General features: G+C 57.9%; 43 protein-coding genes (1 of these 43 only partly in view). 30 read left to right on the top strand and 13 right to left on the bottom strand.

The genetic code is table 11. The features are described from left to right. Positions 1-440: 440 nt before the first annotated feature. Positions 441-1,349, bottom strand: a complete 909-nt coding sequence (locus tag NG99_RS16005; protein ID WP_034895070.1) for a formate/nitrite transporter family protein — start codon at positions 1,347-1,349, stop codon at positions 441-443. A gap of 243 nt (positions 1,350-1,592) precedes the next feature. Here NG99_RS16005 and ccmA point away from each other — a divergent pair, with 243 nt between their 5' ends. Genes ccmA through mlaA form a run of 10 tightly spaced genes read left to right on the top strand, consistent with a single transcriptional unit; the run spans position 1,593 to position 9,356 of the window. Further along, positions 1,593-2,210, top strand: coding sequence for a cytochrome c biogenesis heme-transporting ATPase CcmA (gene ccmA, locus NG99_RS16000; RefSeq protein ID WP_034895067.1), 618 nt, complete (start codon positions 1,593-1,595; stop codon positions 2,208-2,210). Continuing rightward, positions 2,210-2,869: a heme exporter protein CcmB gene (gene ccmB / locus NG99_RS15995; protein WP_034895063.1), complete on the top strand. Its 660-nt coding sequence runs from the start codon at positions 2,210-2,212 to the stop codon at positions 2,867-2,869. The genes ccmA and ccmB overlap by 1 nt, the downstream gene beginning before the upstream one ends. A 58-nt stretch (positions 2,870-2,927) precedes the next feature. Then, positions 2,928-3,671, top strand: a complete 744-nt coding sequence (locus tag NG99_RS15990) for a heme ABC transporter permease (RefSeq protein ID WP_034895059.1) — start codon at positions 2,928-2,930, stop codon at positions 3,669-3,671. Further along, positions 3,668-3,901 carry a heme exporter protein CcmD gene (gene ccmD / locus NG99_RS15985; RefSeq protein ID WP_034895056.1) on the top strand — a complete coding sequence of 78 codons (234 nt, stop codon included), beginning with the start codon at positions 3,668-3,670 and terminating at the stop codon, positions 3,899-3,901. The genes NG99_RS15990 and ccmD overlap by 4 nt, the downstream gene beginning before the upstream one ends. Continuing rightward, positions 3,898-4,389 (top strand): cytochrome c maturation protein CcmE, encoded by a 492-nt coding sequence (gene ccmE / locus NG99_RS15980; RefSeq protein WP_034895054.1) that lies wholly within the window; start codon positions 3,898-3,900, stop codon positions 4,387-4,389. Before ccmD ends, ccmE begins: the two co-directional genes overlap by 4 nt. Continuing rightward, on the top strand, positions 4,386-6,341 hold the full coding sequence (locus NG99_RS15975; protein ID WP_034895051.1) for a heme lyase CcmF/NrfE family subunit: 1,956 nt from the start codon (positions 4,386-4,388) through the stop codon (positions 6,339-6,341). The genes ccmE and NG99_RS15975 overlap by 4 nt, the downstream gene beginning before the upstream one ends. Then, entirely contained in the window at positions 6,338-6,895 is a 558-nt protein-coding gene (locus NG99_RS15970) for a DsbE family thiol:disulfide interchange protein (RefSeq protein ID WP_034895049.1), read from the top strand. The genes NG99_RS15975 and NG99_RS15970 overlap by 4 nt, the downstream gene beginning before the upstream one ends. Then, a complete protein-coding gene (locus NG99_RS15965) occupies positions 6,892-7,350 on the top strand; it encodes a cytochrome c-type biogenesis protein (RefSeq protein WP_034895045.1) in 459 nt (152 codons plus the stop codon). The genes NG99_RS15970 and NG99_RS15965 overlap by 4 nt, the downstream gene beginning before the upstream one ends. Continuing rightward, entirely contained in the window at positions 7,350-8,561 is a 1,212-nt protein-coding gene (ccmI, locus tag NG99_RS15960; RefSeq protein WP_034895042.1) for a c-type cytochrome biogenesis protein CcmI, read from the top strand. Before NG99_RS15965 ends, ccmI begins: the two co-directional genes overlap by 1 nt. Positions 8,562-8,594: 33 nt before the next feature. Next, positions 8,595-9,356: a phospholipid-binding lipoprotein MlaA gene (mlaA, locus tag NG99_RS15955; RefSeq protein WP_034895039.1), complete on the top strand. Its 762-nt coding sequence runs from the start codon at positions 8,595-8,597 to the stop codon at positions 9,354-9,356. A gap of 66 nt (positions 9,357-9,422) precedes the next feature. Here the strand turns inward: mlaA and fadL are convergent, their stop codons facing one another. Continuing rightward, a complete protein-coding gene (gene fadL / locus NG99_RS15950) occupies positions 9,423-10,706 on the bottom strand; it encodes a long-chain fatty acid transporter FadL (RefSeq protein ID WP_034895036.1) in 1,284 nt (427 codons plus the stop codon). Between the two features lie 378 nt (positions 10,707-11,084). Here fadL and NG99_RS15945 point away from each other — a divergent pair, with 378 nt between their 5' ends. From NG99_RS15945 to sixA, 4 genes are all read left to right on the top strand, one after another. Beyond that, positions 11,085-11,381: a YfcZ/YiiS family protein gene (locus NG99_RS15945; RefSeq protein WP_084110552.1), complete on the top strand. Its 297-nt coding sequence runs from the start codon at positions 11,085-11,087 to the stop codon at positions 11,379-11,381. 171 nt (positions 11,382-11,552) lie between these two features. Continuing rightward, on the top strand, positions 11,553-12,863 hold the full coding sequence (gene fadI / locus NG99_RS15940; protein WP_034895033.1) for an acetyl-CoA C-acyltransferase FadI: 1,311 nt from the start codon (positions 11,553-11,555) through the stop codon (positions 12,861-12,863). A 1-nt stretch (position 12,864) separates the two neighbouring features. Then, positions 12,865-15,024 (top strand): fatty acid oxidation complex subunit alpha FadJ, encoded by a 2,160-nt coding sequence (fadJ, locus tag NG99_RS15935; protein ID WP_034895030.1) that lies wholly within the window; start codon positions 12,865-12,867, stop codon positions 15,022-15,024. 171 nt (positions 15,025-15,195) lie between these two features. Beyond that, positions 15,196-15,678: a phosphohistidine phosphatase SixA gene (gene sixA, locus NG99_RS15930; RefSeq protein ID WP_034895026.1), complete on the top strand. Its 483-nt coding sequence runs from the start codon at positions 15,196-15,198 to the stop codon at positions 15,676-15,678. A gap of 35 nt (positions 15,679-15,713) precedes the next feature. On the opposite strand, the gene smrB is transcribed toward sixA, so the two are convergent. Beyond that, entirely contained in the window at positions 15,714-16,265 is a 552-nt protein-coding gene (smrB, locus tag NG99_RS15925; protein ID WP_034895024.1) for an endonuclease SmrB, read from the bottom strand. Between the two features lie 189 nt (positions 16,266-16,454). Between smrB and prmB the strand changes: the two genes are divergently transcribed. The 6 genes from prmB to NG99_RS15895 all read left to right on the top strand — a co-directional run bounded on the left by prmB (position 16,455) and on the right by NG99_RS15895 (position 21,075). Continuing rightward, positions 16,455-17,387: a 50S ribosomal protein L3 N(5)-glutamine methyltransferase gene (gene prmB, locus NG99_RS15920; protein ID WP_034895021.1), complete on the top strand. Its 933-nt coding sequence runs from the start codon at positions 16,455-16,457 to the stop codon at positions 17,385-17,387. 24 nt (positions 17,388-17,411) lie between these two features. Further along, positions 17,412-18,497, top strand: a complete 1,086-nt coding sequence (gene aroC, locus NG99_RS15915) for a chorismate synthase (protein WP_034895018.1) — start codon at positions 17,412-17,414, stop codon at positions 18,495-18,497. A gap of 4 nt (positions 18,498-18,501) precedes the next feature. After that, positions 18,502-19,326 carry a penicillin-insensitive murein endopeptidase gene (gene mepA / locus NG99_RS15910; protein WP_034895015.1) on the top strand — a complete coding sequence of 275 codons (825 nt, stop codon included), beginning with the start codon at positions 18,502-18,504 and terminating at the stop codon, positions 19,324-19,326. Positions 19,327-19,335: 9 nt separating this feature from the next. Then, on the top strand, positions 19,336-20,139 hold the full coding sequence (locus tag NG99_RS15905) for a sulfite exporter TauE/SafE family protein (protein ID WP_034895011.1): 804 nt from the start codon (positions 19,336-19,338) through the stop codon (positions 20,137-20,139). Positions 20,140-20,218: 79 nt separating this feature from the next. After that, entirely contained in the window at positions 20,219-20,764 is a 546-nt protein-coding gene (locus NG99_RS15900; protein ID WP_034895008.1) for an elongation factor P hydroxylase, read from the top strand. A gap of 29 nt (positions 20,765-20,793) precedes the next feature. Continuing rightward, the gene (locus NG99_RS15895; RefSeq protein WP_034895005.1) at positions 20,794-21,075 is read left to right on the top strand and encodes a YfcL family protein; all 282 of its coding nucleotides are present in this window, start codon (positions 20,794-20,796) and stop codon (positions 21,073-21,075) included. 47 nt (positions 21,076-21,122) lie between these two features. On the opposite strand, the gene mnmC is transcribed toward NG99_RS15895, so the two are convergent. Beyond that, positions 21,123-23,132 (bottom strand): bifunctional tRNA (5-methylaminomethyl-2-thiouridine)(34)-methyltransferase MnmD/FAD-dependent 5-carboxymethylaminomethyl-2-thiouridine(34) oxidoreductase MnmC, encoded by a 2,010-nt coding sequence (gene mnmC, locus NG99_RS15890; protein WP_034895003.1) that lies wholly within the window; start codon positions 23,130-23,132, stop codon positions 21,123-21,125. Positions 23,133-23,289: 157 nt separating this feature from the next. On the opposite strand from mnmC, the gene fabB reads away from it, so the two are divergent. Then, on the top strand, positions 23,290-24,513 hold the full coding sequence (gene fabB, locus NG99_RS15885; RefSeq protein ID WP_034895000.1) for a beta-ketoacyl-ACP synthase I: 1,224 nt from the start codon (positions 23,290-23,292) through the stop codon (positions 24,511-24,513). A gap of 31 nt (positions 24,514-24,544) precedes the next feature. Here the strand turns inward: fabB and NG99_RS15880 are convergent, their stop codons facing one another. The 6 genes from NG99_RS15880 to NG99_RS15855 all read right to left on the bottom strand — a co-directional run bounded on the left by NG99_RS15880 (position 24,545) and on the right by NG99_RS15855 (position 31,116). Next, on the bottom strand, positions 24,545-24,916 hold the full coding sequence (locus tag NG99_RS15880) for an MmcQ/YjbR family DNA-binding protein (protein WP_034894998.1): 372 nt from the start codon (positions 24,914-24,916) through the stop codon (positions 24,545-24,547). A gap of 66 nt (positions 24,917-24,982) precedes the next feature. Further along, on the bottom strand, positions 24,983-26,617 hold the full coding sequence (locus NG99_RS15875; protein ID WP_034894995.1) for an FGGY-family carbohydrate kinase: 1,635 nt from the start codon (positions 26,615-26,617) through the stop codon (positions 24,983-24,985). Positions 26,618-26,632: 15 nt separating this feature from the next. Then, a complete protein-coding gene (locus NG99_RS15870; RefSeq protein ID WP_034894992.1) occupies positions 26,633-27,586 on the bottom strand; it encodes an ABC transporter permease in 954 nt (317 codons plus the stop codon). A 1-nt stretch (position 27,587) separates the two neighbouring features. Continuing rightward, the gene (locus tag NG99_RS15865; protein WP_034894989.1) at positions 27,588-28,574 is read right to left on the bottom strand and encodes an ABC transporter permease; all 987 of its coding nucleotides are present in this window, start codon (positions 28,572-28,574) and stop codon (positions 27,588-27,590) included. Then, positions 28,567-30,060, bottom strand: a complete 1,494-nt coding sequence (locus NG99_RS15860; RefSeq protein WP_034894987.1) for a sugar ABC transporter ATP-binding protein — start codon at positions 30,058-30,060, stop codon at positions 28,567-28,569. The genes NG99_RS15865 and NG99_RS15860 overlap by 8 nt, the downstream gene beginning before the upstream one ends. Before the next feature lie 69 nt (positions 30,061-30,129). Further along, positions 30,130-31,116: an autoinducer 2 ABC transporter substrate-binding protein gene (locus NG99_RS15855; RefSeq protein WP_034894984.1), complete on the bottom strand. Its 987-nt coding sequence runs from the start codon at positions 31,114-31,116 to the stop codon at positions 30,130-30,132. A gap of 635 nt (positions 31,117-31,751) precedes the next feature. Here NG99_RS15855 and NG99_RS15850 point away from each other — a divergent pair. After that, positions 31,752-32,927, top strand: coding sequence for an MFS transporter (locus NG99_RS15850; protein ID WP_034894982.1), 1,176 nt, complete (start codon positions 31,752-31,754; stop codon positions 32,925-32,927). On the opposite strand, the gene pdxR is transcribed toward NG99_RS15850, so the two are convergent. Continuing rightward, positions 32,921-34,357 (bottom strand): MocR-like pyridoxine biosynthesis transcription factor PdxR, encoded by a 1,437-nt coding sequence (gene pdxR, locus NG99_RS15845; protein ID WP_034894979.1) that lies wholly within the window; start codon positions 34,355-34,357, stop codon positions 32,921-32,923. The genes NG99_RS15850 and pdxR overlap by 7 nt on opposite strands. A gap of 88 nt (positions 34,358-34,445) precedes the next feature. Here pdxR and NG99_RS15840 point away from each other — a divergent pair, with 88 nt between their 5' ends. Continuing rightward, positions 34,446-34,898 (top strand): rhodanese-like domain-containing protein, encoded by a 453-nt coding sequence (locus tag NG99_RS15840; RefSeq protein WP_034894977.1) that lies wholly within the window; start codon positions 34,446-34,448, stop codon positions 34,896-34,898. A gap of 4 nt (positions 34,899-34,902) precedes the next feature. On the opposite strand, the gene flk is transcribed toward NG99_RS15840, so the two are convergent. Both flk and NG99_RS15830 read right to left on the bottom strand, forming a co-directional pair. Next, on the bottom strand, positions 34,903-35,925 hold the full coding sequence (gene flk / locus NG99_RS15835; protein ID WP_034894974.1) for a flagella biosynthesis regulator Flk: 1,023 nt from the start codon (positions 35,923-35,925) through the stop codon (positions 34,903-34,905). A 175-nt stretch (positions 35,926-36,100) separates the two neighbouring features. Beyond that, on the bottom strand, positions 36,101-37,021 hold the full coding sequence (locus tag NG99_RS15830; RefSeq protein WP_034894971.1) for a DMT family transporter: 921 nt from the start codon (positions 37,019-37,021) through the stop codon (positions 36,101-36,103). Between the two features lie 98 nt (positions 37,022-37,119). Here NG99_RS15830 and NG99_RS15825 point away from each other — a divergent pair, with 98 nt between their 5' ends. The 7 genes from NG99_RS15825 to folC form a co-directional block, all read left to right on the top strand. Next, a complete protein-coding gene (locus tag NG99_RS15825) occupies positions 37,120-37,914 on the top strand; it encodes an AraC family transcriptional regulator (RefSeq protein WP_034894969.1) in 795 nt (264 codons plus the stop codon). Positions 37,915-38,001: 87 nt separating this feature from the next. Further along, positions 38,002-39,138 (top strand): 4-phosphoerythronate dehydrogenase PdxB, encoded by a 1,137-nt coding sequence (pdxB, locus tag NG99_RS15820; RefSeq protein ID WP_034894966.1) that lies wholly within the window; start codon positions 38,002-38,004, stop codon positions 39,136-39,138. Between the two features lie 90 nt (positions 39,139-39,228). Beyond that, positions 39,229-40,239 carry an aspartate-semialdehyde dehydrogenase gene (locus NG99_RS15815; RefSeq protein ID WP_034894963.1) on the top strand — a complete coding sequence of 337 codons (1,011 nt, stop codon included), beginning with the start codon at positions 39,229-39,231 and terminating at the stop codon, positions 40,237-40,239. Continuing rightward, positions 40,239-41,054: a tRNA pseudouridine(38-40) synthase TruA gene (gene truA, locus NG99_RS15810; protein ID WP_034894960.1), complete on the top strand. Its 816-nt coding sequence runs from the start codon at positions 40,239-40,241 to the stop codon at positions 41,052-41,054. Before NG99_RS15815 ends, truA begins: the two co-directional genes overlap by 1 nt. 29 nt (positions 41,055-41,083) lie before the next feature. Continuing rightward, complete coding sequence (locus NG99_RS15805) at positions 41,084-41,743, top strand: DedA family protein (RefSeq protein WP_034894957.1); 660 nt, start codon at positions 41,084-41,086, stop codon at positions 41,741-41,743. Between the two features lie 150 nt (positions 41,744-41,893). Continuing rightward, positions 41,894-42,805, top strand: a complete 912-nt coding sequence (gene accD / locus NG99_RS15800; RefSeq protein WP_034894954.1) for an acetyl-CoA carboxylase, carboxyltransferase subunit beta — start codon at positions 41,894-41,896, stop codon at positions 42,803-42,805. 64 nt (positions 42,806-42,869) lie between these two features. Beyond that, positions 42,870-43,352 carry the start of a bifunctional tetrahydrofolate synthase/dihydrofolate synthase gene (gene folC, locus NG99_RS15795; protein ID WP_034894951.1) on the top strand. Its footprint extends 780 nt past the window's final position, so only the first 483 of its 1,263 coding nucleotides appear in the window; the start codon lies at positions 42,870-42,872; its stop codon lies beyond the right edge, outside the window.

Here is a 43,352-nt window from a genome sequence, read left to right as displayed (position 1 = left end):
TCCATTTAACTAAGGAGACAGCGGCGGGCAGTATAGCGCGCTTTTAGCCGCAGATTAACCACTTACCCGCCTGACTGCTGGTTTTGTCGCCAGTTGGCGGCGTTTTATCCATTTTCTTACCGACGAATTTGATCTCAACATGCTTTAGCGCCGTAAGGTCTCAAGGCTAAATTGGCGATACTTGCTCTGGATCAATATTCCCCTCTTTTTACAGGCCTAATGTAAAGCAAAGTCACTCCACTGCTGAACCCTGACGCCCTGAAGAGGTAAGACGATGTCTATGAAACTGTCCCTTGCGGTTATCACCCTGATTTGGCTGGCCTACGTGGCTTATGCAGGCACATTTTACGCCAGCACCTGGGCAATGTTTAATTAGCGGCGGAGAAAGGCAGCAGACGTGTCCGCCTGCTGCTAACCTCCAGCCATTGCCCAAAACGGGTTTACCTAACATTATCTTGCTTTTTTGCCTGAGCTTTGGCGTCGGCCTTTGCTTTTGCCCTGGCTTTAGTGCTCATATCGTTGCGGATCTGCGCGTGGCTAATCACCGCAAAGATAAAGGTGCCGCCAATAATGTTACCTGCAAGGGTCGGCAGGGCGAACGGCCAGAGGAATTCATGCCAGCTGATAAGACCATTAAATACCAGGTACAGCACCTCAACCGAGCCAACGACGATATGCGCCAAATCGCCCAGCGCCACCAGCCAGGTCATCAGAATAATCACCCAGATTTTTGCGGCGCCGGCTGAAGGGAACATCCATACCATGGTGGCGATGATCCAGCCGGATACCACGGCGTTGGCAAACATCTCTCCTGGGGGATTCTCCATCACCTTTTGACTGATGGCGACAAAGGCTTGTTTTGTGGCGCCATCAAAAACAGGCATATGGCTGAAGGCCAGCGAGGCCAGCCCGGTGCCTGTCAGATTGCCGCCAAGCACAATGCCCCACAGACGCAGCAACAACAGCAGATTGCTGCCGGTGGGTTTGTGCATAATCGGCAGCACGGCGGTCACCGTGTTTTCGGTAAATAGCTGCTGGCGCGCCATGATCACGATGATAAAGCCGAAGGTGTAGCCGAGGTTCTCCAGAAGAAATGCGCCCGGCACGCCCTCCAGGTTGACCTGAAAAATGCCCTTAGCCATCAGCGAAGCCCCCATGGAAAGCCCCGCCGCAATGGCGGAAAACAGCAGGGCCAGGCCATCACGTTCCAATTCCTTTTCCCCTTCCTGGCGGATCTGCTCATGGACGGCGGCGGCGCGCGAGGGAAGAACGTCCTCATCCACCTCTATTTCTTCACCCTGTTCACTCTCTTTGCTTTCGACTTCGCCATCATCCTGTTTCTTAATCATTATTCTTTTTCCCAGCGGTGTTGTTTCTTTTAAGCGTAGCGGGTTTCCCGGGGAGATAAAATGTTATGAAGTTCTGGCTAAAAAGTAACAAACTTTTAACTGCAACAGGTTTTTGCGCGATTTGTGACGCATAAAGGGCATAATGCCTGCAAAGTAGCGCGATGCTGACCGTCGGCAGGCTGCGATGAACTGATTGCCTGTGGTACTATTTCGCCCAACTCTTTTTAAGCGCGAACCTTTTTGATGTTGGAAGCTAACCATTTGACCTGCGTACGCGACGAACGCACGCTGTTCAGCGACCTCAGTTTTACCGTTTCAGCGGGCGATATTGTCCAGATTGAAGGGGCGAATGGCGCGGGGAAAACCTCACTGCTGCGTATCCTCGCCGGGCTGAGCCGGGCAGAGCAGGGCGAGGTGCTCTGGCAGCAGCAGCCAGTCCGACATCAGCGCGAAATCTGGCATTCCGTCCTGCTTTACCTGGGCCATCAGCCGGGGGTGAAGGCGATACTGACGGCGCGCGAAAATTTGCATTTTTACCATGCCAGTCAGCCGCAAGCGTCGCTGATGGCGGCGCTGGAAGAAGTGGATTTGGTGGGATTCGAAGATGTGGCCGTCGCGCAGCTTTCGGCGGGGCAGCAGCGTAGAGTCGCGCTGGCCCGGCTGTGGCTAAGCCGTTCGCCATTGTGGATCCTGGATGAACCGCTAACGGCGATCGACAAGTCCGGCGTGGAGAAACTGATGACGTTATTCAGCCGCCATGCTGAGAACGGCGGCGCGGTAATTTTAACAACGCATCAGGATTTACCGGCCGCGCAGCGCACAGTTCGCAAAATTCGCCTCACCTCTTCGGAGGTAGTCTGATGTTTTGGCGAGTGTTTAAGCGTGAACTGCGCATTGCGTTTCGTAGCGGTGCCGAAATCATCAATCCGCTGTGGTTTTTTCTGATCGTCATTACTCTGTTCCCGTTGGGAATTGGCCCGGAGCCGCAACTGCTGGCCAGAATTGCGCCGGGTATCGTCTGGGTCGCCGCGCTGCTCTCGTCGCTGCTGGCGCTCGAACGCCTGTTTCGCGATGACTTTCTGGATGGTTCGCTGGAACAGCTACTGCTGCTACCCACGCCGCTACCCATCACTGTTCTGGGGAAAGTGGCCGCTCACTGGGTGATCACCGGGCTGCCGCTGCTGCTGCTGTCACCGCTGGCGGCGCTGCTGCTTTCGCTGGACTTTGCCAGCTGGCGCGCGATGGCGCTGACCCTGCTGCTGGGCACGCCAACCCTGAGCTTCCTTGGCGCGATAGGCGTCGGATTAACGGTGGGGCTGCGTCGCGGCGGCGTATTACTGAGTTTACTGGTTCTGCCGCTGGCGGTTCCGGTGCTGATCTTTGCCAGCGCAGCCATAGACGCTGCCGGTATGGGATTACCGATTGACGGCTACCTGGCTATTTTAGGCGCTCTGCTGGTGGGCAGCGCCACGCTGGCACCGTTCGCTACGGCTGCCGCATTGCGGGTCAGCGTGCACTAACAGACATTTTAATAATAAAGACCAGAACGCTTTTCTTTTTTATGTGAGCAAAATAATAATGTGGAAATGGTTACATCAACTCGGTAAGCCTGAGCGGCTGTACCGCTTATGCGGTCGTTTACTGCCCTGGTTCGCGGTGCTGGGCATCGTCACGCTGCTGCTCGGCTGGATTTGGGGATTTGGTTTCGCGCCGGCCGATTATCAGCAGGGCAACAGCTATCGCATCATCTATATCCATGTCCCGGCCGCTATGTGGTCAATGGGTATCTATGCCTCAATGGCTATCGCGGCATTTACTGGCCTGGTCTGGCAGTGGAAAACGGCGGATCTGGCCGCGGCGGCGATGGCGCCGGTCGGCGCCGTTTTTACCTTTATCGCGCTGATCACTGGCTCCGCCTGGGGCAAGCCAATGTGGGGCACCTGGTGGATTTGGGATGCCCGCCTCACCTCCGAGCTGGTGCTGCTGTTCCTTTATATGGGCGTGATTGCCCTGTACAACGCCTTCGACGACCGCCGGATGGCGGGGCGGGCCGCCGGGATACTGATCCTGGTGGGGGTGGTTAATCTGCCGATTATTCATTACTCGGTGCAGTGGTGGAACACGCTGCACCAGGGCTCTTCCGGTATGCTTCAGCAGGCGATTGACCCCAGTATGCGCACGCCGCTGCGCTGGTCGATCCTCGGCTATCTGCTGGTGTTTATCTCTCTGACGCTGATGCGCCTGCGCAACCTGATCCTGTTTACCGAGCGTAACCGCCCGTGGGTGGCCGACGTGGCCGCGAAAGGAGGGCGCAGCGCATGACGCCAGCTTTCTCCTCCTGGCCGGCGTTCTTCGCGATGGGCGGCTACGCCTTTTACGTCTGGCTGGCGGTGGCCTGCACGCTGATTGCTCTTACCGGGCTGGTATTGCATACGATTGTCCAGCGCCGCCGTCTGCTGAACGCCATCCGCCAGCGGCAGTCGAGGGAACGCCGTATTCACGCCGCCAAAAGTAAAAAAATCGCCGGAGAAGCCGCAGGAGAGCAACCGTGAACCCCCGCCGTAAAAGCCGACTGATCGTGGTGGTCGCGATCCTGGTGGGGCTCGGCCTTGCCACCTCTTTGGTGATGTACGCGCTGCGTTCAAACATCGACCTTTTCTATACGCCCAGTGAAATTCTCAACGGCAAAGGTGAGGCTCACCGCAAGCCCGAGCCGGGCGAGCGCCTGCGCGTTGGCGGCATGGTGATGCCGGGCAGCGTCAGGCGCGACCCGCACACGCTTCAGGTCTCCTTCAAGCTGTATGACGGCAACGGCGTTATCAGCGTCAGCTATCTCGGCATTCTGCCTGACCTGTTCCGCGAAGGGCAGGGCGTGGTAGCGCAGGGCGTGCTGGAAGAGGGCAACCTGGTGAATGCGAAAGAAGTGCTGGCGAAACATGATGAAAAATACACGCCGCCGGAAATTGAGGACGCGATGAAAACGAACCATAAAGGGCCGACGTCGGCTTATCAGGCTTCAGCCCCTGGCGGCCAGTCATGATGCCGGAAATCGGCAGCTTTCTGCTCTGCCTGGCGCTGGCTATTTCACTGTTGTTAAGTCTCTATCCGCTGTGGGGCGCCTCCCGTCAGGACCGTCGTCTGATGGGGCTGGCGCGGCCGCTGAGCTACGCGCTGTTTGCCTGCGTGCTGGGGGCTTTTGCGGTGCTGGTGCACGCATTCGTGGTGAACGATTTCAGCGTGGCCTACGTCGCCACCAACTCCAACACGCTGCTGCCGGTTTATTATCGCATTGCGGCAACCTGGGGCGCGCATGAGGGATCGCTACTGCTCTGGCTGCTGCTGCTGAGCACCTGGACGCTGGCGGTGGCGCTGTTCAGCCGGGGAATGCCGATGGATTCCATCGCCCGCGTGCTGGCGGTAATGGGGATGATTAACCTCGGTTTTCTGCTGTTTATTACCCTGACCTCGAATCCCTTTACCCGAACGCTGCCGGACTTCCCGATTGACGGCAGCGATCTGAATCCGATGTTGCAGGATATCGGCCTGATCTTCCATCCGCCGCTGCTGTATATGGGCTATGTCGGCTTCTCCGTGGCTTTTGCCTTCGCCATCGCCTCGCTCATGGCTGGCAGGCTGGATACCGCCTGGGCGCGCTGGTCACGCCCGTGGACCACGGCGGCGTGGATCTTTCTGACCATCGGCATCGTGCTCGGATCGGCCTGGGCTTACTATGAGCTGGGCTGGGGCGGCTGGTGGTTCTGGGACCCGGTAGAAAATGCTTCCTTTATGCCGTGGCTGGCTGGCACTGCGCTTATCCACTCGCTGGCGGTGACCGAGAAACGCGGCACGTTCAAAGCCTGGACGGTACTGTTGGCTATTACCGCCTTTTCGCTGAGCCTGCTGGGCACCTTCCTGGTGCGATCCGGCGTGCTGGTCTCCGTCCACTCGTTTGCTTCCGATCCGGCGCGCGGCATGTTTATCCTTGCTTTCCTGGTCATCGTCATCGGCAGCTCGCTGCTGCTGTATGCCATTAAAGGCGGCAAGGTGCGCAGCCGGGTGCAGAATGAAGTCTGGTCGCGCGAATCTTTCCTGCTGGGCAACAACGTGCTGCTGATTGCCGCCATGCTGGTCGTACTGCTTGGTACGCTGCTGCCGCTGGTGCACAAACAGCTGGGACTTGGCAGTATTTCGATTGGCGAGCCGTTCTTTAATTCGCTGTTTACCTGGCTGATGGCGCCGATGGCCCTGATGCTTGGCATCGGTCCGCTGGTGCGCTGGCGTCGTGACGAGCCGCAGAAGCTGTGGAAGCGGCTGGCGGTAGCGGTAGTCGGCACGCTGGCGCTGTCGATCGTGCTGCCGTGGCTGATGCAGGATCGCATTGAGGCGATGGCCGTTGTCGGCCTGCTGATGTCGATCTGGGTCATCTTCCTGACGCTGATGGAACTGCACGAGCGCGCCACGCACCGGCATAGTTTCTTGAAGGGCTTAACGCATCTTTCCCGCAGCCACTGGGGCATGGTGCTGGGCCACCTTGGCGTAGCCGTGACCGTTATCGGCATCGCCTTCAGCCAAAACTACAGCGTGGAGCGCGATGTCAGAATGCGGCCGGGCGACTCGGTAGATATTCACAATTACCACTTCACCTTTCGTGATGTGCACAGCTTACAGGGGCCGAACTACTCCGGCGGCGTGGGGATTATCGACGTGACGCGTAACGGCGAGCATGAAGCGACGCTGCACGCGGAGAAGCGCTACTACAGCGTGGCCCACACCATGATGACGGAGGCGGCGATCAACGGGGGATTCACCCGCGATCTGTACGCCGCTTTGGGCGAAGAGCTGGGCGATAACTCCTGGGCAGTGCGCATTTACTACAAGCCTTTCGTTCGTTGGATCTGGTTCGGCGGCGTATTTATGGCCGTTGGCGGAATTTTCTGCCTGTGCGATCCGCGCTATCGTTCACGCAGGAAAGCGCAGAAGGAGCTGGCATGAACCGCAAAATTCTTTATATCCCTTTGGTGCTGTTCCTGCTGCTGGCGGCGGCGCTGATGTGGCAGCTCAATCGTAACGCTAACGGTGACGATCCCACGCTGCTGGAGTCTGCGCTGGTGGGAAAACCGGTGCCGGTCTTTAAGCTGGAGTCGCTGGATCTGCCGGGCAAAACCTACGATCAGTCAGTGCTGACCGACGGTAAGCCGATCCTGCTGAACGTCTGGGCAACCTGGTGTCCGACCTGTCGCGCAGAGCATCAGTATCTCAATACGCTGGCGTCGCAGGGGGTTCGCGTGGTGGGGCTGAATTATAAAGACGATCGTAATAAGGCGATTAACTGGCTGAACTCGCTTGGCAACCCCTATGCGCTGAGTCTGTATGACGGCGACGGTATGCTGGGATTGGATCTGGGCGTCTATGGCGCGCCGGAAACGTTCCTGATCGATGGCAAAGGAATTATTCGCTATCGTCACGCCGGTGATATGAACGACGACGTCTGGCAGCGTGAGGTAAAGCCGCTATGGGATAAATACAGCAGGGAGGCTGGCGCATGAAGTGTTGGTCAGGCCTGTTGCTGGCCCTGCTGATCAGCTGCGCTGCGCTGGCTGATAATATTGATACCTATAAATTTACCTCGGTCGGGCAGGAGCAGCAGTATCGTCATCTGACCGAATCACTCCGCTGCCCTAAGTGCCAGAACAACAGCATTGCGGATTCCAATTCGATGATCGCCAGCGACATGAGGCTGAAGGTTTACGAGCTGCTGCAAAGTGGGCAGACACCGGATCAGGTCAGGCAATATATGGTGGCGCGCTACGGCAATTTCGTCACCTATGAGCCGCCGGTTATGCCCTCAACCCTTGTGCTCTGGGCCGGTCCGGCGCTGTTTGTCATTATTGGCGCGCTGGTGATTATTCTGCGCAGCAGAAAGCGCCCGCTGGATGACGAGATCAATGCGGAACAGCAACAGCGCCTGAACGCGCTCTTAAAGAATAACAGGAAGCAATAATGGGTGGATTCTGGTTAACCCTTTTCGGACTGCTCGTCGCCTCCTGCGCGCTGTTGCTGATTGCCGGAGGGCGCAAGCATCGTCCGGTGGCGATCGCACGCGATGCGCTGAACAAGTCCTTCTATCACCAGCGGCTGAAAGAGCTGGAGGAGGATGAAGAGCAGGGCGTGGTGGGCGAGCGACAGCAGATGATTCGCGAGCTACAGCAGACGCTCCTGCTGGATATACCTCAGGATGAAGAGATCGTGGAGCGCAGCGTGGGCCGCTGGGTGCTGGTGCCGGGGATGCTGGTGCTGGTGGTGGTCAGCCTGGGCTTCTATTTCAAGACCGGAGGTTTTGCTCAGGTGATGTCCTGGCAGCAGGTGCAAAACGATCTGCCGGCTCTGCGCGCTCAGGTGATGGACCCGAACGCCAGGCCGCTGAACATGGAGGAACTGGCCAGGCTCGGCCTGGGCGTACGCAGCTCATTGCAACAGGATCCGCAGAACGTCAATGACTGGCTGATGCTGGGCCGGATAGGCATGGTGCTGAATAATGCCGCCACCGCCACCCAGGCTTTTCAGCACGCGATGCAGCTGGCGCCCGATAACCCAGAAGTGAAGCTAAGCTATGCGGATGTTCTGACCCGTTCACCGGACCCGGAAGATAATCGTCAGGCTGGAGTGATGCTTAATGAGATGCTTAAAACCGACGGCGGCAATTTACGGGTGCTGAGTCTGTTGGCATTTAATGCTTTTAGCCAGCAGCGTTACCCTGAGGCCATTGCCAACTGGCAAAAGATGTTACAATTGTTACCAGCTGACGATAAGCGGGTGGCGATGATCCAACGCAGTATCGAACAGGCTAAAACGGAATCCGGTAAGCAAAACAGCCATCTGGCGCTTTCCGTCAGCCTGGCTGCCGGGGCAGAAAAAATGTTGCCGGCTGGCGGAGTGTTGTATATTTCCGTTGCTGATGGTGTTTCTCCCGTCCCGGTGGCGGTGAAAAAATTACCGTTAAGCCATTTTCCTTTATCGCTGACGCTGGATGACAGCAATGCCATGATGCCGGAGCGCCTTCTTTCTGCCCAGCATCAGGTTCAGGTTCGGGTGCGTATCTCGCGCGACGGCAGTGCCAATCCACAGCCTGGGGACTGGTTTGGCACCAGCGCCGTCTCGCCATTTGATGGTCACCAGCAGCTGTCTGTTGAGATTAATCAGCAGCAGCCGTAACGGCGGTATTACATTGACGACAGGGAGAAAGATATGAGCTACCGCGTGACGGGCGTAGCGCTAGCCAGCGTGCTGCTGATTGGGTGTGCCAGTTCGAACACGGCGGACCAGCCGCAGGGGCGGTCAGATCCGTTTGAGAGCTTTAACCGCTCGATGTTCAACTTCAACTACAACGTGCTGGATCCTTATGTGGTGCGTCCTGTGGCGGTGGCCTGGCGTGATTACGTGCCGGTGCCTGCCCGTAGCGGGTTGAGTAACTTCTTCAGCAACCTCAATGAACCTTCGACCATGGTGAACTACTTTATTGAGGGAAAACCTTATAAAGCGATGGTCCACTTCAACCGCTTCTTCCTGAACACCCTGCTGGGGATGGGCGGCTTTATTGACGTGGCGAGTATGGCGAATCCTAAGCTGGCAAAAGAGGAACCGCGCCGCTTTGGCAGCACCCTGGGCAACTATGGCGTGGGCTACGGTCCTTACGTGGAGGTGCCGGGCTACGGCAGCTTCACGCCGCGTGAAGACGTTGGCGGGCTGGTGGACGATCTCTATGCGCCGCTCAGCTGGCTGACCTGGTGGATGTCGGCAGGCAAATGGGCGCTGGAAGGGGTGGAAACCCGTGCCCAGCTGCTGGATTCGGATGCGCTTCTGCACAACTCGCAGGATCCGTATGCCTTTGTCCGTGCCGCTTATTTCCAGCACCACGATTTCCTCGCCAGCGACGGCCAGCTTATCCCGCAGGAAAACCCCAACGCCTCGGCAATTCAGGACGATCTGAACGATATCGATTCAAACTAAAGCCGGTTTGTTGCGCAATAAAAAAGGCCTGTCTTGCGACAGGCCTTTTGCTTTTGCAGCCGACGTTTAGAACTTGTAGTTAAAGTTCGCGCCGTACAGCCAGGCCTTACCGGTTGAGTTGAAGGTGTAGTCACCCTCCTGAACGGTGACGTGCTGGCCGTGCATATAAGAGACGCCAACGTCAACAGAGGCATCCGGGTTGAAGGCATAGGAAGCCCCGGCGCTCAGCCACAGACGATCCTGATCCGGGATGGAGATAGAGCGGTTTTCTGCCGGAACCGGGCTGTCATCAAAGGCGATACCGGTGCGGAAGGTCCAGTTATCGTCGTAGAAATAGGAGGTGCCCAGCGCGATGCGGTAGGCGTCCTTAAAGCTTTCGTCTTTATAGAACAACGTCTGACCATTGCTGCCGGTGGCCTTCAGCTGCTGGAACTGGCTCCAGCTGGTGTAGGTCAGGCTGTAGTGTACGGCCCACTGCGGCGCGACTTTATTATACCCGGACAGCTCCCACATCTCTGGCAGGTTCAGCGTCAGTGAGCCAGGAATGGTGTTGCCACTGGTGCCGTACGGCAGGCCGAAGTTGCCCGCCTGGTTAATTGGGTTGATATAGGTTGGAATACTGCTCTTATAATCGCCGTCAAAGTCGACTTTCACTTCAGAGCGGTAGGTAAACCCGTAGCGGTTATTCTCGTCCACTTCATAAAGAATACCGGCGTTCCAGCCGTAGCCCCACTCATCGCCCTTCAGGTGCGCAATCTGCGTGTCGGCTGGCATCCCCAGCGCCGCGCCGGACTCACCGGCATAACGTTCAATCTTAGCCCGCGCATAAACCGCATCGAACCCAACGCCAAAGCTGAAGTTCTGATTAAGGCGATAAGCGGTGCTTAAATTAAAGTTGACGGTTTGCAGGTCAGTTTTTCCGGCGTAGCCGCCAGCGGTGTAGTCATTATTAAATTCTGTCGCCAGACCATAATTAGAGGTGGCAGACGCGCCTAACCACCACTGGTCGTTAATAGGCTGCACGTAATGAATATTGGGGATCCACTGCGTCGGCGCAATATTATTCGCATCAAGGCTACGGCCAGACTGGCTCTTGCCGCTAATATCAACATCAGGATCGATAAATACTGCACCGATGGAGAACATAGGGCGGTCCATCAGCGCCATGGTCGCGGGGTTGCGGCTGGCTGACGCCGCCGTATCGCCCATAGCGCCTTCGCCGGAATAAGCACGGCCCAGACCTATGGCAGAAAATTCATTCAGCTGAAAGCCGGCCGCATAAACGTTCGAAGAGACAATTGCCACTGCAGCTGCGAGCGCAGACTTCGCAAACAGGTTTTTATGGTTCATGACCACAACCTCATTTATCTGATTTTTATTAAACTCTGTTACGTAAGGTAACAAGGGATCGCGAATTGTAGGGGCTGACATACATCTAACAAATCAGACCAGTGCGCCAAGTATAGGTCCGACCTGTGGTTATGTTGCAATATTGTTTTGTAGATATTTCAAAAATGATCCAAGAAAAGAGATCTGCTTAACAAAAAGCTGTCGGTTCGAAATGACCACGTTGCGTTCAGTTTGTTCTGGATCAATTTTAACTGTGATTTTCGTCACTTAATGGCGCTAACACGGCGCGTTACCAGACAAGTTTTGACGTCAGGGGTAACATAGTCAGTCATGATTACACTATCTGCTGCTGTCAAAGCGGCTAACTGGAGATTTCCGATGACCCATGCCATTAACAAATGCAGCGCCAATGAAACCGCAGCCTGCTGCTGCGTCGATGTCGGTACTATCATGGACAACACTGACTGCACCGCCAGCTGGAGCCAGCTGTATGACAACCATCAGCAGGCTGAAGAGATGCTTAAACAGCTGACTGATAAGGCGCGCCAGGTTGAATCCGAACCCTGCGTGATCAACGCCCGCTTTAATGAACAGCCTGCTGGCGTAGAGCTTGATGTCGATTTCACCTTCAGCTGCCAGGCTGAAACGATGATCTTTCAGCTGGCGCTGCGCTAGTCTCCGGCCGTTGATAATGAGTGGGGACGCCCGCTCATTGTCAGGCAAAGCGTGTTTGCTCTCGCAATTTTCTCTTAATCCCCGTGCAGAATGATAAAATCTGGTTAACCTTAGAGGTCAGACCTCTTTGGCAATGATGCCGTACGGAATTTCTTCTTAAGGGTGATCAGAATGAGCAAAGCGCTTCCTTTGCTGACGCGTCAGGGCGAACGCATCGCGATTACACACGGGCTGCGAACGCCTTTTGCCCGTCAGGCTACGGCGCTACACGGCATTCCGGCGATTGAGCTGGGACGAATGGTGATTAGCGAACTGCTGGCGCGCAGCGAGTTACCGCCGGAGGTGATTGAACAGCTGGTGTTTGGTCAGGTTGTGCAAATGCCTGAAGCGCCAAACATCGCCCGTGAAATTGTGCTGGCAAGCGGCCTTAGCGTACAGACCGATGCCTACAGCGTCAGCCGCGCCTGCGCCACCAGCTTTCAGGCGGTGGCTAACGTCGCGGAGAGCCTGCTGGCGGGGACTATCCAGGCCGGTATTGCCGGCGGCGCCGACTCTTCATCCGTGCTGCCCATCGGCGTCAGTAAAAAGCTGGGCCGGGTGCTGGTCGACCTCAGCAAGGCTAAAAGCTTTTCGCAAAAAATGAAGCTGTTCAGCCAGCTTCGCCCGCGCGACCTGCTGCCGGTGCCACCCGCCGTGGCGGAATACTCAACCGGACTGCGGATGGGCGACACGGCGGAACAAATGGCGAAAAGCTACGGCATCACTCGTCAGCAGCAGGATGCGCTGGCGCACCGTTCACATCAGCGTGCCGCGAGGGCCTGGCAGGACGGACGGCTGGCCGGTGAGGTGATGACCGCCTTTGTGCCTCCCTGGCGCAAAGCCTTTCAGCAGGACAACAATGTCCGCACGGATTCCACGCTTGAAGACTATACGCGCCTGCGTCCGGCCTTCGATCGCCAGCACGGGACCGTCACCGCCGCCAACAGTACGCCGCTGACCGATGGGGCCGCGGCGGTGGTACTGATGACCGAATCCCGCGCCAAAGAGCTGGAGGTGGCGCCGCTGGGCTATCTGCGCAGCTACGCTTTCACCGCCATCGACGTCCGGCAGGATATGCTGCTGGGGCCTTCTTATGCCTCCCCGCTGGCGCTGGACAGGGCGGGGATCACCCTGAACGATCTGACGCTGATCGACATGCACGAGGCGTTTGCCGCCCAGACGCTGGCTAACCTGAAAATGTTTGCCGATGAGCGCTTCGCCCGCGAGGTGTTAAATCGTCCTCATGCATTGGGCGAGGTGAATGAAGAGAAATTTAACGTGCTGGGCGGCTCAATTGCTTACGGGCATCCCTTTGCGGCTACCGGCGCCAGAATGATTACCCAGACGCTGAACGAGCTACGTCGTCGCGGCGGCGGTCTGGGGCTGGTGACGGCCTGTGCCGCTGGCGGTTTAGGCGCGGCAATGGTGCTGGAGGCGGAATAATATGCAAAATACCTCGGCTTTTAGCCTGACGATGCGGCTGGATAACGTCGGCGTGATCGTCATTGACGTCCCCGGCGAGAAAATGAATACGCTAAAGGCGGAGTTTGCCGGGCAGATCCGCGAGGTGATTGCCAAAGCGCGCAGCAATCCGCACCTTGCGGGGCTGGTGCTGATTTCCGGCAAGCCCGACTCGTTTATTGCCGGCGCGGATATCTCAATGATAGCGGCCTGCCAAACGGCGCAGGAAGCCGAAACGCTGGCGCTGGCGGGGCAGAAGGTGATGGCGGAAATTTCCTCGCTGTCGGTTCCGGTTATTGCGGCGATCCACGGCGCCTGCCTGGGCGGCGGTCTGGAGCTGGCGCTGGCCTGCAATCAGCGCGTTTGTTCGCTGGATGACAAAACCCGCCTTGGTCTGCCGGAGGTCCAACTGGGATTGCTGCCGGGATCGGGCGGGACGCAGCGGTTACCGAGGCTGATTGGTGCCTCAAAAGCGCTGGACTTGATCCTGACCGGCAAAACGCTGCGGGCGAAGCAGGCGCTAAAAATAGGGCTGGTGGAAGAAGCGGTTCCTCAGGCTATTCTGCTGGAAACGGCGGTGAACATGGCGTTAAAAGGCCGCAAGCCCCGCAAAACGCTGCCGCTGGGCGAGCGGCTGCTGAATGCTCCCGCAGGCCGGGCGCTGCTGTTTGCGATGGCGAGTAAACAGACCGAAGCGAAAACCAAAGGCAACTATCCCGCCACCCGCAAAATCCTGTCGGTGGTCAAAACCGGCCTGTGCAAGGGCAGCCATATTGGCTACTCGGAGGAGGCGAAAGCCTTTGGCGAGCTGGCGATGACGGCGGAATCGGCGGCGCTGCGCAGCATTTTCTTCGCCACTACCGCCATGAAAAAAGAGCGGGGCGCTGACGCCAACCCCCGCGAGGTGAAGTCAGTGGGCGTGCTTGGCGGCGGGTTAATGGGCGGCGGAATTGCCCTGGTCACGGCAACGCGAGGCGGGCTGTCGGTGCGTATCAAAGACATCAATCCTGAAGGTATTAATCATGCGATGAAATACAGTTGGGATGCGCTGACGAAAAGCGTGCAGCGCCGACATATCCGTGCGGCTGAACGGCAGCGGCAGATGGCATTGATCGGCGGCGGTACTGATTATCAGGGATTCCGGCATCGCGACGTGATTATCGAAGCGGTATTTGAAGATCTGACGCTGAAGCAAAAAATGGTGGCCGAGGTGGAGGCGAATACCTCAGTCGACACGATTTTTGCTTCTAACACCTCCTCACTGCCGATCGCCGATATTGCGGCTAACGCTCAACGGCCGCAAAACGTCATTGGCCTGCACTACTTCAGCCCGGTCGACAAAATGCCGCTGGTGGAGGTTATCCCTCATCAACATACTGCGGCAGAAACGGTCGCCACCGTAGTGGCTCTGGCGAAGAAGCAGGGTAAAACGCCGATTGTGGTAGCCGATCGCGCGGGCTTTTATGTTAACCGTATTCTGGCTCCCTATATTATTGAAGCGATGCGCTGCCTGCTGGAAGGAGAGCCGATTGAGGCTATCGACCGGGCGCTGGTCAGGTTTGGCTTCCCGGTAGGGCCGATTCAGCTACTGGATGAAGTGGGAATTGACGTAGGCACCCACATCATGCCCGTGCTGGAAAAAGCCTGGGGAGAGCGTTTCAACGCGCCGGAAGCCTTTGATGCGGTGCTGAACGACAACCGTAAAGGGCGCAAAAATGGTCGGGGCTTCTATCTTTACGGCGGTAAAAAGTTCGGCGCTAAAAAGTCCGTTGACCAGAGCGTGTACAAGCTGCTTAACCTGAAGCCCGAAGCGCGTCTCAACGCAGAGTCAGTAACGGAGCGCTGCGTGATGATGATGCTGAACGAAGCGGCGAGAACGCTGGATGAAGGCGTTATTCACGGTGCCAGGGATGGCGACATCGGCGCGGTCTTTGGCATCGGTTTCCCTCCTTTCCTGGGCGGCCCGTTTCGCTATATGGACCGTCTTGGGATCTCGCAGGTGGTGAACACATTAGAGCGGCTGATGCAGGTTCACGGCGAGCGGTTTACGCCGTGCGGGGCGTTGCAACAGCGGGCAGCCTCCGGGCAAACTTTTTACAAAGCCGAAGGGAAATTGAATAGCCATGCGGATTCAGCGGGTTAGATTTTACCGCTAAAAAAAGGGCGCTTTGGCACTGTTCTGGAAAGCGCTCATTTAGTAAACAATCGGTTGACTATACTCAGGGCATTGGGGTACAACACAGCGTTCATTCACTGAATGAAGAGTCGGAAAGCTGTGTTTTCCGGCGTTTATGTTTAACAACAGCGGTGCATTATGCAAGTTTTCATTATGCGTCACGGCGATGCGGCATTAGATGCAGCTAGTGATTCAGTACGACCCCTGACTCATTGCGGATGTGATGAATCACGCCAGATGGCGAAATGGCTTAATGGCCAGACGGTAGATATCGAACGTGTGTTGGTCAGCCCCTACCTGCGTGCTGAACAGACGCTTTCTACGGTCCGTGAAGCGCTGACGCTGCCGGAAGGGCAGGAAGTGTTGCCAGAACTGACGCCGGGCGGCGATCCCGCGCTGGTTGCCAGCTACCTTCAGGTGCTGGCCAGGAAAGGCGTGAAGTCGGTGCTGGTGATTTCTCATCTGCCGCTGGTTGGCTACCTGGTGTCTGAGCTCTGCCCGCAGGAAGCGCCGCCGATGTTTGCCACCTCAGCGATTGCCAGCATTGATTTTGATGCCGACAGCAGCAGCGGCAAGCTGGAGTGGCAGGTCAGCCCCTCTAAACTGGCGAAAGCCATGTAATGCTGGCGGGCCAATTCCTCTGGCCCTTAGCCGTCTTAAGGAAGCTCAGGCGGCTGCCACTCTTCTACTTCAATCAGCACCAGCAGTACGGCATCGCCGCCGAGTGGCTTGGGAGCCTGATGAAACGCCATCACCATCGGATGCTGGGCCAGCCATAGCGGCGTCTGCTGTTTTAGTACGTGCTTGCCGTGACCGTGCATCACGCTGGCGCAGAAAATGTGTTCGCGACGACAGGCCGCAATCAGCGCTCCCAGCTCCACCTTCGCCTGCTTCTGCGTTAATCCATGTAAATCCAGAAAAATTTCCGGCGAATAATCGCCGCGGCGTAGCTTTTTCAGCTCGTAATGGCTGACGTCGCTGCGCACGTAGCGCGTCGGACCTTCCGCCGCCAGCAGCGGCTGAAACTCATCCGAAAAATAGTGGCTGGCGTCCATCTGCTCGGAAAGCCGCTTTTTCTGCGGCACTTCAGATATCTTCTTACGCGGCGGCTTATGGACGATAGTATCCTGAGCCAGCTTTCGGGTGCCGGTCATTAATCCGCGAAATAGCGCGAGATCCTCGGCGCTGAGAGGCTGTTTTTTGCTCATCGGGTTCTCATTATCCGGCTTATACGATCGCAAAACGCCGCGATACGCTATTTTAGCAAGTGCCAACAGTCTACCCTGACTCGCTGCGGCAAAAAACAAATGTCAGCTTTTTCACGCCGCCGCGCTGAATTATCGTCAGCTTCATGGCAAACTAGCTGCCGAGTTTTCGCAAGGCCTGTGGAGGGCAGTTTGGACAAAATTTTCGTCGATGAGGCAGTCAGCGAGCTGCACACCATTCAGGATATGCTGCGCTGGTCGGTCAGTCGTTTTTCCGCCGCCGAGCTCTGGTATGGTCACGGCACCGATAATCCCTGGGACGAAGCTGTTCAGCTGGTCTTACCCACCCTGTATTTGCCGCTGGATATCCCGGAAGATATGCGTACCGCGCGCCTGACCTCCAGCGAGCGCCACCGCATTGTTGAGCGGGTGATCCGCCGTATTAATGAGCGCATCCCGGTCTCTTACCTGACCAATAAAGCCTGGTTTTGCGGGCATGAATTCTACGTTGATGAGCGCGTGCTGGTCCCTCGTTCGCCAATTGGCGAGCTGATTAATGAGCGCTTCGCCACGCTGCTCCCCCACGAGCCTGCCCATATTCTTGATATGTGCACCGGCAGCGGCTGCATCGCGATTGCCTGCGCCTATGCCTTCCCGGACGCCGAAGTGGATGCGGTGGACATTTCCAGCGACGCGCTGGCGGTGGCCGAACAAAATATTGCCGCCCACGGTCTTGAGCATAACGTGACGCCGATCGGCTCGGATCTGTTCCGCGAGCTGCCAAAAACCCTCTACGATTTGATCGTCACCAATCCGCCTTACGTGGATGAAGAGGATATGGACGACCTGCCGAACGAATATCGTCACGAGCCTGAACTGGGCCTGGCCGCGGGCAGCGATGGCCTGGCGCTGGCTCGCCGTATCCTGGCTAACGCGCCGGACTACCTGAGCGAGCAGGGCGTACTGATTTGTGAAGTGGGCAACAGCATGGTGCATCTGATTGAGCAATATCCTGACGTGCCGTTTAACTGGCTGGAGTTCGCCAACGGCGGCGACGGCGTCTTTATGCTCACCCGTCAACAGATTGTGGATGCGCAGCACCACTTCAGCAGCTATAAAAATTAATGAAGAACAATAAAAGGGGACATCATGGCTGGTAACACCATTGGACAGCTTTTTCGCGTCACGACTTTCGGTGAGTCTCACGGCGTGGCGCTTGGCTGCATCATTGACGGCGTGCCCCCCGGCATTCCGCTAACCGAAGCCGATTTGCAGCACGATCTGGATCGCCGTCGCCCCGGCACTTCACGCTATACCACGCAGCGCCGCGAGCCGGACCAGGTAAAGATTCTCTCCGGGGTCTTTGAAGGCGTCACCACCGGTACCAGTATCGGTCTGCTGATTGAAAATACTGACCAGCGCTCGCAGGATTACAGCGCGATCAAGGACGTGTTCCGCCCTGGTCACGCTGACTACACCTATGAACAGAAATACGGGCTGCGCGATTACCGTGGCGGCGGTCGCTCCTCGGCGAGGGAAACGGCAATGCGCGTGGCCGCAGGCGCGATTGCCAAAAAGTATCTTGAGCTTAAGCACGGTATCAGAGTCCGTGGCTACCTGGCGCAGATTGGCGAAGTGGCCTGTGAGCTGAAGGACTGGGATCAGGTAGAACAGAACCCGTTCTTCTGCCCGGACCCGGACAAGCTTGAGGCGCTGGACGAGCTGATGCGCACGCTGAAAAAAGAAGGCGACTCTATCGGGGCGAAAGTGTCGGTAATGGCTGAAAATGTCCCCGTTGGCCTTGGCGAGCCGGTGTTTGATCGGCTGGACGCCGATCTGGCCCACGCGCTGATGAGCATCAACGCGGTAAAAGGCGTGGAGATCGGCGACGGTTTTGCGGTGATCGGCCAGCGCGGCAGCCAGCACCGTGATGAAATCCGTGCCGACGGCTTCCAGAGCAACCATGCGGGCGGCATTCTTGGCGGCATCAGCAGCGGGCAGCCGATCCTGGCGCACCTTGCCATGAAGGCGACCTCCAGCATTACCGTACCGGGTAAAACCATCAACCGCTTCGGTGAAGAAGTTGAGATGATCACTAAAGGTCGTCACGATCCCTGCGTAGGTATTCGCGCGGTGCCGATCGCGGAAGCGATGATGGCGATCGTACTGATGGATCATTTATTGCGTCAGCGTGCTCAGAACGCCGACGTGCACACGGACATTCCTCGCTGGTGACCGCATGAAAAAGACGCTGTTTGCGCTTTGCGCGCTGCTGGCCAGTGCTTCGGCTCTGGCGGCAACCCCCTGGCAGTCAATCCGTCAGCCGATTAGCGGAGCGCCGCAGTCGATTGGTCAGTTTGCTAACGGCTGCATTATCGGCGCGCAGGAGCTGCCGCTCAACGCGCCTGATTATCAGGTGATGCGCCAGGATCAGCGTCGTTACTTCGGGCACCCTGATTTAATTCTCTTTATACAGCGCCTGAGCAGCCAGGTTAATCATTTGCAGCTTGGCGAAGTGCTGATTGGCGATATGGGCATGGCCGCTGGCGGTCGTTTCAGCAGCGGTCATGCCAGCCACCAGTCGGGGCTGGATGTGGACATCTGGCTACAGCTGCCCAAAACGCGCTGGAGCTCGCAGATGCTGCTTAAACCGCAGCCGCTGGATCTGGTCGCGGCGGATGGCAAAAATGTGCTGGCGCGTCACTGGCAGCCGGAGATTGACAGCCTGATCAAGCTGGCGGCGAAAGACGACGAAGTGACGCGTATCTTCGTCAATCCTGCAATCAAAAAGCAGCTTTGCGCCGATGCGGGAGCCGATCGTGACTGGCTGCATAAGGTACGTCCGTGGTTTGGTCACCGCGCGCACATGCACGTACGCCTGCGCTGCCCGGTGGGGAGCCATGAGTGCCAGGATCAGCCTGCGCCGCCGCCGGGCGACGGCTGTGGTGCCGAACTGCAAAGCTGGTTCCTGCCGCCAAAACCCGGCAGCGGTGCGCCGGTGAAGCGCGAGCCACCACCGTTACCGCCTTCCTGTCAGGCTTTACTGGATAAACATCTGCTGTAGGGATAGAAAATGGATTGGTTTGTCATCAGCCCGCTACTGGTTGGGCTGCTGTTTTTCATTGCCATGCTGGCGGCATTTATTGATTCGATTGCCGGGGGCGGCGGGCTGCTGACGGTTCCGGCACTGATGACCGTAGGCCTCACGCCGGCCCAGGCGATAGCGACCAACAAGCTACAGTCGGTCGGCGGCTCTTTCTCAGCGAGCCTCTATTTTGTGCGGCGCAAAGCGGTAAACCTGCGGGAGCAGAAGCTTAACATCGCCATGGCTTTTATCGGGGCGGTGACTGGCGCCACCCTGGTCCAGCATATTCAGGCCGGGCTGCTGCGTCAGATCCTGCCGCTCCTGCTGATCGCCATCGGGCTGTACTTCCTGCTGATGCCCAAAATTGGCGAAGAAGATCGCCAGCGTCGCCTGCACGGCCTGCCGTTTGCGCTGGTGGCCGGTGGCTGCGTGGGGTTTTATGATGGCTTCTTTGGACCGGGCGCGGGATCTTTTTACGCGCTGGCCTTCGTTACGCTGTGCGGTTTTAACCTGGCAAAATCCACCGCCCATGCCAAAATCCTCAACTTCACCTCCAACTTTGGCGGCCTGCTGTTCTTTATGTTTGGCGGCAAAGTGGTGTGGGGCACCGGTCTGGTAATGTTGTTAGGGGCTATTTGCGGCGCGCGTTTAGGCGCGCGTATGGTGCTCAGCCGTGGACAAACGCTGATTCGCCCGATGGTGGTCATCGTTTCGGCGGTGATGAGTGCCAGGCTGCTGTATGACAGCCACGGCGCGGCCATTGCTTCCTGGTGTCGCCATCTTTTCGGCTGACGCCTCCGGCAGAAGGATCTGCCCTGTGCTCAGGTGCAGTGAGTTAATATGATTTTTAACGTCTCAGAAGAAAGCAAAAATGAACGATACCCACCACTATTCGCAGCTGATTGACATCTTTGACCGCTGCTTTTTTAACGATTTTCAGACACGCCTGATTAAAGGTGAGGACGAACCCATTTATCTTCCTGCCGATGACGAGGTGGATTACCATCGCGTTGTGTTTGCCCACGGCTATTACGCCAGCGCGTTACATGAAATTTCGCACTGGTGCATTGCCGGAGAAGAACGTCGCAAGCAGGTGGATTTTGGCTACTGGTATTGCCCGGACGGGCGCGATGCCATGACCCAGGGCCAGTTCGAAGCGGTGGAAGTGAAACCCCAGTCGCTGGAGTGGATGTTTTGTGTTGCGGCAGGGTTTCCCTTCAATGTAAGTTGTGACAATCTCAATGGAGATTGTGAGCCGGATCGCATTGCGTTTCAGCGCAAAGTCCATGCTCAGGTAATGAATCATCTGGAAAAGGGCCTTCCGGCTCGCCCGGCGCGTTTTATTGCTGAACTCTGTTCGTATTACTCAACGCCCCCGTTGACGGCGGCAAACTTTCCCTGGCCGGAAGATCTGTGATCGCGGGGAAAGAACGAATAAGGAATTGTATGATCGATGAATTTGAGGCGCGCATTCTGGCCCTGATCGACGACATGGTGGAAAGCGCCAGTGACGACGAGCTTTTTGCCAGCGGCTATCTGCGCGGGCATCTGACCCTGGCGGTCGCCGAGGTTGAGTTGACTGGCGATCACACGCCTGAAGCCTTGCAGATTCAGGTGCAGAACAGCCTGCAGAACGCTATTCAGGCCGGTGAACTGTCGCCGCGCGATCAGGCGCTGGTGATTGGCATGTGGGACAATCTGTTCCTTCAGGCCCGCAAGCCGGGCTGATGACCAGGCGGCCGCTGGCCGCCTGGCTCTCGCCAGCCGTTTTCCTCTTATCCAGCCGTTTTAACCGCTTTACCCTTCAGTAATTTCCTTACCCAGTAGCGATTAGGGTGCAGGGCCGCTAGCGTGTCGGCGTCGAGCGGAATCGGCTCGCCGCAAAGTTCGGCGGCCAGGACTTCTGCCCCCAGCGGGCCGCTGCATAACCCGCGTGAACCTAAGGCTCCCAGAACAAAAAGTCCCTGGTGTACCGGCGCTGGCGGTACTTCGTCCCTGTGCTGCGCCAGGTCTGCATACTGCGCCAGCGTCTGCTGATAGTCGGGTAGGGGACCGACCATCGGTAAATGATCGCGGGAAGCACAGCGTACGCCGCTGCGTGACTCTCCGGCGCTGACATCCACCTCTTTTGCCCAGTTGGCCTTCGGCAGGCAGCGGATTAGCCGTTCGCGGTTTTCCTGCTGGTCCTCTGCGCTGTAAGCCGTCGAGGCGTCGGCGCGATGATAGCTGGCGCCAATGCAATGATGCTGGTTATGCGGATTGGCCGGCGTCAGGTAGCCATCGTAGCACAGCACCTGTTTCAGCGGGTTCAGGCCTGGCGTGGTGGGGATATGGCTGACCTGGCCGCTGACGGCGTAGGCAGGCAGCATTTCGCTTTGCGCAAACGAGGCCAGCGTGTGGCCCGTCGCCAGCACCACGTTACGATGCGCCTGCTCAGGCTGGGAGCTGAACCGCAGCCGCCAGCCAGCTTCGGTCGGGATCAGTTCACTCAGCGTATGCTGCCAGCAAACCCGCAGGCCCTGCTGCTGCGCCAGCTCAACCAGCGCGGGCGTGAGCTGCCCCGGCGAGAGCCAGCCGCCGGAAGGCCAGGTCATCCCTCCACAGCCGGTTTCCACGCCGCAGAGCGCTTCCGCTTCCGCCGTCGACACCTCGCGGACTATCGCTTTCGGCAGATTCATGCTCCGCAGCTTAGCGATCTTCTGCTGACTTTTTTCGTCCCAGCCCAGTTGAGTGACGCCGCACCAGTCATGGTCGAACGTCACCGGCAGGCTGTCATAAAGGCGACGGGCGAAGGTGAAGGCCGCAGGGAAAAAGCGGGCCAGCGCCGGGTCGTGCTGGTTGAGTAACGGATAAAGAGCGCCCTGACGATTGCCGGAGGCACCTTCAGCGGCCTGGGCATCGGCACAATATAAGGTCACCTGTTTCCCCCGGCGCAGCAGCGCAAGGGAGAGCAGGGCGCTGGCGATGCCGCCGCCGATAATGGCGATATCATCGCCTTCGGCCGCCGGGCGTGAATACCAGGGCAGCTGCGCGCGGGTGTTAAGCGGTTGCTCAAGCGAACCGCACAGCATCTCGCGCTTGGGGCCAAACCCTTTGCTGCGGATCACGGTAAACCCGGCGTCCTGCAACCCTCTGCGCACGAAGCCAGCGGCGGTAAACGTGGCGAAGGTGGCACCTTTTCGCGCCAGCTTCGCCATGCAGGCAAACAGCTCTGGCGTCCACATATCGGGATTTTTTGACGGCGCAAAACCATCGAGGAACCAGGCGTCGACCTGCTGTTGCAGACTGTCATCAAAAGTGTGGATCAGCTGGTTAATATCGCCAAACCACAGGTCCAGCGTAACGCGACCGCCGTCGAGCAGCAGCCGGTGACAGCCGGGCAGGGCCTCCGGCCACCGTTCGCACAGCTTAGCGGCATACCCGGCCAGCTCCGGCCAGTTGGCCAGGGCGCTGGCTAAATCCGCAGCGCTTAAAGGATATTTCTCACAGCTGATGAAGTGTAAACGCTGTAACGTAGCGTCTGGGTGAGCTTCACGGAAGCGATCGAACGCCTGCCAGAGGGTGAAAAAATTGAGCCCGGTCCCGAAACCCGTCTCGGCGGCGATAAATAAATCGCGCGGATGCTGAGCAAATCGAGCGGGCAGCTGGTTGCCGCCAAGGAAGACGTGGCGCGTCTCTTCCAGACCATTCTCGTTGGAGAAGTAGACGTCGCCAAACGCTCGGGATACAGGTGTACCCTGTTCATTCCAGCTCAGTTCAGCATGTTCGATCGGGGCGGTTTTCAAGGTAAAAGCTCAGTTATCAGGCGGTGGCGCGATTGTAACGGTGTGAGCTGGCCCACGCAAATTTACAAAAGTTAAACGCTGATCGGACTTGTTCGGCGTACAACTGTAAGCTAAAGTGCGTGTCGAATCCTAATATAAGTAGTGAATGAGGTATTGAATGAAACGTGCAGTGATTACTGGCCTGGGTATCGTTTCCAGCATTGGTAATAACCAGGAGGAAGTCCTGGCGTCTCTGCGTGAGGGGCGCTCCGGCATTACCTTCTCGCAGGAGCTGAAAGATTCCGGCATGCGTAGTCACGTCTGGGGTAACGTCAAACTGTCTAAAGACGAAATCTCCGGCCTCATCGATCGCAAAGTGTTGCGTTTCATGAGCGATGCGTCCATTTATGCTTACATCTCTATGCTGGAAGCGGTAAAAGACTCCGGTCTGACCGCTGAGCAGTATCAGAACAACCCGCGCGTGGGTTTGGTTGCCGGTTCCGGCGGCGGCTCGCCTTTCTACCAGGCGGCCAGCGTTGACGGTATGCGTGCGAAAGGCCTGCGCGGCGTCGGTCCTTATATGGTTACCAAAGCGATGGCTTCAGGCGTCTCCGCCTGCCTGGCTACCCCGTTCAGAATTCACGGCGTGAACTACTCGATCAGCTCCGCCTGCGCCACTTCCGCTCACTGTATCGGTAACGCGGTTGAGCAGATCCAGCTGGGCAAGCAGGATGTGGTGTTTGCCGGCGGCGGCGAAGAGCTGTGCTGGGAAATGTCCTGCGAGTTCGATGCGATGGGCGCGCTGTCGACCAAATATAACGAAACCCCTGAAAAAGCGTCCCGTACTTACGATACCAGCCGTGACGGCTTTGTTATCGCTGGCGGCGGCGGCATGGTGGTGGTAGAAGAGCTGGAGCACGCGCTGGCTCGCGGTGCGCACATTTATGCAGAAGTGGTTGGCTACGGCGCCACCTCTGACGGTGCGGACATGGTTGCTCCTTCGGGTGAAGGCGCAATGCGCTGTATGCGTCTGGCCATGGCCGACGTCAATACTCCAATTGACTACCTCAACACTCACGGCACCTCTACGCCAGTGGGCGATGTCAAAGAGCTGGGCGCTATTCGTGAAGTGTTTAACGACACTATGCCTGCGATGTCCGCGACCAAAGCCATGACCGGCCACTCGCTGGGGGCTGCTGGCGTGCAGGAAGCCATTTACTCTCTGCTGATGCTGGAGCATGGTTTTATCGCGCCAAGCATCAACATCGATGAGCTGGATCCGGCTGCGCAGGGGCTGAATATCGTGACTAAGCCAACCCAACAGAAGCTGAAAACCGTCATGTCTAACAGCTTCGGCTTTGGCGGCACCAACGCCACGCTGGTGATGCGTAAGCTCGACTAACGCCAACGGGGGCGAACCTTCGCCCCCGTTTTCAGGTTTCTCTTTTCTCCATCGGCCGCCGCCTTTTCGGTAGCCCGGCAACCACCAAATCGTAAGACTCCTCAACCAGCTGCTGGACTAATCCTTCCGTAATCTGTCCCCCCGGATAGATCGAGATCCAGTGCCGTTTATTCATATGGTAGGCCGGGTGAATACTGTCGTAGATCGCCCGTTGCAGCAGGGAATTTTCCGGCTCACATTTCAGGTTAACGATCCTTTCACCGCGTACCTGAGCCATTAGCGCAAACATCTTGCCACGCACCTTAAATACCTCATACTCAGGCCCGAAAGGGTAGCAAAGCTCGGCAGAAGGCAGCGCGCTGGCGACTTTTATCGCCGTTTCCTGAATCTCTTTTCCATCCATTGTGTATTTCTCTGCGTCTGGGTGAGGGAGCCAGCGGTTGCCTGCCGCCAGCTTCTTCACCCGGCATCAGGCCTCCTGCATCATCTGATGGTACTTCATATGGTCATGGTACAGTTCACGAAACACCCGATACTTGCGATCGTAATACTGTTTAATCTCATTGGTTTGCGGCGTGACGGTTTTCCCAATCCGGCTCATGGCGTTCATTGCCTCAGGCAGCGAGTCATACACGCCGGCGGCAACGGTGCCCATCATCGCGCTGCCCAGCAGCATAGCTTCGCTCTCCTCCGGCAGCAACATCGCGCAGCCGGTCGCGTTAGCATGTTCCTGAACAAAAACCGGATTTTTGGTGCCGCCGCCGCTGGCCATAATGGTGTCAATGCTGTAACCGGTCTGGTTCATGGTTTCAATAATATGCCGTGCGCCGAGGGCAATCGCCTGGATGGTGGCCAGATAGTGCAGCGCCATATCTTCCGGCGTGCGTGAAAGCTTCAGTCCGGTCAGTATGCCGGTCAGATGCGGGTTGGCTCGCGGCGAGCGGTTGCCGTGAAAGTAGGGGAGCATATGGATATCGCGGGTCAGAAAAGCAATTTTTTCCGGCTCTCCCGCCATTTTTCGCAGCAGATCGTTCAGCATTTCATAAATGGTTTTGCCCAGGGATTTTCCCTGTTCACGCAGCGTGGCATAGCAGGGATGGGACTGGATCATATGATCGATTAGCGCGCCGGTGGCAGACTGCCCGCCCTCATTCAGCCACAGATCGGGCAGGATCGCCGAGAAATACGGTCCCCAGACGCCTTTAATAAAGCGTGGCTCTTTTGAGATAGCCATATGGCCGGTAGAGGTGCCGCCGATCAGGGCAATACGGCGGTCGAAATCGGCATGCTCCCCGGAGGCTCCCGCTGCGCCCAGCGTCCCCAGGCTCCCCGCGTGGGCATCGATAATCGATACGCTGACCGCCGTGCCGGGCAGTAATCCCAGCTCGCTGGCCGCACGCTGAGTTAATCCATAGCCGAGCGGTTCGCCCATCGTTTTAACATCGCGGCCGATTTTGGCCGCATCATGCTCCAGCAGATCGTCAAGGCCAATCTGACGGAAATAGCTCTCGTCCCAGCGGTTTTCATGGCCCATATAGGTCCATTTACATACCAGAGAACAGAGCGATCGGGTCTCGTCCTGGGTCGCCCGCCAGGTCAGGAAGTCAGGCAGATCGAACAGGTGGCCGATATTCTGCCAGCTGTTCGGCATATGCTGCTTCAGCCACAGCAGCTTTGGCGTTTGCATTTCAGGGGAGATCACTCCGCCAACATAATCGAGCACCCGATGCTGGGTGGCATTGATGCGTTCCGCCTGCAAAATTGCGCGGTGATCCATCCAGACAATAATATTTTGCTCGCTGCGACCAGACGGGCTGACCGTCAGCGGCTTACCCTCTTTATCCAGCACCACCAGTGAACAGGTGGCGTCAAAGCCAATCCCTTTGATCTGCACCGGATTGATATTGCTCTGATTGACGGCATCCCGCACCGCCTGACAAACGGCCTGCCAGATATCGTCAGACGATTGTTCCACAAAGTCAGCCTGCGGACGGAACAGGGCAATCTCGCGACTGGCCTGCCCCATCATCCGGCCTTTGAGATCGAAAATCCCTGCCCGTGCGCTGCCGGTTCCTACATCCACACCCAGATAGTAACTTGTCATTATTAGCCTCGACCGTCAGGTTCTGCGATTCTGTAACGCAATAAACAGGATAAGCACGCCGCCCCACAGCGCCATGGTGAGATAGCTGCTCACGCCCAGTAGATTGAGCCCGCTCTCAATCATCTGTAAGACGATCAGCGCCAGCACCATGCCGAGCACCCGACCAAAGCCGCCATCAGGATTTACCCCGCCCAGCACCGACGCCAGAATGGTCACCAGCAGCCAGGACTCGCCGTAACCGGCCTTGGCGGAGTTAAACATCGACATCATCAGCAGGGCTGCGCCCCAGCTCAGCAGGGCGGAGAAAATATAAACGGCGATCTGTACTTTGGCGGTATTAATGCCGCTGAAGCGCGTGGCCTGCTCGTTGGAGCCGAGCAGAGCGATGCTGCGGCCCAGCGTGGTTTGTTCCAGCAGCAGCCAGAGCGCAAACGCCACCAGTAAAAACAGCAGCAGGGCAAAGGGAACGCCAAACAGATCGCCATTACCCAGAAACTGAATCAGCGGCGGGAAGCCGGAGATTACCGCGCCGTTCGACAGCAGAATATTTAAGCCGGCAATCAGCGTCATGGTGCCGAGCGTGGCAAGAATCGGCGAAACGCCGATTACCGCGATAAGAATGCCGTTCAGCGTGCCGATCAGCACCGCCAGCAGCGCACCGGCAACCAATGCCAGCAGCAGAAACAGCGGCTGGCCGGGATGCGCGACGATAATCGCCGCCATCAGCAGCGAGCAGGCATTGGCGCTGGCGATAATCGACAGGTTGATGCCGCCGGTCAGCATGGTCAGGCCCATGCCGAACGCCAGCAGGCCCAGTACCGGAAGCTGCGTGGAAATCGACTGAAAATTACCGGCGCTGAAGAAGCGGCCGCCCAGCGTTAAGGAGAACAGCGCCAGCACCACCACAATCATCAGTAGCTGTAGGCGAATAATTCGGTCGCCCGGTAAGATTTTTATTAGTGTGCTCATCTTAAATCCCCTTCGCCAGTTTGCGTTTTTCGTTCCACGCGGTGGCGCTGACGCTAATCAGTATAATCAGACCGCTGAACACCATATGCCAGTAGGAGGAGACGGCCAGCAGCGTCAGGCCATTTTGCAGGAAGGCCAGCAGCAGTACGCCGAGCAGCGTCCCCACCAGCGAGCCGCGCCCGCCGGTCATGCTGGTGCCGCCGAGCACCACGGCGGCCAGTACGGTCAGCTCATAGCCGACCAGCGAGTTAGGCGCCACCGATTGAGTGGTTTGCGCCTGCACCACCGCCGCTACCCCGGCCAGCAGCCCCATATAGCCATAGACATAAAAATGCAGCCTGAGCAGATTCATCCCCAGCCGCGAGGCGGATTCACGGTTGCCGCCCGCGGCATAAATCTGCCGTCCCAGCCGGGTATAGCGCATCAGAACGCCGGTCAGCACAAATACCGCCAGCAGGCAGAGCAACGGCAGCGTCAGGCCATATTCATAGCCGTCGGCCGCGGTAAAGGAGAACCAGTTGATGCCGTTCATAAACCAGTCGGGGAAGCCATACAGCCAGGTGCCGTTGGTGAACCACACCAGCAGGCCATAGAACAGGTTGAGGGTGGCGATGGTAATGATAATCGCCGGGACGCGCAGGTAATAAACCAGCGCGCCGTTAATTAACCCCAGCAGCAGGCCGCAGCCCATGGCGATGGCGAAGATCATCAGGAAGTTGCCGCCGTGGGCCAGCAGGGTGCTGGCCATCACGTATTGGGCAATCGCCGTCATCGCCGGGAACGAAATATCAATGCCCCCGGCAATCAGCACCACAAACAGACCGCAGGCCAGAATGCCTAAAATGGCATAGCTGGTGGCAACGTCCGTCAGGTTGCCGAGCGTTAAGAATTCGTTGGTGCGCAGGCTCAGCCCGACGCACAGCAGCAGGATCAGCATTCCCAACCAGAATTCGTGATGGCCGATCAGTTGACGCAATTTGTTATTCATTCACCACCCCGGCAATCTCTTCTTGCTGGCACTGGTGCGGTGCAAAGCTGGCTACCAGTTCACCTTTGCGCATCACCAGCACGCGATGGCTGTTGTAATACGCTTCTGGGATCTCATCGCAAATCATCAGCACCGCCATGCCGGATTCCGCCAGATCGCGGGCGATCCGGTAGATACCTTCTTTATTGGCGATATCGACGCCCACCGTTGGAGAATCAAGGATCAGGACTTTCGGCTCGGTGGCGACCCATTTTGCAATGGCTACGCGCTGTGCGTTACCCCCGGAGAGCGTTTGCACCGGCAGAGCGCTGTCGGAGACTTTGATATTCAGCTCGCTAATTAAGGTGGCTACCTGGCGACGGGCTTTGCCGTTATCCAGCAGTCCGGCGCGGTTGTGCAAACGGTTAAACACCGAGACCAACATGTTGTCGAAAATCGACTGTTGCATCACCAGCCCCTGGGTCTGTCGGTCTTCTGAGACATAGGCAATACCATGACGGATGGCGTCACGGTTGCTGTGCAGCCGCACCGGCTTGCCCTCGACGTCGATCTCCCCGCTGTCTGGCTGGGTCATGCCAAACAGCGACAGGCACAGCTCGGTGCGTCCGGCCCCCAGCAGGCCGACAATCGAGGTGATCTCTCCGCGCCGCAGGCTAAGATTGATCGACTTATATTCGCCTTTGCGCGACAGATTGCGCACCTCCAGCAGGGGCGTTTCGCTTTTATCAGCGCGCTCCGGCAGATGGCTGAAGGCAAAGCGCTGCCCGGTCATCAGGAACGCCAGCTCATCACTGTTCAGCTCGCTGGCGGGGTATGTGCCCACCAGCTTGCCGTCGCGCATTACGCTGATGCGATCCGCCACTTCCATCACCTCATCCAGCTTGTGGCTGACGAAGACCACGCAGATTCCGGCGGCTTTCAGCTCGCTGACCACCCGCAGAAGGCCGTTGACCTCATGACGAGTTAGCGAGGCGGTGGGCTCATCCATGATCACCAGACTGGCTTCGGCGGCCAGCGCGCGACAGATAGCTACCAGCTGACGGTCAGCGATGGAAAGCTTCTCGACTTTACGGTCAGGATCGAGCGTGACGCCGACCCGTCGCAGCGTGTCGACCGCCAGTTTGCGCATCGCCGCGCGTTTTACCCAGAAGCCGCCGCCCGGCAGGTAGCGGTGGACGGCAATATTCTCCGCCACGGTCAGATTAGGGAACAGCGACAGATCCTGATAGATCACCTGCACCCCATAAAAAGCGGAGAGCGCTGGCGTCAGATGGTTAAACAGCTTGCCATCGACGCCGATGTGCGCCCCCTTATCGGGCTGATAGACGCCGGAAATGACTTTAATCAGCGTGCTTTTCCCACAGCCATTTTGGCCGGCCAGACAGTGAACTTCCCCTTTATTCAGGGTCAGACTGACGTTATCCAGCGCGCGGACGCCAGGAAAGGATTTGCTGATTTTTTCAAGAGAGAGAAAGGCTTGCGACATAGAATATACTCATCTCAGCAACGAAACCGCAGGCGGTGAGCCTGCCGGTTATCCGGCAGGCTTCAGCTATCAGAATCCCAGCGTTTTGGCGTTATCTTTGGTGACTTCAAGAATGCGGTTAAAGCGGATCACATGGGTTTTCATATCGACGTCGGCTTTACCTAAGCCGTCAATGCTGAGATTGCCGTCAACCTGTTTGCCATCCAGAATTTGATCGGCAAGGCTTACCAGCGCAAAACCGGCATCTTTCGGGTCCCACAGCAGCGCCTTTTTGATGTCGCCAGAGGCGAGATAAGGGGCCGCCTGGGCAGGCATGGCGATGCCGACCACGGCAATTTTATTTTTCGCGCGTTTACTCTTCACGGCCTGACCGGCGCCGATTGGCCCCAGTGAGCCAAAGCCGATAATCCCTTTCAGATCGGGATAGGTCCGCATCAGATCGAGCGTGGTGGCGTAGGATTTATCAATGCTCTCCGCCACCGGCAGGCGGGAGGTGACTTCATGCATCTCCGGGTATTTTTGCTTCTGATATTTAATGGCCGCGTCGGCCCAGGCGTTATGCAGCGGCACGGTCAGCGAGCCGACGTAGATGGCATAGCCGCCTTTGCCGCCCATGGCGCTGGCCAGCTCGTCCATATTTTTCTCAGCGTATTTCTGGCTGTCGATGGTTTCCACATCCCACTGGGCAATTTGCTGGTCGGGTGATTCATGGCTCAGTACCACGATGCCCTGATCGCGGGCTTTTTTCAGCACCGGCTCCAGCACTTTTGCATCGTTTGGCACCACGATGATCGCATCGACTTTTTTGGCGATCAGGTCTTCAATGACCTTAACCTGCTGGGCCGGATCGGGCGTCGATCCGCCAACCTGATAGGCGTTAACATCAAGCTTAGTGGCGGCTTCTTTCACGCCCACTTCCATGCGGGTAAACCACGGAATGCCGGTCACTTTCGCAACCACGGCGATATCATGTTTTTCTGCGGAAAAAGAAGGTGTTGTAAACAGCATGCAGGCAGAAACCACACATGCATTGAGTAATGCGACGTTGAATTTCATAGCAAACCCTTTATGTAGAGGACGGAGTATCCGCTTATGTTGCCCGCCTGGCGCAGGCTTATAGTCATCAGATGTGGCGTTAACCACTGGAGCAAGATAGCAAGCGTTTTTGCACTAACCGGCAGGCAACGACGTAAAGTGTGATCGCCGACGTTTTTCGTTAAATTTAATCATTTTTGTGGTTACAATTTTGTTAAATAAATTTATTTTGTGGGTAAAATACGACAAATTCATGTTTATTTTTTGTTAATTTCAATGGGTTTTTGACGGTAATAATTAACAATTTATCTTTCCGTCCGGCTTGCATGGCTCATCTTCCCGAGATATTCCAACAGACGGCGAAGTTTATTCTCAGGGTTGTGAGAAATGTCGTATTTTTGCGTTGTCTTCCCGCGCTGGCTCGGCTCATATGGCGGTAAATCATTACGTAAGTTAGTTACAGAGAGGCGTTTGCGGCGATTGACGCTAGCCTGACTTTGCTCCAAACTTTCTCACTAATTTGTCCCTCAACGTCGTCACGATGTTGCGTAAGCGTTTAACGTCAACCAACGCGCTCTCACCGCTGCCCGACAATGGCGTCACGGGGTGCGCTCTGTCTGGCGTACCTTACGCACAATCAAGGAGAAACGTGACTCATGTCGACAGCCCACACCCCTCGCTCAGCCAGCTCTGGCGCCTCGCTGGCGAGCATCTCATTTGCCGTTTTTTTAACCTACCTGACCGCAGGGCTGGCGCTGCCGGTGATACCCCTGTTTGTTCACCAGGAACTGGGCCTCAACAACGTGATGGTAGGAATTGCCGTAGGCATCCAGTTTTTTGCCACGCTGCTGACCCGAGGCTACGCCGGGAGGCTGGCCGACCAGCGCGGGGCGAAGCGTTCGGTGTTGCAGGGGATGCTGGCCTGTACGCTGGTGGGGCTGGCCTATGTGCTGGCGGCGGTGCTGCCGCTGCCGGTGATGGGCAAGTTCGCGCTGCTGGTGGTAGGGCGTCTGCTGCTGGGATTCGGTGAAAGCCAGCTGCTCACCGGCAATCTGACCTGGGGCATGGGGCTGGTCGGGCCTAAGCGCTCAGGTCAGGTCATGTCGTGGAACGGCATGGCTATTTATGGCGCGCTGGCTGCGGGCGCGCCGCTCGGCCTGCTGCTGCACGATCGCTGGGGCTTTATGGCGATGGGGATTGCCACCATGATCCTGCCCGCTATCGCGCTGCTGTTTAATTTCTGGGTCAAACCGGTGCCGACGCATGACGGCGAGCGTCCTTCGCTGTGGGCCGTGGTCGGGCAGGTTTTTTCTCCGGGCTGCGGGCTGGCCTTGCAGGGCGTAGGCTTTGCGGTGATCGGCACCTTTACCTCGCTCTATTTCGCCAGACAGCAGTGGGGCAACGCGGGCTTTGCGCTGACCGCTTTTGGGCTGTCGTTTGTGCTGATGCGCATCCTGTTTGGCTGGATGCCCGATCGGCTTGGCGGTATCAAAGTGGCGCTGGTTTCGCTGACGGTTGAGGCTATCGGTCTGCTGGTGCTTGGGTTTGCTGGCTCGGGTTGGATGGCGCTGGCAGGCGCTGCGCTGACCGGCTGCGGCTGCTCCCTGATCTTCCCGTCGCTGGGCGTGGAGGTGGTAAAGCGCGTCGCCCCGCAGGTGCGCGGCACGGCGCTGGGCGGCTTCTCGGCGTTTCAGGATATCGCCTACGGCGCAAGCGGGCCGCTCACCGGCATCCTCGCCACCTCAATGGGTTACGGATCGGTTTACCTGGCCGGCGCCGCCTGTGCAGTACTGGGCATTATGGTCACCCTAAACTTTGCCCGCAGTCAGTAGCGCAGCCGCGCCAGCTTCTCAACGGCCTGAATAATCTCTGCCCTTTGCAGGGCTGAGAATCCCAGTATCCATCCTTGCTGGCGGGGCTGTCCGCTGTACAACGGCGACAGCCTGGGCAGGATCACTCCCTGCTGCTGCGCCTCCTGCGTCAGGCGCCGTTCGTCGCCCTGCGGCAGCGCTACCGTCAGCTGAAGTCCGCTGCTGTGGCTCAGCGGCTGAAGCCGGTCGCCCAGCTTGTTCGCCAGCTGTTCCAGCAGCAGGTCACGACGGCTGGCGTAGAGCTTACGCATCAGCCGCAGATGCGCCTGAAAATGCCCGTGGTTGATAAAATCAGCGGTCACGGCCTGCATCAGCTGGGCGCTGTGGCCATCCATGACGCTGCGCAGTTTACACAGCGGATCGACTAAGGACGGCGGCACCACGAGATAAGCCAGCCGTAGCGAAGGGAACAGCACCTTGGAAAAAGTCCCCATGTACAGCACCCGACCGGCGTCATCGAGCCCCTGAAGCGCAGGCATAGGCTGATCGTCGTAATAAAATTCGCTGTCATAATCATCCTCCAGCAGCCAGCATCCCTGGCGGCGGGCGAACGCCAGCCACTGCAGACGGCGCTGTAAACTCATGGTGACGCCGGTGGGATACTGATGAGAAGGGGTAAGGTAGACCAGCCTGGCCGGGGCGGGGATATCGGGTATCGTGGCGCCTTCTTCATCCAGCGGCATGGTGCCGATACGGGCTCCGGCGCTGATAAACGCATTGCGGGCGCCGCTGTAGCCCGGCTCCTCCAGCCAGACCTCATCACCCGGATCGCATAACAGTAGCGCGAGCATCTGCAAAGCTTGCTGTGAGCTGGTGAGCACCATCACCTGTTCAGGTTCGCAACGGACGCCGCGCGACTGCCCAAGATAGCGGGCAACGGCCTCCTGTAAAAGGGTAACGCCCTGCGGAGGACCATAGCGCATCCACTCTTCCGGCGCGTGGCGAAGCCGCTGGTTGGTTAACCTGCGCCAGACGGCATGAGGAAAGGCGCGCAAATCCGGCGATCCTGCGGCAAAGGCGTGCGGAAACAGCGGGTCATGGCAGCCGCCCGTCGCCACAATGGTCTTACCACGGGAGGAGAGCTTTACGCTGGCAGGCTCAGGCGCTTTTTTTTCGGGACGACGTTCGGTGAGTGCGACCGCCACAAAAGTCCCTTTCCCCGTTTTGCGGTAGAGATAGCCCTCGCTTTCAAGCTGCGCGTAGGCCGCTTCCACCGTCACTCGCGACAGCGAAAGATCGCTGGCCAGTAGGCGAGAAGAGGGTAAACGCTCGCCTTTTTTCAGCGTGCCGCTGGCGATCAGCTGGCGCAGCGTGCCGCAGAGCTTGTCGCGACGGGTCTGGCCTTTTTCTGCCTGGAACAGCTGGATATAGGGAACCGTGGTCTGCGGCATAATGGTCTTATCCATCTCTTAAAATGGGTGTTATGACTAAGGCCAATTAACCGTATCATCTGCTGATATCTTAATCAAAGGAGTTACCATGACCGCAACGTCCGCCGTACTGGCGTTTCCACCGTTTTCCGCTCAGCAAAGCGAAGCCCTTCTCAGGGACAAGCTGGCTCATTATGCCGATGCCTGGGATACGGCGCAGGATTTGGCTAACGGGATCGTGGCGATCGGGGTTATCGATACCCGTTCGGTAGAGCAGTATCGCGCTGGGCATATTTGTGGCGCGGTGAGTTTTCCTCACCGGATGATGACCGCAGAAACGCTGGCCGCGCTGGACAGGGAAAAAGTCTACGTGACCTACTGCGACGGCATCGGTTGCAATGGTTCAACCAAAGGCGCCTTGAAGCTGGCGGCGGCAGGTTATCGGGTGAAAGAGCTGATTGGCGGGCTGGATTTCTGGCTGCGCGACCATCACCCGGTCGCGCAGGGAGATGCCCCCGGCGAATGGCCTTCGCAGTCTACAAAGGAAGGGTGCGGCTGCTAACGCCTCAGAGGAACATCCACATCAGAAAGACAATCAGCACGATAACGGCGAAGGCGGTGAATGCCGGGCGGTTCACAATCGGTTGTAGCACCGACGGCACATAGCCAAACAGCGGGGCAGCAATCGGCTGCGGATGGAGTTCGCTGTCGGCCAGCAGCTGCTCGCGCTGGCGTTCTGCGCGACGGGCAAACAGCAGGTTCATCAGGTCCTGCGCCTGGGCGGTGGTGAGGATCGCCTGCGGCGGCTGCTGAAAACGCAGCTGGCTGGCTTCTTCCAGCATGTGCTGCTCGGCGTGGTCCGGCGGCACTTTCAGCGAGGCGAGCAGCATTGGCAGCGTAGGCGCGGCTTGCTGGCTCAGCGTCTGGCTGACCTGTAAATACTGGGTCAGCAGAGGGAACAGGCGCGAGGGGATAGGATCGCCGCTGTGCAGGTTCACCACCTTCATGGCGGCGGCCCACAGCTTGACCGGCTGTTCCCCGGTGGCGGCGGCCAGGCGGGAGATCTGCTGATTCAGCGTATGGTGTTCCGCAGGCAGCAGCGTCCGGTCCGATATGCGGTTCTGCTGGGGCTGCGGGATCGCTATCTGACCATTTTGCAGCATGGTCAGCACCTGGCGCAGCTGGTCCGGCGTCAGCGAGCTGAGCACCGTATGACCAAACTGCTGGCGGATAAAGTCGCTCACCGCCTGGCGGTTGTTGCCCTGAGGCAGCAGATCGGTCAGCTGTTGGAATAGCTGGCGGGTGGCGTGGGAATTCTGCACCTGCGACAGGCGGGTATTCAGAAACTGCTCTGCCGCCGGGAAATGGCGCGCCAGCAGGCCCGCATCGTTTTTCACCCCAACTTCATGGCGCAGCCCGGCCCACAGCTCGGCTGATTTCAGCGAGCTTAGCGACATAATTTTGACGATCAGTCTTTCCAGCGTGGTGCGCTGAACGGGCGTCAGCGGTTGATCTCCCGGGCCTGGGCGAGGGGTGCCTGGTTTGGCATCGACCGTAATACGATCGCCGGGGCCGCTAAGAGGTTGCATGACAAAATCCTTCACTTAAAGGTCAACATCCGGGGCACGCCGGAGAAAGGGTGATTGGCTATGATAACAATCCCGCCCAGCGATAGGTAGTAGCCGGGGGCAGGCGGTGGGAAATATTTTGCCTCGCCAGCCCACGCCAGACTGCGGGACAGTCCGGCGCTGGGCAAATGGCGGGTCAGTCGACTTTTGTCACCGCTGAATCCGCGTTGGCCGACGGCCTTTTTCTCCAGCGAATCGGGGTCCGAAGACGCTGCGCCAGCAGCACGCCCAGTAAGGTGACGCCGCCGCCGATAAAGTGGTAACTGTGCAGCGCCTCGTGCAGGAACAGCACGGCGATGATGGCGGTGAAAATCGGCGCCAGGTTCATAAATATGGTCGCGGTATTGGCCCCCATCCGCATCACGCCCTGAATCCACAGAAACGGCGCGAGAACCGAGGCGAAAAGACCGGCAAACAGCACCAGCGGAATATTGTGCAGGTTAAGCGATACATCCTTTGCCATTAAAAAGTTCGGCAGCAGCAGCAATACGCCAAACAGGATCTGCACATACAGGCTCTGCCAGTTGGGCAGCGGGATGGCCCAGCGTTTGGTCAGGACGCCATACAGCGCATAAGAGGTTGAGGCGGCGAACATCATCAGCTCCCCTTTGCCCAGTCCGTGCGACAGCAGTTGCTGAGGATTGCCCTGGCTCACCAGCCACACCAGCCCGCCAAACGACAGCAGGCTGCCAATCACAATGCCGAGCGTCGGTGCCAGCCGCAGCAGCACAATGCTGATTAACACCGTCAGCAGCGGAATAAGCGCGTTAATGATCCCCATAAACAGCGCGGTAACGCTGTGCGCCGCGTAGTAGGCCAGGCTTTGATAGAGCACCATGCCGAGCAGTCCGAGGATCAGCAGTTTCCACCATACCTGCCGGATTTGCTGACGGTTGCGCCAGACGGCGGGCAGCAAAAAGGGCGTCAGCGTCAGCAGAGCCAGCAGCCAACGGTAAAACGAGATAGCCGCCGGATCGATGGCGCCAGCCGAAACTTTGCTGACGATGGCGTTGACTGACCAGATCAGCACGGCGAGCAGGGGAAACAAAAAATTCATTGAGAAACCAGATTGGGAAATAAAGACAGACAGTGTACGCTTGTCTTATTAACGGCAGATAGTGAATATCAGACAAAACCAACCATTAACCGGACAGAATGAACGAACAGATCACCTATTCCTCTCCGCACGATGCCAATCGTTCGCAGTTTTTCTTTGCCTACGAGCTGGCTAACGCCAACACAGAATATCTTCCCCATGCTCACCCATGGGGACAGGCTATTTTTGTTCAGTCCAACGTGCTGCAAATGCAGGTTGGCGACGCACGGCTGCTGACGCCGATGGAAATCCCCATCTGGATCCCGCCTGGCGTTGAGCACGCCAGCTATAATCGCAAGCAGGCGCACTTTCGCACTTTTAACGTGGCGGCGACGCTGTGCGCAGGATTGCCGCAGCGCGCCTGTCTGCTCAGCGTCAGCAGTATTGTGCAGGCGATCATGGCAGAATTGGCGCGGCGGGAGCTGACCCTGCCCGTCACGCCTGAAGATCTCAGGCTGTGCGAAGTGCTGCTGGATCAGCTCAAGCGAGCGGAGGAGCAGGAGAGCTATCTGCCGACTTCTGAGGATAAATACCTTGCCCCCGTGCTGCGGGCGCTGGAGCAGGACCCGGCTGACAGCACCACGCTGGCCCAGTGGGCCGCGCGCGTTTATACCACCGAGCGGACGTTATCCCGACGCTGCCAGGCCGCGCTGGGAATGTCGTTCAGCGAATGGCGTCAGCGCCTGCGCTTTCTGCACGCCATCTCGCTGCTGGAGCAGGGGAAAACCGTGCAGGAGACGGCGCTGGAACTGGGTTACAGCTCCGCCTCCGCGTTGATTGCAATGTTTCAGCAGCAGGCGGGCACCACGCCGGATCGCTACCGCAGCCGCTCGTCATGCTCTTCAAACGGATAACTTCCTGAACACCGCACCTGAGGGTTATCCGCCCCAACGGTTTATGGCAGAATACTGCCCCACTAGTAACCAGGCAGGAACACGATTGTGAAAATCCTCGTTGATGAAAATATGCCTTATGCCCGCGAGCTGTTCAGCCGCACCGGAACCGTGGTTGCGGTGCCGGGTCGCCCCGTGCCGCCGGAGGCGCTGGATAATGCGGACGGACTGATGGTGCGTTCGGTCACTAAGGTCAATGCCGGGCTGCTTAGCGGCAAGCCCGTAAAGTTTGTCGGCACCGCCACTGCGGGAACCGACCATATCGATGAGGCGTTTTTGCAGGAGCAGGGAATCGCCTTCTCGGCCGCACCCGGCTGTAATGCGATTGCGGTGGTGGAGTATGTCTTCTCCTCGCTGCTGCTGCTGGCCGAGCGCGACGGCTTTCTGCTCAAGGACCGCACCGTGGGCATCGTCGGCGTGGGTAACGTCGGCGGGCGGCTTCAGACGCGGCTGGAAGCGCTGGGGATCAGGACGCTGCTGTGCGATCCTCCTCGTGCCGATCGGGGAGAGGAGGGCGATTTCCTGCCGCTCTCCACGCTGGTGGCCGAAGCCGATATTCTGACTTTCCATACGCCGCTGTTTAAGCAGGGCGACTACAAAACGCTGCACCTTGCCGACGAAGCGCTGCTGAAGGCGCTGAAGCCGGGGACTATCCTGATTAATGCCTGCCGTGGCCCGGTGGTGGACAACGCCGCGCTGCTGGACGCTTTACAGCAGCGTGACGATCTGAGCGTGGTGCTGGACGTCTGGGAGCCAGAGCCGGAGCTTTCGCTGCCGCTGCTGGAAAAAGTGGATATCGCGACTCCCCACATTGCCGGCTATACGCTGGAAGGCAAAGCGCGCGGCACCACGCAGGTGTTTGAAGCCTGGACCCGGTTCCTTGGTCAGCCGCAGCAGGTCGCACTGGATACGCTACTGCCCGCGCCGGAATTTGGTCAGATTACGCTGCACGGCGAGCTCGATCAGCCAACGCTGAAAAGACTGGTGCATCTGGTGTATGATGTGCGCCGCGACGATGCGCCGCTCAGAGCGGTAGCGGCGATCCCTGGCGAATTTGACCGTCTGCGCAAGAATTATCTTGAGCGTCGCGAATGGTCGTCGCTGCGGGTGCAGTGCGACGTTGAGCGGGTGGCGACCCTGCTGGTAAAACTAGGATTTAACGCAGTTTTCCAGCCGGCTTCCTAAGGTTAGCATAAGCCATAGTCATTATTCTGCTTCACCGGGCGGTGGTATCACCGCCTTCTCTTTTTGTCTCATTTTCTGGAGTTAACCAACATGTCTGACGGCTGGAACATTGCGCTACTGGGCGCGACAGGCGCGGTAGGGCGAGCTGTACTGGAACTGCTGGCCGAGCGCCAGTTCCCGGTTGGTGAACTGTATTTGCTGGCGAGCGAACGCAGCGCGGGCGAAACTCTGCGCTATGAAGGCAAGTCTGTTCTGGTTACTGACGCCAGTGATTTTGACTGGTCCCAGGTGCAGCTGGCCTTTTTCACCGCCGGGCGTGAAGCCTCAGCGCGCTACGCTGACGAAGCCGCCAACCAGGGCTGCCTGGTGATCGACAGCAGCGACCTGTTCGCGCTGGAGCCGGACGTGCCGCTGGTGGTGCCGGACGTCAACCCACAGGTGCTGGACGACTACCGCAACCGCAACATTATCAGCGTTGCTGACAGCGTCACCAGCCAACTGCTGTGCGCCATCAAGCCGCTGGTCGATCGCGCCGGGTTGAGCCGCCTACAGGTAACCAGCCTGATTGCCGCCTCGGCGCACGGCAAAGCCGCCGTGGATTCGCTGGCTGGCGAAAGCGCCCGTCTGCTGAACGGCCTGCCGGTTGAGGAGAGTTTCTTTGGCCGCCAGCTGGCGTTCAACGTGCTGCCGCTGCTGCCGGACGCCGAAGGGAGCGTGCTGCAAGAGCGTCGGCTGGTTGATCAGGTGCGTAAGGTATTGCAGGACGAAGGGCTGCCGGTGTCGGTGTCTACCGTGCAGGTCCCGGTGTTTTACGGCAATGCGCAGATCGTTCACCTTGAGAACCTGCGCCCCATGTCGGCTGAAGAAGCGCGCGAGGTGCTGCTCCAGACCGAAGATATCGCGCTGTCTGAGGACAATGACTATCCCACTCAGGTCGGCGATGCTTCCGGCAGCGACCATCTCAGCATGGGCTGCGTGCGCAACGATTACGGCGTGCCGGAGATCCTGCAATTCTGGTCAGTGGCTGACAACGTCCGCTTCGGCGGCGCGCTGATGGCGGTGAAAACCGCTGAGAAGCTGGCGCAGGAGTATATGTACTGATGTCAGAAGCAGGCTTGCCGGAGCAGCAGCATAAGCTGGCGCTCGGCATTGAATATGACGGCAGCCGCTATTATGGCTGGCAGCGGCAGCAGGAAGTGCGCAGCGTCCAGGAAAAGCTGGAACAGGCGCTGTCTAAGGTGGCTGACCATCCGGTCAGCGTCTACTGCGCGGGTCGCACCGATGCCGGCGTTCACGGCACCGGGCAGGTGGTGCACTTTGAAACCACCTCGGCGCGTAAGGATGCTGCCTGGACGCTGGGGGTGAATGCTAATTTACCCGATGATATCGCCGTGCGCTGGGTCAAATCGGTGGCGGACGATTTCCATGCCCGCTTCAGCGCCACGGCGCGGCGCTATCGTTATGTGATCTACAATCGCCGTCTGCGTCCGGCGATCCTGCACGGCGGCGTGACGCATTTTTATCACCCGCTGGACGTGGATAAAATGCAGCGGGCAGGGCAGAGTCTGCTGGGTGAAAACGACTTCACCTCGTTTCGCGCCGTGCAGTGCCAGTCCCGCTCGCCGTGGCGCAACGTGATGCATCTTAACGTCAGCCGCTTCGGCGCTTACGTGATTGTGGACATCAAAGCCAACGCATTTGTGCACCATATGGTGCGCAATATCGTAGGAAGCCTGATGGAGATAGGCTGCGGCAATCAGCAGGAGAGCTGGATGGCCGAGCTGCTGGCGGCAAAAGATCGCACGCTGGCAGCGGCGACCGCGAGGGCTGAGGGGCTGTATCTGGTCTCAGTCGATTACCCTGAACGCTATGAATTACCTCGTCCGCCGATGGGACCGCTGTTCCTCGAGGATTAAATCCGGCCTGGAGACTTAAGGAAACCTGTATGGAACTGATCCATTTTGTTATTGATTTCATCCTGCATATTGATGTTCATCTGGCGGAGCTGGTGGCGGCGTATGGTATCTGGGTGTATGCCATCCTGTTCCTGATCCTGTTTTGCGAAACCGGGCTGGTTGTCACGCCGTTCCTGCCGGGAGATTCCCTGCTGTTTGTCGCCGGAGCGCTGGCGGCGCTGCCCACTAACGACCTCAATATTCACCTGATGGTGGCGCTGATGGCGGTCGCGGCGATCGTTGGCGATGCGGTCAACTACACCATTGGACGGCTGTTTGGCGACAAATTATTCAGCAACCCCAACTCGAAAATTTTCCGCCGCAGCTACCTCGATAAAACCCATCAATTTTACGAGCGTCACGGCGGGAAAACGATTATTCTTGCGCGCTTCGTGCCGATCGTTCGGACATTTGCGCCGTTTGTCGCCGGAATGGGGAAAATGTCCTACCGCCATTTCGCCCTGTATAACGTTTCGGGCGGGTTGCTGTGGGTACTGCTATTCTCCTATGCGGGCTACCTGTTTGGCGACTTGCCGGTCGTCCAGGAAAACCTGAAGCTGCTGATCGTGGCGATTATTGTGCTGTCGGTTCTGCCGGGCGTGATTGAGGTCTGGCGCCATCGTCGCGCCGCGCGTCAGCAAAAATCGTAGTAATACATCGCTAAACTGCCGCCCTTTAGCCAGATTTCTATCCACAGCATCGGGCGGTTATGGTTTAATGAGCGACATTATGGTCTGCGCTGCCGCGCGGCGTGGAAAAAAGAAAACTGGTTTCACCAGGTTCAAACAGAAAGGTTATCAATGAGCTGGATTGAACGAATTCTCAACAAGAGCACTATCACCCCTTCGCGCAAAGCCAGTATTCCTGAAGGAGTCTGGACTAAGTGCGACAGCTGCGGCCAGGTCCTGTACCGCGCCGAGCTGGAGCGCAATCTGGAAGTTTGCCCGAAATGCGATCACCACATGCGCATGCATGGTCGCGAACGTCTGCACAGTGTGCTGGATGAGGGCTCTCTGATTGAGCTGGGTAGCGAACTGGAGCCGAAAGATCTGCTCAAGTTCAGAGATTCTAAAAAGTACAAAGATCGTCTGGCGGCGGCTCAAAAAGAGACTGACGAAAAAGACGCGCTGATCGTGATGAAGGGGACTTTGCACGGGATGCCGGTAGTCGCGGCCGCCTTTGAGTTCTCCTTTATGGGCGGCTCGATGGGCTCCGTGGTAGGCGCGCGTTTCGTGCGGGCTGTAGAGCAGGCATTGGAAGATAATTGCCCGATGATCTGCTTCTCCGCCTCCGGCGGTGCGCGTATGCAGGAAGCGCTGATGTCGCTGATGCAGATGGCGAAAACCAGCGCGGCGCTGGCCAAGATGCAGGAGCGCGGTTTGCCTTACATCTCCGTGCTGACCGACCCGACCATGGGGGGCGTCTCCGCCAGCTTCGCGATGCTGGGCGATCTGAACATCGCTGAACCGAAAGCGCTGATCGGCTTTGCCGGCCCGCGCGTTATCGAGCAGACGGTACGTGAGAAGCTGCCGCCGGGCTTCCAGCGCAGTGAGTTCCTGATCGAAAAGGGCGCGATAGACATGATCGTCCGCCGGCCGGTGATGCGCTTCAAGCTGGCAAGCCTTCTGGCTAAGATGATGAATCTGCCTGCGCCAGTAGAAGTTGCCGCCAATGAGGTCGTTGAAGACGCCCCCCAGAGCCATGAGGCCTGACCGATGATCGAAAGGGGCGCGATGCCCCTTTCACCAATGAACCGTAACGCTGTGAACGGGACAAATGGATAATCTTCCTCAAGCCACGTCGCCCCTGGTCGCGTGGCTTCATTATCTTGAGAGTCTTCATACTCAAGCTATCGAACTCGGGCTGACGCGCGTTCAACGCGTGGCTGTTTCGCTCGATCTGCTCACTCCCGCCCCCGTAGTTTTCACCGTCGCGGGCACCAACGGCAAAGGCACCACCTGCCGCACCCTTGAAACGCTGTTGATCGCCGCTGGCTATCGCGTGGGCGTTTACAGCTCTCCTCATTTAGTTCGCTATACGGAACGGGTGCGCATTCAGGGCAAAGAGCTGGCGGAGTCTGAGCACACGGCTTCTTTTGCTGATATCGAGGCCGGGAGAGGGGAAACCTCGCTAACCTATTTCGAGTACGGCACGCTGTCGGCGCTGTGGCTGTTTAAGCGCGCGAAGCTGGACGTGGCGATCCTTGAGGTTGGTCTGGGCGGGCGTCTTGATGCCACCAACATTGTGGATGCTGACGTG

It is taken from the genome of Erwinia typographi, assembly GCF_000773975.1.
Lineage (GTDB): Bacteria > Pseudomonadota > Gammaproteobacteria > Enterobacterales > Enterobacteriaceae > Erwinia > Erwinia typographi.
The sequence above is the reverse complement of the archived record's forward strand: the minus strand, read 5'-3'. Positions and strand labels throughout refer to the sequence as shown.

Bases quoted from the DNA above. Each gene is read 5' to 3' on its own strand.
- pdxR (WP_034894979.1), bottom strand. From the start codon at position 34,357: ATGCCGCAGACCACGGTTCCCTATATCCAGCTGTTCCAGGCAGAAAAA.
- fabB (WP_034895000.1), top strand. From the start codon at position 23,290: ATGAAACGTGCAGTGATTACTGGCCTGGGTATCGTTTCCAGCATTGGT.
- NG99_RS15850 (WP_034894982.1), top strand. From the start codon at position 31,752: ATGTCGACAGCCCACACCCCTCGCTCAGCCAGCTCTGGCGCCTCGCTG.
- NG99_RS15840 (WP_034894977.1), top strand. From the start codon at position 34,446: ATGACCGCAACGTCCGCCGTACTGGCGTTTCCACCGTTTTCCGCTCAG.
- NG99_RS15975 (WP_034895051.1), top strand. From the start codon at position 4,386: ATGATGCCGGAAATCGGCAGCTTTCTGCTCTGCCTGGCGCTGGCTATT.
- NG99_RS15990 (WP_034895059.1), top strand. From the start codon at position 2,928: ATGTGGAAATGGTTACATCAACTCGGTAAGCCTGAGCGGCTGTACCGC.
- NG99_RS15860 (WP_034894987.1), bottom strand. From the start codon at position 30,060: ATGTCGCAAGCCTTTCTCTCTCTTGAAAAAATCAGCAAATCCTTTCCT.
- NG99_RS15855 (WP_034894984.1), bottom strand. From the start codon at position 31,116: ATGAAATTCAACGTCGCATTACTCAATGCATGTGTGGTTTCTGCCTGC.
- ccmI (WP_034895042.1), top strand. From the start codon at position 7,350: ATGGGTGGATTCTGGTTAACCCTTTTCGGACTGCTCGTCGCCTCCTGC.
- flk (WP_034894974.1), bottom strand. From the start codon at position 35,925: ATGCAACCTCTTAGCGGCCCCGGCGATCGTATTACGGTCGATGCCAAA.
- sixA (WP_034895026.1), top strand. From the start codon at position 15,196: ATGCAAGTTTTCATTATGCGTCACGGCGATGCGGCATTAGATGCAGCT.
- ccmB (WP_034895063.1), top strand. From the start codon at position 2,210: ATGTTTTGGCGAGTGTTTAAGCGTGAACTGCGCATTGCGTTTCGTAGC.
- smrB (WP_034895024.1), bottom strand. From the start codon at position 16,265: ATGAGCAAAAAACAGCCTCTCAGCGCCGAGGATCTCGCGCTATTTCGC.
- accD (WP_034894954.1), top strand. From the start codon at position 41,894: ATGAGCTGGATTGAACGAATTCTCAACAAGAGCACTATCACCCCTTCG.
- NG99_RS15875 (WP_034894995.1), bottom strand. From the start codon at position 26,617: ATGACAAGTTACTATCTGGGTGTGGATGTAGGAACCGGCAGCGCACGG.
- fadI (WP_034895033.1), top strand. From the start codon at position 11,553: ATGAGCAAAGCGCTTCCTTTGCTGACGCGTCAGGGCGAACGCATCGCG.
- fadJ (WP_034895030.1), top strand. From the start codon at position 12,865: ATGCAAAATACCTCGGCTTTTAGCCTGACGATGCGGCTGGATAACGTC.
- NG99_RS15945 (WP_084110552.1), top strand. From the start codon at position 11,085: ATGACCCATGCCATTAACAAATGCAGCGCCAATGAAACCGCAGCCTGC.
- NG99_RS15865 (WP_034894989.1), bottom strand. From the start codon at position 28,574: ATGAATAACAAATTGCGTCAACTGATCGGCCATCACGAATTCTGGTTG.
- NG99_RS15970 (WP_034895049.1), top strand. From the start codon at position 6,338: ATGAACCGCAAAATTCTTTATATCCCTTTGGTGCTGTTCCTGCTGCTG.
- NG99_RS15965 (WP_034895045.1), top strand. From the start codon at position 6,892: ATGAAGTGTTGGTCAGGCCTGTTGCTGGCCCTGCTGATCAGCTGCGCT.
- NG99_RS15815 (WP_034894963.1), top strand. From the start codon at position 39,229: ATGTCTGACGGCTGGAACATTGCGCTACTGGGCGCGACAGGCGCGGTA.
- NG99_RS15870 (WP_034894992.1), bottom strand. From the start codon at position 27,586: ATGAGCACACTAATAAAAATCTTACCGGGCGACCGAATTATTCGCCTA.
- ccmA (WP_034895067.1), top strand. From the start codon at position 1,593: ATGTTGGAAGCTAACCATTTGACCTGCGTACGCGACGAACGCACGCTG.
- NG99_RS15895 (WP_034895005.1), top strand. From the start codon at position 20,794: ATGATCGATGAATTTGAGGCGCGCATTCTGGCCCTGATCGACGACATG.
- mepA (WP_034895015.1), top strand. From the start codon at position 18,502: ATGAAAAAGACGCTGTTTGCGCTTTGCGCGCTGCTGGCCAGTGCTTCG.
- ccmD (WP_034895056.1), top strand. From the start codon at position 3,668: ATGACGCCAGCTTTCTCCTCCTGGCCGGCGTTCTTCGCGATGGGCGGC.
- truA (WP_034894960.1), top strand. From the start codon at position 40,239: ATGTCAGAAGCAGGCTTGCCGGAGCAGCAGCATAAGCTGGCGCTCGGC.
- NG99_RS15880 (WP_034894998.1), bottom strand. From the start codon at position 24,916: ATGGATGGAAAAGAGATTCAGGAAACGGCGATAAAAGTCGCCAGCGCG.
- NG99_RS15825 (WP_034894969.1), top strand. From the start codon at position 37,120: ATGAACGAACAGATCACCTATTCCTCTCCGCACGATGCCAATCGTTCG.
- NG99_RS15805 (WP_034894957.1), top strand. From the start codon at position 41,084: ATGGAACTGATCCATTTTGTTATTGATTTCATCCTGCATATTGATGTT.
- NG99_RS15830 (WP_034894971.1), bottom strand. From the start codon at position 37,021: ATGAATTTTTTGTTTCCCCTGCTCGCCGTGCTGATCTGGTCAGTCAAC.
- NG99_RS15905 (WP_034895011.1), top strand. From the start codon at position 19,336: ATGGATTGGTTTGTCATCAGCCCGCTACTGGTTGGGCTGCTGTTTTTC.
- aroC (WP_034895018.1), top strand. From the start codon at position 17,412: ATGGCTGGTAACACCATTGGACAGCTTTTTCGCGTCACGACTTTCGGT.
- mlaA (WP_034895039.1), top strand. From the start codon at position 8,595: ATGAGCTACCGCGTGACGGGCGTAGCGCTAGCCAGCGTGCTGCTGATT.
- NG99_RS15900 (WP_034895008.1), top strand. From the start codon at position 20,219: ATGAACGATACCCACCACTATTCGCAGCTGATTGACATCTTTGACCGC.
- fadL (WP_034895036.1), bottom strand. From the start codon at position 10,706: ATGAACCATAAAAACCTGTTTGCGAAGTCTGCGCTCGCAGCTGCAGTG.
- NG99_RS16005 (WP_034895070.1), bottom strand. From the start codon at position 1,349: ATGATTAAGAAACAGGATGATGGCGAAGTCGAAAGCAAAGAGAGTGAA.